Here is a 56,801-nt window from a genome sequence, read left to right as displayed (position 1 = left end):
TTCATCAACTGCGCCACGTCTTCGGACGACAGCCCAAGCTGGCGCGCCTTGTCCTGGGCGATATCGACCCGCAGCACTTTGCCCGGCTCGTTCCAGTCATAGATGATCTCGCCCAGGTGCGTATTTTTATCCAGCAACGTCGCCAGTTCGATGGCGTGTTTGCGCACCTGGTCGATGTCCTTGCCAGACACCCGGTACTGGATCGGCCGCCCGACCGGCGGGCCCATTTCCAGGGGTTGGACAAAACTGCCGACGCCCACGAAGTCATCGCGCAAACGTTTTTGTAGGCGCTCGATCAACGCGCCGCGCTCCTCCAGGCCCTTGCTGACAATCACCAACTGCGCGTAGTACGGGTTCTCCAGTTGCTGGTCCAGGGGCAGGTAGAAACGGATCGCCCCTTGGCCAATGTAGGTACTCCAGCGTGCGATGTCGGGGTCGTCCTTGATGATTGCCTCAAGCCGATCCACGGCCTTGCGGGTTTCGTTGATCGAGGCGTTTTGCGGCAGGTTGAGGTCGACGAGGATTTCCGGGCGATCCGACGACGGGAAAAACTGGTTCTGCACAAACTGCATGGAAAACACCGACGCCACGAACAGCAGCACCGTCAGGCCAATCGCCCACCAGCGGTTGCGCATGGCCCACAGCATACCGGCGTTGAACACCCGCCCGATCCGCCCCGGCTCTTCACTGTGGGGTTTGACCTTGCTGCTGAGGATATGCACGCCAATCACCGGCGCAAACAACACGGCCACCACCCACGACACCAGCATCGCCACCGCAATCACCGCAAACAGGGTGAAGGTGTATTCGCCGGCCGAGCTGGCGTTGAGGCCAATCGGCACGAAGCCGGCCACGGTCACCAGGGTGCCGGTGAGCATGGGGAACGCGGTGGAGGTGTAGGCGTAGGTCGCGGCCTGCTCCAGGGTCTCGCCTTTTTCCAGGCGCGTGATCATCATTTCCACGGTGATCATCGCGTCATCCACCAGCAAACCGAGGGCGATGATCAACGCACCCAGCGACACCCGCTGCATGGTGATGCCGCTGTACTCCATAAAGACAAATACCAGTGCCAGCACCAGCGGGATCGAGCACGCCACCACCAGCCCGGCACGCAGGCCCAGGCTGATAAAGCTCACCACCAGCACGATGATCACCGCTTCGAACAGCGCACTGGTGAAGCCGCCGACGGCCTCTTCCACCACCTCTGCCTGGTCCGACACCTTGTGCACGCCGATGCCCACCGGCAGGTCGGCAGTCAGCTCGTCCATGCGCTGGTGCAGGGCCTTGCCGAATTCCTGGATATTGCCGCCCTTCTGCATGGCGATGGCCAGGCCAATGGCTTGCTGGCCGTTGAAACGAAACATCGGCCGCGCCGGATCCACATAGCCACGGCTGATATCCGCGATATCCGCCAGGCGGTAGAAGCGGTCATTGAGCCGCAGGTTGACGTCAGCCAGATCCTTTTCCGAGGCGAATTGCCCGGAGGTACGCACCGAAATCCGCTCCGGCCCGGCCTCGATCACCCCGGCCGGGGTCACCGCGTTCTGCGCTTGCAGGCTCTGCACCACTTGGCGCTGGTCAATCCCCAGGGCGGCCAGTTTGCGCGTGGAAAAATTCAGGTAAATCACTTCGTCCTGCTGGCCGATCATCTCGACCTTGCCCAGCCCCGGCACCGCCCGGATTTCGGCGCGCACCTGCTCGACGTAGTCGCGCAACTGGCGCATCGACATGCCATCGGCGGTAAAGGCATACACCGAGCCAAACACATCACCGAACTCGTCGTTGAACGACGGTCCCTGCAAGCCCTGGGGGAAAGTGCCGCGAATGTCGTCGATCTTCTTGCGCACCTGGTACCAGATCTCGGGGATCGCCTTGGCGCTGGTGGTGTCCTTGAGGAACACGAAGACCGTGGATTCACCGGGTCGGGTGTAGCTTTTCACATAGTCCAGGGAGTCCAGCTCTTCGAGCTTTTTCTCGATGCGGTCGGTGACCTGTTTGAGGGTTTCTTCCTGGGTCGCGCCCGGCCAGCGGGTCTGGATCACCATGGTCTTGATGGTGAAGGACGGATCTTCCTCGCGCCCCAGGTTCATGTAGGAAAACACGCCCATCAGCAGCGCAACGAACATCAGGTACCAGACGAAGGACTGATGCTTGAGTGCCCAGTCGGATAAGTTGAAGCTCCCTTTCATCGCGGGCTGTCCTCGTCGGTTTTGACTTTTTGTCCGGGTTTGAGGCTATTGACGCCGGCGCTGACGACCCGCTCGCCAGGCTGCACGCCGCCGTTGAGCACGACACTGCTGGCATCACGGCTGACCAGGGTCACGTCGCGGGGTTGCACGGTCTGCTGCTGCATATCGATGACCCAGATGCGGGCCTTGCCCTCGACATCCTGCACCGCGCTGGCGGGCAACTCGATGCGTGGCGCGATGGCCGAACTCAAGGTCACACTGATCGCCGTGCCCAACCGGAACGCCGGGGGCGTCTGGGCCAGGGTCAGGCGCGCGCGACGGGTGCGGGTTGCGCTTTGTGCCTGGGGCTCGATCTCGCGTACGGTGGCGGTGGTGTTGATGCTGGGGTCCAACTGGCTGGCCACCAGGAACACCACATCCGGCGGCAGACGCTCGGCGAGGCCGGCGGGCAGGTCGATCACCGCTTCCTTGATATCCGGGCGGGCCAGGGTCACTACTTGCTGGCCGGCGCTGACCACCTGGCCGGCCTCGGCTTTCCAGGCGGTGACGATGCCACCGTGGTCAGTGCGCAACTCGGCGTAGTTGAGCTGGTCCTTGGCCTGGTCCACCGAGGCCTTGGCCTGGTCGAGGGAGGCCTGGGTGGTTTTCAGGTCGGTCTGGGCAATGTCCAGTTGCGCCTGGGCGCCGACGCCACGGTTGAACAACTCCTGCTGGCGCCGCGCATTGGCCTGGGCGTTGATAAATTGCGCCTGGATCCGCGCCAGGTCGCCCTGGGCGGCGCGCAGCTGGTTCTGCTGGTCGGTGGGGTCGAGCACCGCCAGCAAGGCGCCTTTTTCGACTTCGGCGCCCACATCCACCGCGCGCCGGGCGATGCGCCCTGGCACCCGGAAACCCAGGTTACTTTCATAACGCGCCTGGATGCTGCCGGCAAAGCGCCCGAGGTGGGCCTGGTCTTCGGCCTTCACCTCGACCCAGAGCACCGGCCTTATAGGCTCCGGCGCCGGCTCTTCCTTGGAACAGGCGATCAGCAACAGGCTGCTGGCTAGGATCAGCGTCAGGTACTTCATGGCTGCACGCCCTTGGCCTGGGCCTGGTCCGGCGCCTGGGCGATCTCCACCACCATGCCTGGGTGCAGCAATTGCCCACCGGCCACTACGACTTTTTCGCCGCCCTTGAGGCCATCGCTGATGATCACCTTGCCGGTCAGGTAGCGCGCGACAGTGACCTTGTGCAATTGCGCCTTGCCGTCGCCATCCACCAGCCACACGGCGGGCTCGCTGAGATCCTTGGTCAGTGCAGCCCAAGGCAGTTCGATGCTGGCCTTGGCTTGCCCGTTGGCGGTGGCGCTGACCACCGAACCCAGTTGCATGCCCTTGGGCAAGGCCTCCAGGGCAATCTTCACCTGCACCGTGCCGCTGCTGGCCGCAACGGCCGGGGTCACTTCACGCACCCGGCCCACGGCCTTGATGCTCGGGTTATCCAGCAGGCTGACGGTGATTGGCGCATCCGGCGGTGGCTCCGCCAGCAGCGATTCGTAGACGTTGAATACCGCGTCGCGCTCGCCGTCACGGGCCAGGCTGAAAATCGGCACGGTGGCCTGCACCACCTGGCCGACTTCGGCCTGGCGCGCGGTAATCACCCCCGGCGCTTCGGCGATGAGGGCGGTGTAGCCCAACTGCTCGCGGGCGTTGGCCAACTGCGCCTGCGCCGCCGCCAGGGCACTTTGGCTGCTGCGCAAGGCGGCCTGGGCCGCGTCGTACTCGCTGCGGCTGGTGTAGCCCTTGGGCAGGAGTTTTTCCTGGCGCACAAAGGCCGCCGCCGTCTGTTTGACCCGCGCCTGTTCCGCCACCACCTGGGCCTGGGCGGAATCGACGTTGGTCTGCAAATCCTTGGGGTCGAGCCTGGCCAGCACTTGCCGGGCCGTCACGCGGTCGCCCACATCCACCATGCGCTGGATAATCTTGCCGCCCACGCGAAACGACAAATCGGTCTGCACCCGCGCCTGGATATCCCCGGTAAGGGTCACCGCCGCCGCGAAATCGGACGGCTGCACGGTTTGCACAAACACCCTGGAATGGGCCTTGGACTCAGGCTTTTGCTGGCCACAGCCACTCAGCAATGCCAGCAGAGCAACGCCACAAATAACTGTTGAGGTGGGACCGCCCATGCAGGCTCCTTTTGCGTGATACCGACGTGCCAGTGTGTATGCGACTGTGAGCTTAGTTCAGGGTTCCGCCTTCGACTATGGGAATTACCTGGCCTCGGTTGATCGCCGGCAAGCCGACTCCTACAGGGTAAGATGGCGGTCCATACCGGCCGGGAACGCCCCTGATGCTGAAAACCTTAGCGGTGGCCAATTACCGCTCGATCAATAAATTGGTGGTACCGCTGGATCGGCTGAACCTGATCACCGGCCCCAATGGCAGCGGCAAATCCAACCTGTACCGCGCCTTGCGCCTGCTGGCGGAAACCGCCCAGGGCGGCGTGATCAATGCCCTGGCCCGCGAAGGAGGCCTGGACTCGACGTTCTGGGCCGGCCCCGAAAACATCAGCCGGCGCATGCTCAAGGGCGAAGTCGCGGTGCAGGCCAGCGTGCCCCAGGGCGTCAAGCGTTTGCGCCTGGGCTTTGCCGGCGAAGACTTCAGCTACGCGATTTCCCTGGGCTTGCCAGTACCCAGTTCGTCGTACTTTTCCCTGGATCCCGAGATCAAGAAGGAATGCATCTGGGCCGGCCACGTCTATCGCCCGGCCAGCCTGCTGGTGCAACGCTCGGGGGCGATGATCCGCGCCCGAGACGGGCGGACCTGGGATGTGCTGGCCCAACACACGCCCGACTACCACAGCCTGTTCGACCAGGTCGGCAGCCTGCGCGGCTCGCCCGAAGTGCTGATGCTGCGCGAAAGCATTCGCGGCTGGCGCTTCTACGACCACTTTCGCAGCGACGCCGATGCGCCAGTGCGCCTGCCCCAATTGGGTACGCGCACACCGGTGTTGCACCACGATGGCCGCGACCTCGCGGCCGCGTTGCAGACCATCCGCGAAATCGGCGACCCCGAGGCCTTGCAGCGCGCAGTCGGCGATGCGTTTCCCGGCGCACGCCTGAATATCCAGCCGTTGCAGGGCGGACGTTTTGCCATTGAGTTTTATCAGGAAGGGTTGCTGAGGCCACTGTCGGCGGCGGAGTTGTCGGACGGCACCCTGCGCTACCTGCTGCTGATCGCCGCCCTGCTGACGCCACGCCCGCCAACGATGATGGTGCTCAACGAACCGGAAACCAGCCTGCACCCGGACCTGTTGCCGGCCTTGGCGCGCCTGATCATCCAGGCATCAAGGCAATGCCAGGTGTGGGTGGTGTCCCATGCCAGCCGCTTGATCGCGGCGTTGCAGCAGGACGAGGGATGCAATTCGATTGTGCTGGAGAAGGTGATGGGCCAGACGCAGATTGTGGGGCAGCGGGTGTTGGATGAGCCGGCGTGGCATTGGCCGAGTTAGGCAGTGCGTTGGAAGCCCTTCGCCCGGCGCCGCACACCGGGCATCTGAACACTCACGGTGCAGTACCAAAGTAATCGCTGTCTATGCGCAGAATCACTCCCATCATTTAAATAGATGGAATTTTTCCTTCAGAACTTTATGAGCTTAACTTCGGAGGCATCCGACTTTACTTAAAACCTATATCTCTTCAGGCTGACGACCTGACACTTACACCTAGTTTTAATCACTGCATACACCAAGCTTAGTGCAACACACACGTCATGAACGAGAATATAAAATGAATACAGCCCAGCCTGCACGTCACACCAACGAAGCTTGCGCTGACTTTCTCCGCGACCTAGACAAGTCGAAAATCACGGAGAACATACAAGACACCTGCAACGAAGAGGTGTTGACCCTCGTCAGGCAACAGCAAGAATACAGAAAAGCCCATCCTCCTATCGCTATTTACCGAATCGCAGCGCAAGGCAGCCAAACCCGCAACGGTGGCGTTATTGAACAAGCCACTTCTCCGATGGAATTCAAACTGCCTAATGGGCAGCACGTACACGCCGCGCAGAAAGGTGATTACGCTGTATACAACGACGGCACTAAAGCACAAATTGTAACCGCCGCAGGAGCAGACTACAGCCATATTGCATTAGTGGGCAGCGTGCTCAGTAACGGTGACGAAATCATCAATACACCGCAAAGTTCTTCGTTGATCATATTACGTGCGGGAGTGTCGAAAGCTGAAGATTTTTTGCAATCTATTTGAGTGCTTAACCGCAAACCGTACACCAGTTGACTACCCGCTAATTAGATAACACTTAACCACTTCCAAATAAAAAATTAATGGACGCTCGCAACGCGTCATTACCCGACCGAAAACAATAGGAAATAACAATGAGTGAAGGTCATTTCATTGGTCGCGGTGACAAGACCACCTGCGGCGGGATCGTCCTGGATGGAGATGTGAGGGTAACTATATTCGGTCTGCTTCATGCCCGCGAAGGGGGCGAAGTCACATGCGGCATAGACAGGAAGATCTATCAGATTATCGGTGGCATATCGCACATAGAGAGTCATGGCAAACTTGTAGCGGGCACGCTGGACAGTTTCAGCAGTTGCCCCTGCCGAGCGCGGCTGATTCCCTCGGTGTACACGGCGACCTACAGCAACCAAGGCACTGCACCGCGAGTGGCCAGGCGAGCCGCCGAACCCACCGCGCCACCCGTTACCCACCGACCGGCAGCTGCGACCTCATCCAGCCTGGCGCTTTCAGGCAATCGCGCTCCAGCCGTATTCAACAGCGTTGAGCCCCAGGAACCTGGGTTCTACGTGGTCCCCAAAAGCATGACCCGCGAAGCGTTGGAGGCGGTCCTTTTCCCCGAGCACAACCCCGCCGTCATGAGCAAGTTTCAGGGGCTTAACCCCTATAAGGGCGAGGTTAAAGCCGGCTCGATCATCGTGTTGAGTGATCCGAACAACACCGCCTGCACTTACCAGGACGCCCTGTTGATGCAGGCCGCCCAGCAAGTAGACGCAGCGCTGGAGCCCCTGACACCCGAGGAGGCCGACTTTCTGTACCGGCACGGCGCAGAAATCGCCGGGTTTATCGGCCACACCTCAACCTGGCTGGGCGTCAGCGCGGTGGTGATAGAGCAGCACCTGAGCAACCTGCGCGACACCCTCCAAGCCATCGAGCGTCTCCATCAAGGGAGCTATCGCCGGGAAGGACACCTCAAGTCCCCGCAATTTCTCGCTGATCGCAAGCGCCTGCTGGCTCAGTTGGATGCCCATCTGTTGAAGTCCACTCGCCTGCGTGGCCAGACAACCCTGGGCGATCACCCCAAACTGAAAACCGCCCTCGGCATATCCAGTCGCAGCCTGGTGCATCACTGGGGCAAGGCCGGAGCACCCGGACAAATTCCGGGGTATGCCACCCATGTGGAAGCAACCAGCCGTGCAGCCAACTACATGAAGACCGGCGGGTACATCGCCATTGGTATTGGCGGCGTGTCTTCGTTATTGGCTATTCAGGAGGTGTGTAATGGGGGGACTGTGGAAGCTTGTGAGAGGGTTAAGTTTGTTGAGGGGGGGAAATTTGCAGGGTCTACGATGGTTGGTACTGTGGGTGGTGCGGTAGCTCGTTCGGCGAGCGGTCCGATCTGCATGGCGATTGGCGTATCTACAGGAGGTGTCGGGGGTGTTGTGTGTGTCGCCGCGATAGTGGGAGTTGGCACATGGGCAGGTACGACTCTCGGTGCTATGGGTGGCGAAATAGGCGGAGAAATTATGTATGAGAGAACGTTGCCATGATAACAGAGGGTTTCTGGACGTCCTGGCTGGCTTTTTGGATGCTAAGTGGTGCGCCGGGCCTGATCGGAGTTGCCGCTATCGCCCACAGCCTGTACCTGAGCCGCCGTCATCTGGGCGCTATAAAGGAGGCATTGAAAAACAGCCACTACATTTATATTTGGGGGCCGAGCTTGGGGAGGCGCGGTTTTATTTGGTCGATCCTGGAAATATCGAAAATCACCGGAATGATCGTTTGGCCCAAACCCTCTATCAGGACTGGAGAACTAGACCCACTCGATCTCAAAAATTTCCCTCCTCACTTGAAATGGTATTTGATCGTCAACTTAACGATGATGAGCATTCCACTCGTCTGGTTGATAGCTGTAGCCTTTTTATTGAAATACAGGTAATTCGGATGTTACCTCAATTGAGATCCTATGTATGCACAGCATGCCTTAATAGGGACTTGGATATGGATGAATATAATTCATCAATGATCCGGGAGGAAAATACACGGACAAAACAATCGCCAAGACTACATAACCATGACCATTATCGATAGTTGGCCTCTCTGGTTTGCAATTTTTTTCTAGGGGCGCCAATGCTGATAGGCGTTGCCGGTATCGCCCACAGTCTGTATCTAAGCCACCGTCACCTCGAAGCTATAAAGGAGGCCCTGAAGAACAGTCGATACATTTATATTTGGGGGCCTAGCCTTGGGAGGCGCGGTTTGATTTGGTCTCTTTTGGAAATATCAAAAATCACCGGAATGATTGTGTGGCCTAGGTCGTCCATCATTACTGGTGAACTAGACCCGGTCGATCTCAAAAATTTCCCTGCTCACTTGAAACGGTATTTGGTCATCAACTTAACGACGATAATCTTTTCTTTTACCTGGATGATAATTACATACTTCCTGATTAAGTATTGGTAATTCTGACAGCGCCTCACCCGGCCCTCATTGCAGAAAGTGCCGGGTGAAGCCTTCAACTTGCCTGCAATAGCGACTTCAACCCTGCCACTTACCCCCTTCAACAATCACACTCTCAGGCTTGGTGTCGTCGCTCAGTTCTTTACGCACGTACTGGTCATACAGCTTGAGCAAGAACTTCTCTTCACCCAACTTGGCCAACTCGGCATTCACCCAGTCGCGCAGTTCGATATTGCCCTTCTTCACCGCCGGTGCAATCGGCGCTTCGTCACCCAGTTTCTCTTCCAGCACGCGATAGCCCGGGTTCTGTTTGGCCCAGCTGAACAGCACCAGGTTGTCCTGGGCATAGGCATCACCACGCCCAGCCGACAAGGCTTGCAGTGACTCGGAGTTTTTCTCGAACTTGAGCAGTTTCCAGTCCGGGTGGTTCTTGGTCAGCCAGATATCGGCAGTGGTGCCGGTGGTGACGATGGTGGTACGGGTCGCCAGGTCGTCGAGGCTTTTGACCACGCTGTCGTTAGGCACCAGGGCCTGGACCGCGACTTTCAGGTTGGGGTTGGTGAACTCCACCGCTTCCTTGCGCTCCGGGGTCACGGTCATGTTGGCGAGGATCAGGTCGACCTTGTCGCTCTGCAAAAACGGAATGCGGCTGGCCGGCTCCACGGCCACGAACTCGACCTTGTTTTCGTCACCCAGCAGGTCCTTGGCAAACCGGCGGCCGATGTCGGTATCAAAGCCGACGTAGCGCCCGGCTTCATCGACAAAGCCAAACGGCGGCTTGTCGGTAAACACGCCGACGATCAGCTTGTCGCGGGCCTTGATCTTGTCGATGTAACTCACCGCCGCCGGCGCGGCAGCGGCGGGTTTGGCCGGTTCTTCAGTTTTGTTGCAGCCGGCCAGTAAGGCGAGGCCGAGCAGCGGCAGTAACAACTTGGCAGTTTTCATGACAGCTCCAGTTCCTTGATTTTCTTGGGCAGTGTTGAAACAAACGAGAATTTCTCGAGGAACTGCTGCGCGCGTGCGGTCTGCGGGTTCGTAAAGAAGGCCTCGGGGGTGTTGTGTTCGAGGATGCGGCCAGCCTCCATAAACACCACGCGGTCGGCGACGGCGCGGGCAAAGGCCATTTCGTGGGTAACGATCAGCAGGGTCATGCCATCGCGGGCCAGGTCCTGGATCACTTCCAGCACCTCCTTGACCATTTCCGGGTCGAGGGCGGCGGTGACTTCGTCAAACAGCATGACCTGGGGGTTCATGCACAGCGAACGGACGATGGCGATACGTTGCTGCTGGCCGCCCGAGAGCTGGCGCGGGAACGCATCGCGCTTGTCGGCGAGCCCTACCCGCTCCAGCAGTTTTTGCGCCTGTTCACGGGCTTCGCGGGGCTCGCGCTTTTGCACTTTGAGTGGGCCCAGCAGGATGTTGTCGAGCACGCTCATATGGGGGAACAGGTGGTAACTCTGGAACACCATGCCTACGTCCTGGCGCACCTGGCGCCAGTCGGTGTGTTTATCCAGCAGCTCTTTGCCGGCCAGCCGCAGGCTGCCGCTGTGGGCCACTTCCAGGCCATTGAGGCAGCGCAGCAAGGTGCTTTTACCGCAGCCGCTGGGGCCGAGGATCACCACCACTTCGCCGCTTTGCACCCTCAGGTCGATGCCATTGAGCACCTGCTGTTCGCCGAAGAATTTATTGAAACCCTGGAACTCGATCAGTGCGCTCATGCTTGGGCCCAGCGCCGTTCCAGCACCTTGGAGGCGGCCGACAACGGGTAGCAGATAAAGAAGAAAAACAGGAACAGCGCGCCGTAGATCAATACCGACTCGTAAGTGCGCTCGATGATTTGCTGGCCGACCTTGATCACGTCCACCACGCCGATCAGCACCGCCAGGGAGCTGGTCTTGATGATCCGCGTGTAGACGTTGATGGTCGGCGGCGTCATGCGCTTGAGCGCCTGGGGCAACAGCACGTAGCCGTAGAGCTGCGGCGCCGACAAGCCAATCGACAGCCCCGCCTCCCGCTGCCCGCGCGGCAGCGAATGCAAGGCCCCGCGCACCACTTCGCCCACTTCACTGGCGCCCCACAGCGACAGCACCAGCACCGCGCACCAGAAACTGGGGATGCTCAGGCCGGTGAAAATCGGCAGGCCAAAAAACAGCAGATACAGCCACACCAGCACCGGAATCGCGCGGAACAATTCCAGGTAAATGCGCAGCAGCAGGTTGATCGCCCGCACATTCAAAGTGCGCAGCACCCCATACACCACCCCGCCAATGGTGCTGAAGGCGATGCTCAAAAACGAAATCGACAGGGTTTGTGCAGCGCCCTTGCCCAGTTGCGGCAACGACACCCACAACAATTCAAGACCCGAACTGGCCATGCTGGAGCCTCCTTTCCAGGCGGCTGAGCAGCAGCGACAGCGGCAAGAACAACAGCACGCAAATCAGCGTGAGCACGGCGAGCATCTCGTAAGTCTTGTAGTAGAGGGCGATGTAGCTTTTGGTGGTGTAGAGAATCTCTGGCACCGCCACCGCCGACACCACGGTGGTTTCCTTGAGCAGGAAAATGAAATTGGCGAACAGCGCCGGCAGGCTGAGGATCCCGGCCTGGGGCAGGATCACATGGCGCAGCAACTGCCAGTCGGACAGGCCGATGGACTTGCCCGACTCGATCTGCGCCAGCGGCACCGCTTCCACACCAGCGCGCAGCACTTCGGTGAGGTAGGCGCCGCCCAAAAAGGTCATGGTGATGATCGCCGCCCAGAACCCGGAGATATTCAAGCCCAGGGCCGGCAAGGCGAAGTACACGAAGAACAGCTGGATCAGCAGCGGCGTGTTGCGCGCCAGCTCCACATACAGCGCTACCAGGCGCGACAGGTAGGGCGTGCGGAACACCAGCAGGGCCGAGTTGATCAGCGCCACCAGCAGCGAGGTGCCGATGGCGATCAAGCCTACTTGCAGGGTCACCCCCACGGCCTTGAGAAACGCCGGCAGGGTGCTGAGGATAAACGCGTAGTCGAAGGTCATTTCAAGTCCTGGGCGCCGCAGGGGTAATGCGGCGTAGACGCAGTCCGGTCCAGCGTGGGTAACGCCGGGAAGCGCTGACTTTAAAGGTATAAAAACCAAAATTTAAATACCGAAATAGCATATTGATATCACCCAAAAAGCTAACCGGCGGATTCGCCGGGTTGCCGGGTGACAGCTATTGTTTTGGGGTGTGTAGGAAGGGTCTTTTTTTCAGCGCTGAACCACAGGGAAGGACAGCGCGTGCCCAGACTGAGGGCCATTTAACAGCGAGGGAATGCCAGATGAGCGAGACAAAACCGATTGACCCGCAGGACTTGGTGAAATGGCTGGTGGCGCTGCGGCGGGCGATCAACCGCCGGGATTTGTAGCGCAGTGTGGGAGCCAGCTCCCACATTTTTGATCCTCGTTGCCCAACAAAAAACGCCGACGCTGTATCAGCCGTCGGCGTTCAAACCTTGAAGGGGGTTTGGCAAATCAGAACGCCGGCAACACCGCGCCGCTGTATTTCTTATCGATGAAGGCTTTGACTTCAGGGCTGGTCAGGGCCTTGGAGAGTTTCTGGATGGCGTCGCTGTCCTTGTTGTCTGGACGGGCTACCAGATAGTTCACGTACGGCGAGTCGGCGCCTTCAATGATCAACGCATCCTTGGCCGGGTTCAGGCCGGCTTCCAGGGCGTAGTTGGTGTTGATCATATCCAGGTCAACCTGGTCCAGGACGCGCGGCAGCAGGGCCGATTCCAGTTCCTTGAACTTCAGGTTCTTCGGGTTGCTGGCGATGTCCTTTGGCGTGGACAGGGCGTTTTTCGGGTCCTTGAGGGTAATCAGGCCGGCCTTCTGCAGCAGCAACAGGGCGCGACCACTGTTGGAGCCTTCGTTGGGAATGGCCACGGTGGCGCCGTCTTTCAGGTCTTCAAGCTTGGTGACTTTCTTCGAGTAGCCGCCAAACGGTTCTACGTGCACGCCAATCACGGTGACCAGGTTGGTGCCTTTACCTTTGTTGAAGTTTTCCAGGTACGGCAGGGTCTGGAAGTAGTTGGCGTCCAGACGCTTCTCGGCCACTTGCACGTTCGGTTGCACGTAGTCGGTGAAGACCTTGATTTCCAGGTCCACGCCTTCTTTGGCCAGGGTCGGCTTGATCAGCTCAAGGATCTCGGCGTGCGGCACCGGCGTGGCCGCGACCACCAGTTTTTCGTTGGCTTGAGCGATACCGGCAGTCAGGGCCGCCGCCAGGGCGGTGAACAACAGAACCTTTTTCATGCAGTGTCCTTAATCGAAAATCCGGGACGTCGGTGACGGCCGCTTCTTATGGGGGTGCCAGCGATGTGCTATCGCGGCGTGGAATGGACAATACCGATATTTTTTATTCCCGAACAATACCTTTTATTCACTTTGATATTCCATTTTGCTCATACAGAGCCCAAGCCCTGAAACAGACGCGTCAACGCTGCGCGCTCGACTTCGCTGCCGCTGCTCAGGATCTGTCGCACCTGATGCTCAATCTGCGCCACCGACGCCACCGGCAGGTTCAGATGCTCCGGCAAGATCTCATCGCCGCTGCTGACCAGCAGCGCAAAGTGGATCACGTTCTCCAGCTCCCGCGTATTGCCCGGCCAACTGTGCTGCTCCAGCACCCGTTGCGCGTCCTCGCTGATCAACGGCACCGGCAGGTCCAGGCGCTGGCTGTAGATCCCCAGGAAGTACTCGGCCAGGGACAGGATGTCGCCTACGCGCTCGCGCAGCGCCGGCAGTTCCAGCTGGCCTTCGCTGAGGTAATGGAACAGGCGCTCATGGAATTTACCCACGGCCACCGCCTGGGCCAGGTCGATGCTGGTGGCAGCGACCAGGCGCACGTCCACCGGGCTCGGCTGATGGGCGCCGACGCGAGTGACTTCGTGGTTTTCCAGGGCGGCGAGCAGCTTGATCTGGATCGGCAGCGGCAAGTCACCGATCTCATCGAGGTACAAGGTGCCGCCGTTGGCCGAGCCGAACCAACCGGCGCGGCTGCTGGCCGCGCCGCTGTGGCTGCCGGCGGCATAGCCGAACAGTTCGGCATCGGCGTAAGTGGGGCTGATCGCACCGCAGTTGACCGACACAAACAGGCCGCTGCGGTCACTGCCGCGATGGATATGGCGCGCCAGCAGCTCTTTGCCGCTGCCGGTTTCGCCGCGAATCAGTACGGGCAAGGCACGCGGGGCCAGGCTTTGAAGGTCTTCGCGCAGTTGCCGGGAACGGGGGTCGACAAATACCAGCGCCTTGGCGCGGATGCTCAAGGGGCTTTTTTCGGCATCGGGGAAGGTCAGCAGTGGCTGGCCAAAGGTTTCATGCAGGCTCATGGCAGGCTCCCGCCCCAATTCCACTTAAGGGACGGGGCGTTGAAAAGTATTAGGCGCGGCGCCGGGAGTGATGCTCCAGACGGTTTTGCAGGCGATAGAGGTAGGCGAAACCCTGCTCCCAGCGCTGGTGGCCGGACTTCACGTTGATATGCCCGGCGCCTGCGAGAATTCCGGCTTCAGCCCCCCAGTTCCGCGCCAGCTCCAGGGCCCGAGGGGCGCTGACCGCACTGTCGTTGTCGGAGCTGACGACCTGGCTGGGAAACGGCAACAGGTCGCGCGGAATCGGTGCAAAGTTGCGCAACGCCGGCGCACACGCGGGGCGCTCGACATCCGCCGGGGCCACCAGCAAGGCCCCGCGCACCTGGCGCAGGAACTGCAATGGCGCGCTGGCCGCCCAGTGCGCCACGGTGATGCAACCCAGGCTGTGGGCGATGAGAATCACCGGGGTGCTGTCGGCCGCAATGGCTTCAGCCAGGGCCGCCACCCAGTCTTCGCGGCGCGGGGTCAACCAGTCGGCCTGCTCCACGCGGGCGCTGTTGGGCAGGCTGTTCTGCCAATGGGTTTGCCAATGATCTTCTGGCGATCCTTGCCAGCCCGGCACGATCAGGTAACGGATCAACTCGCTGTGCATGGGTGTGCCCTCCTGCAGCGTTTAACGTTGCTGACCAGTATAGGGACGGGGCATATATTCGTTAAGGAATAAGAAGCTATTTATTAATAACCAAAAACACAAAACCTTTTCGCTCAAAATGTAGGCGCTGGCTTGCCAGCGATTGCGCCGTGTCCGCCGAAACATTCATCGACTGACTCACCGCTATCGCTGGCAAGCCAGCTCCTACAGGGGTTGGGCAGACGGCTTAAATCACAGGCAAAAAAAAGGCCGCACCCTGCCAAGGAGACGGCCAAAAAATTGTCGAGGCTGTTGACACTAACGCGCAGTAATCACCGACAGCTTGGTAATTCCCGCTCGCTCAATCGACGCCATGGCCCGAGCCACTTCGCCATAGTTCACACCATCGTCAGCCTGCAGTTGTACCCGCACCTCTGGGTCCTTCGCCTTGGCGGCCTGCAGGTTGAATTCCAGCAGGTCCGGCTGGATTTCATCCTTGTTGATAAACACTTTGCCGGCGCCGTCGATGCTCACCACCAACGGGTCTTTCTGCTCCACCGGGGCCACGGCCTCGGTCTTGGGCAGGTTGATCGGGATCGCATTGGTCAACAGCGGGGCGGTGACGATAAACACCACCAGCAGTACCAGCATCACGTCCACCAGGGGCGTGACGTTGATCTCACTCAGTACCTCGTCGCTGTCTTGGGTGGAGAAGGCCATATCAGGACGCCTCCTTCACTTTTTGCGCGCTGCCCTGGGCGGCGTTTTTGTGCAGCGCCGGGTGGACCAGCACGCGGAACGAATTTTTCTGCGCCAGGCTGTAGAAGTCATGGGCGAAGTCATCCAGGTCGGCAGCCGTCAGCTTCAGGCGACGCAGGAAATAGTTGTAGACCAGTACCGCCGGTACGGCGACGGCGATCCCCACGCCGGTCGCGACCAGCGCCGCACCGATGGGCCCGGCCACGGTTTCGAGGCTGGCGGAGCCCGCGGCGCTGATCCCTTTCAACGCTTCCATGATCCCCCACACGGTGCCGAACAGCCCGATAAAGGGCGAGGTGCTGCCAATACTCGCGACCACGGCCAGGCCGGTTTCCAGGGAGCGCCGCTCACGCACGATCTGCTGGCGCAGGGCACGTTCGAGGCGGTCCTGGTGGTTGATCGCCTGGCTCAAGTCAGCGGCGTGCGGCGCATCACCGACCTGGATCGCGGCATACCCGGCCTGGGCCACACGGGCGGCGGCGCCGGGGTGGGTTTCGCTCAGTTCGGCGGCCGAATCGAGACTCGACGCTGCCCAGAACTGTTTGTGGAACTTGCGATCCTGGGCCTTGAGGCGGCCGAACTGCACGCCCTTGAGCAGGGCCAGGCCCCAGGTGGCGACGGAAAAAACCACCAGCAGCCAGATCACCGCGCTTTCGATGGATTCAAGTGGAGATGCCAGTAACGTCATGATGCGGTCCTCGGTGTAAGCGATAGAGTGTCGAGCAAAGGCTCAATGAATCTTGAAATCGATAGGTACGCTGACCCAGCCATCCTGGGCCACGTCGCCCTGCTTGGCGGGCACGAAGCTCCAGCGCTTCACGGCGCTGAGTGCGGCGTCGTCGAGTTGCTGGCGACCGCTGCTCTTTTGCACCTGGATTTCACCGGGCTTGCCGCTGGCCAATACATGCACCCGCAACAACACCGTGCCTTCCCAGCCACGGCGCTGGGCCAGTGATGGGTACTCGGGCGCCGGGTTCTTCAGGTACGCAGCGTTGGCCGAAGCAGGCGTCACCGGTGCCGGCGCAGGCGCAGCTGGCGTGGGCGCGGGGGGTGCCGGCTGGGGTGGCGCAGGCGGCTGTTCGACGGCTTTGGGCACCGGCTTGGGTTCGGGCTTGGGCACAGGTTTTGGCTTGGGCTTGGGAACCGGCTTGGGTGGCGCCGGCTTGGCCGCCAACTCATCCACGACCGGTGGCGGTGGTTCTACAACTGGCGGCGGTGGCGGTACAGGCGGCGGCGGTTCCACCACCGGCGGCGCCGGCTGGGAAAACTCGATGGTCATCGGTGGAATTTCCGGCGGCACAATCGGCAGCACCGGCACCGGTTTCTGGCTGACCCAGTAGATCACCGCGCCATGCAGCGCCAGCGCCAACAGGCCCAATAAAATGCCTTCACGGCGGCTCAAGATCCCCTTGGGGGTTTTCTGCAAACGCAACTGCCCCAAGGGCGCGCGATGCGGCCGGCCAAGGTCGACCAACTCACCACTCGGTGCCTGGCGCCACTGCGCCTCATGTGCACTGGCGGCGGTCTGGACATTGCCCATTGATTCACTCCCTGCTGTCTTCAGCGAAAAAACCGACGGGCCTGCGGGGCGACCGTCGAGAGCTGAATCATCGGGGGCAGACGCTTATCTCTTAAAGTAATCTTTAAAGTTATACATAGACCAAACAGGAATATGAAAAATCAGCGCTTGGCCCAAAGCCACGCCCCACGCGGCCTGGCGGCGAGAGGCAAAATCATGATGCTTTGCGGGCATGCAAAATATTCCTCAAAGGCATGGCTCAGCGCGGGCTGGCCTCGCATAAATCCCACAATTGCCCCTGCAGGCTCTGCCCCGCCGCCCCCATCCCATTGCGCCCATACAGCGCCAGCCGCACGCCCTGCACCGCGGGCAAACCACTGTCGGCGCCGAGCACCACATGCCCGGCCTGCACCACCCGCTCAGGCAGCAGGCTGATGCCCAACCCCGCCGCCACCGCCGAACACACACTGGCCAGGCTCGCGCTGGAATAGCCAATGCGCCAGCGCCAGCCACCGACTTCCAGGTGCTGGAGCATTTCATTGCGGTACAGGCCGCCCACCGGGAACGCCACCAAGGGCAATGGGTCGCGGCCCAGGGCCGGCATGTGGCGGCTGTCGACCCAGCACAACGGCTCCGGCCAGGAGGCCAGGCAGTCGTCGCTGTCGCCCATCTGCTTGACCAGCAACACATCGAACTCACCGCCGCGATACTGGCGCAACAGCGCCGGCCCCAGGCCGCTGGTGACCTCCAGGCGCACCCGTGGGTAGGCCACGACAAACGCCGACAGCAACGGCATCAAGCGCTCGGCGGCAAAATCCTCGGGCACGCCCAGGCGCAGCACACCGTCGCTCTGCTGGTTGATCAGCACATCGGCGGCTTCTTCGTTGAGTGCCAGGATGCGCCGCGCATAGGCCAGCAGGCGTTCACCCTCGACCGTTGCCACCACCCGGCGCTGATCACGGTCGAGCAAGCGGCAGCCGACACTGTCTTCCAGGCGGCGCAATTGCTGGCTGACCGTGGATTGGGTGAGGTGCAGGCGTTCGGCGGCGCGGGTGAAATTCGCACAATCGACAACGGCGACAAAACTGCGCAACAGCACGGGATCGAACATGAACACCACCATCGGGTTTGCCACTGGTTGGCATGGTTATATTTAATTTCAGAATACCCCAGGCGGTGGCCATACTTCGCGTTCACCGAGAGGGGAGATTTTCCATGACTGACGATCAGCGTCATCTGCAACACGCCGTTGCCCTGGCGCAGGACAACGTGGCCTGTGGCGGACGGCCGTTTGGCGCCGTCCTGGTCAAGCACGGCGAGGTGTTGGTGGAAGCGGTCAACCAGATCCACCTCGACCAGGACCCCACTGCCCACGCCGAGATGCTCGCCATTCGCCGCGCCAGCGAGCAACTGGGCCCACGCCTTGAAGGCTGTGTGATCTACGCCAGCGGCCAGCCGTGCCCGATGTGCCTGGGCGCGATGTATATGTGCGGCGTATCCCGCGTGGTGTTTGCCGCGAGCAATGAAATGGCCGCGCCTTTTGGCCTGTCGACCGCAGCGATTTACCAGCAGATGGGCCTGGCACTGAGCGCACAGCCCTTGCCCGTCGAGCACTTGCCTGTGCCGGCCATGCAAGCCCTTTACCGTCAATGGAAAACCCTGCATGACCCTGAATAAATCCCTCGCCGGCTGGGGCCTGCTGGTCGTGCTGGGCCTCAACCTGCGGCCGATCCTCAGCTCTATCAGCCCGTTGCTCGGGGAAATCCGCCTGGCCACCGGCCTGAGTTTCCAGAGCAGTGCCTTGCTCACCAGCCTGCCGGTGGTGTGCATGGGTTTGGTGGCGCTAGTGGGCATCCGTGTCGAGGCGCAGCTGGGCGAACGACGCGGGATTGCCCTGGGCTTGATGATGATCCTGCTGGCGTGCCTGGCGCGCTGGCTGCTGGGCCAGGCACCGGCACTGCTGGCCACGGCGTTGCTGGGCGGCGCCGGGGTAGCGCTGATCCAGGCGCTGGTGCCGGCGATGATCAAGCGCCAGTTCCACCACCGGGTGCCACTGGCGATGGGGGTGTACTCAGCCTCGTTGATGGGTGGCGGTGGCTTGGCGGCACTGCTCAGCCCGCTGGTGGCCAGCCATTTCCAGCACTGGCAGGCCGGCCTTGGCATCTGGCTGCTGCCGGCGCTCGGCGCGTTGCTGCTGTGGGCGTGGCTGCCGTTGGGCGCGGCGAAGAACCTGCAGGTGAGCGCGCCGCTCCAGGGCCTGCGCAATCGTCGCGCCTGGTTACTGGCGCTGTATTTCGGCCTGGTGAACTGCGGGTACATGAGCATGGTGGCGTGGCTGCCGGCGTACTACCAGCAACTGGGTTGGGGCGTGCTGCCCAGTGGCTCGCTGCTGGCGTTCATGACGATTTTCCAGGTGATTGCCGCGCTGTTGATGCCGGCGCTGGCGCAACGCGGTATCGACCGCCGGCCCTTGCTGACCATCAGCCTGCTGGCCCAGACCGTGGGCTACCTCGGCCTGCTGCTGGCGCCGCTGCAATACCCGCACCTGTGGGTGGCGCTGATCGGCTTCGGCCTGGGGGCATGTTTTGCCCTGAGCCTGCTGTTGACCCTGGACCATCGCCGCGACCCACGGGAAGCCGGGCAACTGGCGGCATTCGTGCAGGGCGTGGGTTTTCTGATCAATGCCGTGTCGCCGTGGATGACCGGCTGGCTGCGCGAACTCACCGGCAGTTTTGTCAGCGCCTGGATAGTGCTGACCGTGACGGTGATCGCGATGCTGGTGGTGACCCGGGTCTTCAGCCCGGCCACCTACCGCACAGAGCCTGCGCGCGAAGCCGCCCTGCTGTAGGAGCCGGCTTGCCGGCGATGGCGGTGGGTCAGATATCGATCCGGTGACCGATAGACCGCTATCGCCGGCAAGCCGGCTCCTACGGATGGGGGGCTAGAAGTCGTAGCGCCCGGTCACCCCCAGCGTGCGCGGGGTGCCCAGCAGCCCTTCATAGCCACCGTTGCCGCCTGTCCACAGGGTGGTGTAGTAGGTCTTGTCGAAGGCGTTTTTCAGCCATAGCGACACGTCCCACTGACCCTGCTGGAAATCGCCGCGCAGGCCGGTGGACAGGTTGACCACCGCATAACCCGGGATCTGCCCGTAATCCGAATCCTCCACCGTACCCACCGCCTTGGAGCGGTAGGCATAGCTTGCGGTGACGTAGGGCTCCAAACCGTTATCCAGGTTCCACTTGTATTCGCCGTTGGCGTTGGCAATCCACTTCGAGGCGCCCACCACCGGGTGCCCGCTGAGATCGCACGAGGCCGGTGCACCCGGGCGCAGGCTGACTTCCGGTGGGCATGGCGCATCTTTGTACGACAGGTAGCGCACATCGTTGAACGAGCCATTGATGTTCAGCGTCAGGCCACGGATCGGCACCAGGGTGCTTTCCAGCTCCACCCCACGCGAGCGCACGGAGCCGGCGTTGGTCAGGTACTGCACGCGGTTGCCATAGTCGTAGGCGTTGGTCTGGTAGCCGTTGACCTGGGTCCAGAACAGGTTGGCGTTGAGTTGCAGGCGACGGTCCCACAGCGTGCTCTTAAAGCCCAACTCGGCGTTGTTGGCGCGCTCGGTGCCGATCAACAGCGAGTCTGCACCAGCGGTCGGGGCAGAGCCCACTGCCAGGTTGACCCCGCCGGATTTCTCACCGTGGGACAAGGTCGCATAGCCGAGCAAGTCATCGCTGAAACGGTAGCTGAGGTTGAGCAGGCCAGAAGGGCTGGTGCTGTACTGGTTGAGATCGCCCGAATCGTAGGCTCCGGCACGGCCACGGCGTGCGGTCGCCGCCGCGCCCGCCACCGTTGCGCCACCTTGCGGCGCGTTGCGGCTGACCGAGGCGCTTTTTTCTTCATAGGTGCCGCGCAGGCCGGCAGTGAAATCCAGGCGTTCGGTAAGGTGCCAGGTGCCCTGGGCGAACAGGGCAAAACTGTCGGTGCGGATATGCCCGTTGCCGACGCTGCTGACATTGCTCAAGGCCCCTGCTGGCGTGCCGTTCCAGATATCGGCCTGGGGCCCGTAGTAAGCGAAGGATTTGTTGTCCAGGTCGGAGCCAAAGTAGTAAGCGCCCACCACGTAATCGAAGAACCCACCGGTAGGCGAGGCCAGGCGAAACTCCTGGGACCACTGTTTATCTTCCACCGATACGCCAGCGTTATACGAGGCCGGCACGTTAAGGCCGTCGTCGTTGCGCGGGGTGAAATTCCACCAGCGGTAGGCGCTGACCGAGGTCAGGGTGAAGTCGCTGGGCAGGGTCCAGTTGGCCTCAAGGGACGTGCCACCCTGGAACACTGTGACGCGCTGGTCGTTGTCCAGGTTGACCTTGCGGTGGGAGCCGTTGACCAGGGTCGCCCCGGCCGCATCGGCCCGCGATTGGTAGAGGTTGGTGCCGTTGATGGTCGGGCCGGTGCTGTACAGCACGCGGGTGCCGGCGCTGGAGTCCTCTTCGTTGTAGTCGCCGATCCAGCGCAGGTTGAACGCCTCGCTGGGCTTGTACAGCAGTTGCCCGCGAAAGCCCTGGCGTGAACCGCCGTTGAGGTCGTGGCCGTTGTATTGGTTCTGGATATCGCCGTCGCTGCGGGTGCGATAGGCCGAAAAGCGCCCGGCCAGCTCATCGTTGAGCGGCCCGGAAATCGTGCCCTTGGTCTGGAAATAACCGTCTTCGCCCACCGAGGTCTCGATGCTGCGCTCCGGGGTGAAGCTCGGCGCGCGGGTGCTGATATTGATCACCCCGGCCGTGGTGTTCTTGCCAAACAGCGTGCCTTGCGGGCCGCGCAAGACCTCAAGCTGCTCGATGTCCATCAGGTCGAATACCGCCATGCCCGGGCGCCCGAGGTACACGTTATCGATATACAGCCCGACACTGCCTTCCAGGCCATCGCTGGCCGGGTTGTTGCCCAGGCCGCGAATCGACACGCTGGACTGGCGCGCATGCATGTAGGCGACGTTGACGCTGGGCACCAGTTGCTGCAAATCCTGGATCCGATAGACCCGCTGGCTTTCCAGCGCCTGGCCACCGATCACACTCATGGGCGTGGGTACTTCCTGGGCGCTTTCGGTGCGGCGGCGGGCCGTCACGGTGACCGTTTCCAGTTGCCCGCTGGCGCTCTCGCCCTTGCGCGCGGGGGCGGGTGTTTCGGCGGCCTGGCTCGGCAACCAACTGGCACTGCCCGCCAGCAACAGCGCCAGGGGCAGGCGCTTGAGCCGCCAGGGGGAAGACGGTACAGCGGGCTTCGACACACTCATAAGCGGCTCCGGAATCGCGGAATATGCACAGTTACATATTCTATAAAGTTATTTATTTATGTTTTTACAAACATTTACTGCATAAGAGATAGCCTTTATAAGGAGTCGACCTAATGCATAGCCAATGCATTTCCCCGATATTTTTAATGTGAAAAATGCATATCGACTTGCGCCAGCTCCGTCACTTCATCGCCCTCGCCGAACAGCGCAGCTTTGTCGCGGCCGCGACCACCGTGAACCTGTCGCAATCGGCCTTCAGCCGTAGCATCCAGGCCCTGGAGCACAGTGCCGGCTGCCAACTGGTGGATCGCGGGCGCAAGGACCTGGCCCCGACCAAGCAAGGCCAGGTGCTGCTGGAACATGCACGGCGCCTGGTCAGCGGCGCGCAGCAGTTGGCCAACGAGATCAGCCAGTTCAACGGCCTGGAAGCCGGCGAGCTGCGCTTTGGCTGCGGCCCGGCCCCGGCGGCCGGGTTGATCCCGCGCGCGATCGGCAGCTTTATCGGGCGCTACCCCAAGGCTCGCGTGCAGTTCCAGGTGGATGACTGGCAAAGCCTGGGCAAGCGCCTGCTCAGCGAAGAGTTCGAATTCTTCGTCGCCGACACCCGCCACTTCGAAGCCAACCCCGACTACCAGACCCACCGCCTGCGCCCGCGCAAATGGCACTTTTGCTGCCGCAGCGGGCACCCGTTGGCCCAGCGCGAAAGTGTCAGCGCCGCCGAGCTGATGAGTTATCCCCTGGCCGTGACCATCCGCCCGCCGAACCTGCGCAAGGTCATCGTCGACCTCAGCGGCCGGCCGGACTACACGCCCAATGTCGAATGCGAGAACGGCTACAGCCTGCTGGGGGTGGTGCTGCGTTCCGACGCCATCGGTATCGTCAGCGCCAACAGCGACGTGCTGCACATGGCCCGGGGCGACTTGGTGTGCTTGAAGATCGACGGCCTGGCCGAAGACCTGGAGGAGCGTTACACCCGCTATGGCATCGTCAGCCGGGCGGGGTATCGGTTGTCGCCGCTGGCGGAGGCGATGATCGAGCAGATCAAGGAGGTGGATGAGCAGGATGAGCAGGTGTGTGAGCTGGAGAATCTTGCGGTCTGAACGACCGCTATCGCGGGCAAGCCCGCTCCCACAGGTTGATCGCATTCCAATGTGGGCTGACCATGCACCGACTGCATAAACCTCATTCCCCAAATGCACTTGCCTCACCCCCGCTTCACCGGCGAAAAACACCGCCTGTTCCCCGTTCGGTAAACCCTCATGTCCCCTGTGCGCAACGTGCTCTACATCATGTGCGACCAACTGCGTCGCGATTACCTTTCCTGCTACGGCCACGCCCACCTGCACACGCCCAATATCGATCGCCTGGCCGCCGCCGGCGTGCGTTTCAGTCGCGCCTACACCCAGGGCACGATCTGCGGGCCGTCGCGCATGTCGGCCTATACCGGGCGCTACGTCAGCAGCCATCAAGTGGCATGGAACGCCGTGCCGCTGCCCCTGGAAGAGCTGACCATCGGCGACTACCTGCGCCCCCACGGCATCCGCACCGCGCTGGTGGGCAAGACCCACGCCACGCCCAATCTCGACGCCTTGCAACGCCTGGAGATCGACCCCGACAGCGCGCAAGCGCAGCCACTCAACGAGGTCGGATTCGAGGCGTACTTTCGCCATGACGGGATCTTCCCCGACAGCCCGCTGTTCGAAAGCAAGCGCGAGTCCGCGCCCTACACCCACTACCTGCGCGAACAGGGTTATGCCGGCGCCAACCCCTGGCATGAATGGGCCAACGCCGCCGCCGGCGAAGACGGGGAAGTCCTGAGTGGCTGGCAAATGCGCAACGCCCACTTGCCGGCGCGGGTGGACGAGGCGCATTCGGAGACGGTCTACACCACCGACCGCGCCATCGACTTTATCCACGAACAAGGCGAGCAGCCCTGGTGCCTGCACCTGTCGTACATCAAGCCGCACTGGCCCTATATCGCGCCTGCGCCGTATCACGCGTTGTATGGCGCCGATCAGGTGCAGGCGCCCATCCGCGCCGAGCCCGGGCAGGCCAGCGATCACCCGGTGTACCAGGCCTTCCGCCAACACCAGGAGAGCCTGAATTTTTCCCGCGACGAGGTACGGCTACGGGTGATTCCCACCTACATGGGCCTGATCAAGCAGGTGGATGACCAGCTCGGCCGACTGTTCGATGTGCTGCACAGCACTGGCCGCTGGGATGACACGCTGATTGTGTTCACCAGCGACCATGGCGACTTCCTCGGCGACCACCACCTGGGCGAAAAAGAGTTTTTGCTGGAGCCGGCGGTGGGGGTTCCGCTGATTGTCCGCGACCCGCGTGCCGCTGCCGATATCAGTCGAGGTACGGTGGACGCGCGCCTGGTGGAAACCATCGATGCCCTGCCCACGTTCCTTGAGGCCCTGGGCCTGCCCAACGCCGAGCATCGCCTGGAAGGCCGCTCGTTGATCGCGCTGCTGCATGGCCTGGAAACCGACTGGCGCCGCTACGCCATTGCCGAGTACGACTACGCCTTCCAGGCCCCGGCCCGCGAACGCCTGGCGCAGCCGATCGACCGTTGCCGCATGACCATGGTGCGCAGCGAACGCTGGAAATACCTGGCCTATGACGGCTTTCGCGCGCAGCTGTTCGACCTCGAAAACGATCCCCAGGAACTGCACGATTTGGGCGCTGACCCGGCGTATGCCCCGGTGCGCGAAGAGCATCAGGGCTATCTGTTCGAATGGCTGCGGGGTTTGAAGCGGCGCACCACCATCAGCCACGCGGAGATTGACCTGCGGGGCCAGCGGTTTCGTTATGGGGAGCCGGAAGCGGAAAAGGTGGTGCAGATTGGGGTTTGGTAACCCCCAAAATCCCCTGTGGGACGCGGGCTAGTGTGGGAGCGGGCTTGCTCGCGAAAGCGGTATGTCAGTTAACAACTGTGTTGGCTGATCCGCCGCTTTCGCGAGCAAGCCCGCTCCCACATTTGATCTGCGGTGGGTTACGCGCCTTTGGTCGTCACACTCCGCTGCCCCTGCACGCTCACCGGCACATCACCCTTGAGGGTCACGCGGCGCACGATGCGTTCCTGGGTGCCGTAGTCATCCACTGCGTAATGCTGGGTGGCGCGGTTGTCCCAGATCGCTACGTCGCCGGTGTTCCAGCGCCAGCGCACGGTGTTTTCCAGGCGGGTGACGTGGCTTTGCAGCAAGTTGAACAAGTGCGCGGAATCGGCCTGCGAGTAGCCCTTCAGGCGCTTGACGAAATGCCCCAGCAGCAAGGTCTTCTCGCCGCTGACCGGGTGTACGCGCACCACCGGGTGCTCGGTCTCGTACACCGTCGAGGTGAAAATCTTGCGGTATTCCTCGAGCTTTTCAGGCGCCACATCCGGCTTGCGCGCGGCGTAGTCGTATTCGTTGCTGTGTACCGCCCACAGGGTGTCGGCCAGCGCGCGCACTTCGGGCGTCAAGTCGTTGTAGGCGCTGGAAGTGTTGGCCCAGACCGTGTCGCCACCCGATGGCGGCGCCAGCACCGAACGCAGGATCGAGGCCTTGGGGTACGCATCGACGAAGGTCACATCGGTGTGCCAGGAGTTGGCACGATGACCACGGGCGCCATCAAGTTCCAGCAAAAACCGCGTGCCATCGCGCACCGGCACCGTGGGGTGGGCAATCGGCTCGCCGAGCAAGTGGGCAAACGCTTCCTGGCTCTGGTCATCGAGGTGAGTCTGCTGCCGAAAGAAGATCACCTTGTACTGCACCAGCGCTTGCTGGATGGCGTCGACGGTGGCGGCGTCGAGGTCGCCGGACAGTTTGATGCCCCGGATCTCGGCGCCGATACGCCCGGCGACCGGGTGGATATCCAGCGCCAGGGCGACGGGTTGAACAGCGAGTGCGGCATTGCTCATTGGATGACCCTCATGTGTCTGCTTACGGTTGGGTGACGCTGTGCCAACGCTCTATTCATATGCAATTTAGGTCTAGCAAATGAACACATGCTTCGTTGACGGAATAAGAGCTTGCATTTAAAACCTCAGCTCCCCTGGTCGCAAATGCCTTCGACCTATTTTTAAAATGCCGGGAAAGCATATGGATCTTCGCCAACTGCGCTACTTCATCGCCCTCAACGAACACCGTAGTTTTGTGCGCGCGGCCGACGCCATGGGTATCACGCAACCGGCGTTCAGCCGCAGCATCCAGGGCCTGGAACAGGAATTTGGCTGCGTGCTGGTGGACCGTGGCCACAAGGATCTGCGCCCCACCCCGGAAGGCCAGGTGGTGCTGCAACATGCCCTGAGCTTGGTGCACGGCGCCGCGCTGCTGAGCAGTGAAGTGACGCGCATGACCAAGCTCGATGCCGGCGAACTGCGCTTCGGTTGCGGCCCGGCGCCAGCGGTGAAGCTGGTGCCGGACGCGGTGGCGCGCTTCGTCAACGCGCACCCGAAAATCCGCACGCGATTTCAGGTGGATAACTGGGAAACCCTGAGCCGCAGCCTGAGCCGGGAAGAGATCGAATTCTTTATCGCCGACATCCGCCAGTTCGAAGCCGATCCGAATTTTCAGACCCAGGCGCTTTCGCCCAAGCGCGGGGTATTTTTTTGCAGGCCTGGCCACCCACTGCTGGCCAAGGACAGCCTTTCGACCAACGACATGTTCGACTACCCGCTGGCGTCGCCGCTGATCTCCCAGGGCATTCGCAAACTGCTGGCGAACCTCAGCGGGCGCATGGACTTTTCACCGAGCATCCAGACCGAACACTTCCCGGCGCTGGTGAAGATCGTGTTGCAGTCCAACGCCATTGGCGTGGGCACCGAGGAAGCCTTTGCCGAGGACATCGCCCGCGGCGCCCTGGTGCTGCTGCACTGGCGCAACCTGCCACAGAACATGGAGACCATGAGCGCGCGGTGCGGGATCGTCAGCCGCACCGGCTCGCGCTTGTCGCCGGCGGCAAAAGCGATGATCGAGACGTTGGTGGCGGTGGATCGGCAGGAGGTGGATGTGGCGGTCTGAAGGGCGCCATCGCAGGCAAGCCAGCTCCCACATTTGACCGCACTCCCATGTGGGGGCTGGCTTGCCTGCGATGAGGCCCGTTCATGCACTGTAGATTTCACTTCGCGGTCTAGCGGGCCCCTGTAGGAGCCGGCTTGCCGGCGAAAAACCTGAGCACACTGCGGGGCACCAGGCACCCCGCGTTATCGTTGAAGTCTCCTACAGTTGCGCCGCCGCCAACCCCGGCACCACCCAATCACTGACCTGGAACGACTTGCGAATCAGCCGCTCCTTCGAGGCCAGATCCACCGCGTCCTGCAGTTTGCCCAGGAACACCGGATCCAACGTCGACGGGAAAATCTCACTGAGTTTCTGATCCTTCAGATCATTGGTCAGAATCACCGGCGGATAACTCGCCAGCCCCGACACCAAATCGATATACGCCTGCTTGTTGTTGTCATCGGTCAACCACTGCACCGCCTGCTGCTGCGCCTTGAGCAGCTTGGCCACCACCTCGGGATGGGCGTCGACAAACGTGCCGCTGCCCACCAGCACCGCCTGGATGCTGCCTGCGTCGCCAAGGTCCTTGGTGGTCAGGGGGATTTCGGCCAGGCCCTTGGCCTGCAATGAACTGAGGTTCGACCCGCCCCAGGTCGCATCGATCTGCTTGGCGGCCAGGGCGGCCACGGCGGCGTTGAAATCCAGGTTGATGATCTTCAGGTCCTTTTCACTCAAGCCCTGGCTGGCCAGGGCGCCGTTGAGGGACAACTGGGTGGCCGTGCCGCGAAACACCGCCACACGCTTGCCCTTAAGGTCCTGCAAGGTCTTGATCCCCGAGCCCGGCACCACGCCCAGGTATTGCTTCACCCCGCGAGCGGTGGCGCTCAACAGGCGGGTGTCGAGGCCATTGGAACGGCCGATGATCGCTGCCAGGTCGCCCAGGTAAGCCAGGTCCACCTGGCCGTTGGCAAAGGCTTCATTGATCACGGGGCCGGCGCCCTTGAAGTAATTCCACTGGATCTTGATGCCCTGGTCGGCGAAGGCTTTTTCAAAGATCTGCTGGCTCCTCAGCACATCCGTCAAGCCACCACCGCTGTTCTGGGTACCGGCGCTCAGGTCGGGCACGGCGATGCGGATTTCCTTGAGGTCGGCGGCATGCACCAGCCCGGCGAGCGCGGTGCCGGCGACCAGGGTGATCAAGCGTTTAAAGGGCAGTTTCATAGAGGTGCTCCTGTGGGCGGCGGTGGCCTTTGGAGCAGAAAGTACGCACAACACGATCAAAACTTTAAATACTATAAATTCACAATTTAATAGCTTTTTGGACTATGCAGCCGCAGACGCCGGTTCCAGAGGGTTATGCATCAACAGCATGGAAAATATTCTCCAAATGCATTGGATGCGTGTCGGGCAGAGGCTTTAAATGGTTTTTCTTATCCCTAAATAATCTTGATTGTTTGTTTATAAGATCAAAATCACATAACGAACTCGCCGACCACGGAGGTCTTCCATGGCCCGAATCTCACTGTTGAGCCTGCCGCTCGCCGCCCCTGCCAAGGCCGGGCGGGCACATTGGCCGAACCTGAGTGAACGCCTGCTGCCATGGCTGCTGCCACTCACGCTGTTTGCGCTGTGGTGGCTGGCCAGCCGTCAGCACTGGATGAGCGAGCAGATATTGCCCGCCCCCGCGCTGGTCTGGAGCAGCGCCGTGGAACTGGCCGGCGGCGAGTTGTGGAGCCATTTGGCGATCAGCCTGCAACGGCTGTTCTGGGGTTTGCTCGCAGGGGTCGGCGCCGGGGCGTTACTGGGTGCGCTGCTGGGCTTGAGTGCCCGCGCCGAGCGCCTGGTGTTCCCCACCTTCAGCGCCCTGTCGCAAGTCCCGACCCTGGCCTGGATCCCGCTGTTCATGGTGTTTTTCGGGATCGGCGAAACCCTCAAGCTGGTGGTGCTGGTCAAGGCGATTGTGGTGCCCGTGACCCTGCACACCCTGGTCGGCGTGCGCGACGCCCAGCCCGGTTTACGCGAGGCCGCGCGGGTGCTGCGCTTGCCCACGCACCTGCTGATCCGCCGGCTGATCCTGCCCGCCGCACTGCCCGCCTTCATGGCAGGTGTACGCCTGGCCCTGGCCGCCGGCTGGACCTCGTTGCTGGCCGTGGAATTGCTGGCCTCCAGCGAAGGCATCGGCTACCTGATGGTGTGGGCACGGCAGCTGTTCATGCTCGATATCGTATTTGTATGCATCGTGGTCATTGGCGTGCTGGGCGTGGCGATGGATCGCGGCATTGGCTGGCTGGATCGCAAGTGGGTGCACTGGCCCCATCCGGCGACCGCGCAGATCCGCCGTGGCCCGCACTACCAGGGCTGGCAACGCCTGCAACCGTGGTTGCTGCCCTTGAGCCTGTTGGCGCTGTGGCAGTCGGCGACAGCCCTGGACTGGGTCGATCCCAATATCCTGGTCAGCCCGTGGACCGTGTTGTACACCACCGCCAGCGGCATATTCGATGGCAGCCTGCTCAGCGCCCTGGGCAAAAGCCTGGGACGCACCTTGAGTGGCTTGCTCCTTGGCGGCGGGCTGGGTTTTGCCCTTGGCCTGCTGTTGGGCCTGTCGCGCCGCAGTGAGCGGGTACTGGGCCCGACCCTGGCGGCGCTGCGCCAGATCGCGATTTTTGCCTGGGTACCGCTGCTTACCGCCTGGTCCGGCCTGGGGGAGTTGGCCAAGTCGGTGTTTATCGCCCTTGCCGCGTTTTTCCCGCTGTTTATCGCCACCCAACGCAGCGTGCTCAACCTCTCGCCGCAGCTCAATGAAGCCGCCCAGGTGCTGCGCCTGAGCCTGGCCCTGCGCCTGCGCCGCCTGGTGCTGCCGGGGGCGGCGGCGGGCATTTTTGCCGGGCTGCGCCTGAGCCTGATCTACGCCTGGCTGGGCACCATCGGCGCGGAATATTTCATGCCGTCCAATGGCGGCATCGGCAGCCTGATGATCGGCGCCCAACAGCTGCTGCGCATGGACCTGATCATGAGCGGCATGCTCCTGGTCGGCCTCACGGGCGCGGCACTCAACCTTATCGGCCAACGCATCGAAACCCGCGCCACGCGCTGGAGACACGCATGACTGCACCTATCGTCAGCTTCAACCATGTGGGCAAGACCTTCGACGTCGATGGCTTCGAGCTGGAGGCCATCCGCGAATTCAACCTGGACATTGCCGAGGGCGAGTTCGTCGCGATCGTCGGTTCCAGCGGCTGCGGCAAATCCACCTTGCTGCGCCTGCTGATCGGCCTGGATACGCAGTTTCGCGGCGAAATCCGCGTCGATGGCAAGGCAGTGCAAGGCATCGGCGGCGAGCGCGGCATCGTGTTCCAGGAACACCGTTTGTTCCCGTGGCTGACGGTGGCAGAAAACATCGGCCTGGGCCTGGTCAACGAGCCTTTGAGCGAGGCCCAGCGCCAACAGCGCATCAGCGATTTTATCGAACTGGTGGGCCTCACCGATTTCACCCGCGCCTACCCACACCAATTGTCCGGCGGCATGGCACAACGGGTGGCAATCGCCCGTGGCCTGGTGGCCAGCCCGCGCATCCTGTTGCTGGACGAGCCCTTCGGCGCCCTCGACGCCCTGACCCGCCAGCAGATGCAGGATGAACTGCTGGCGATCCGCGCCCGCGCCAGAATCACCACGGTGCTGGTGACCCACGATGTGGAAGAAGCGATTTTTCTTGCCGACCGCGTGGTGGTGATGGAGCCCCGGCCCGGGCGGATCAAGCAGGTGGTGGATATCGCCCTGCCCCATCCGCGCCAGCGCAGCAGTTTCGACTTCCACCAATTGCGCGAAGAACTGCTGCACGAGCTGATCAGCGACGACCATTACCAGCCGCCGCTGCGTGAACAGATCCGTGACCTGCCCCTGGCGTTTATTGCCTGCTGAATGAGGAGTGTCTTGATGTCGCAACGTCCCAACTTTCTAGTGATCCTGGCCGATGACATGGGCTTCTCCGACCTCGGGGCCTTTGGCGGGGAGATCTTTACGCCGCACCTGGACGCCCTGGCGCTCAACGGCCTGCGCCTGACCGATTTTCACACCGCGCCCACCTGCTCGCCGACCCGTTCGATGCTGCTCACCGGCACCGACCACCATATCGCCGGCATCGGCACCATGGCCGAGGCGCTGACCCCGGAGCTGATCGGCAAGCCGGGCTATGAGGGCTACCTCAACGACAAGGTGGTGGCCCTGCCCGAACTGCTGCGCGACGCCGGCTACCAGACCCTGATGAGCGGCAAATGGCACCTGGGACTGACCGCCGAACTGGCGCCCCACGCCCGGGGTTTCGAGCGCTCGTTTTCGCTGCTGCCGGGGGCGGCCAACCACTATGGTTTCGAGCCGCCCTACGACGACACCACCCCTGGCCTGCTCAAATCCACCCCGGCGCTGTATATCGAGGACGACCGCTTCGTCGAGCAATTGCCCGAAGGTTTCTATTCCTCCGATGCCTTTGGCGACAAGCTTTTGCAGTACCTCAAGGAACGCGACCAGGCCCGGCCGTTCTTCGCCTACCTGCCGTTTTCCGCCCCGCACTGGCCGTTGCAGGCGCCGGTAGAGATCGTCGACAAATACCGTGGCCGCTACGACGCCGGCCCCGAGGTGCTGCGCCTGGAGCGCCTGGAAAAACTCAAGGCCCTGGGACTGATCGATGCCGAGGTCGAGCCCCATCCGCTGATCGAGCTGAACACCCAGTGGGCGGCCCTGAGCGATGAACAACGCCAGGTTTCGGCGCGGGCCATGGAAGTGTATGCGGCGATGGTCGAGCGCATGGACTGGAACATCGGCCGGGTGGTGGAGTACCTGCGCCAGCAGGGGCAACTGGACAATACCTTCATCCTGTTTATGTCCGACAACGGCGCCGAGGGCGCGCTGCTGGAAGCCTTCCCCAAATTCGGGCCTGAGCTGCTGACTTACCTCAACCAGCATTACGACAACAGCCTGGGCAACATCGGCCGCGCCAACTCCTATGTCTGGTACGGACCGTCCTGGGCCCAGGTGGCCACCGCGCCGTCGCGCCTGTTCAAGGCCTTCACCACCGAAGGCGGGATCCGCGTGCCGGCGCTGGTGCATTACCCGCAGTTGGCACTCAAGAGTCGGATCAGCCATGGCTTTGGCACGGTGATGGATATCACCCCGACCATTCTCGACCTGGCCGGCGTGCGCCACCCCGGCAAACAGTGGCGCGGCAAGCCGATTGCGCCGCTGCGGGGCAAGTCGTGGCTGGGCTTTTTATCTGGGGAAACCGCGCAGGTGCACGACGAACATACCGTCACCGGCTGGGAACTGTTCGGCCGCCGGGCGATTCGCCAGGGGCAGTGGAAGGCGGTGTACATCCCAGGGCCCGTGGGGCCGGCGACCTGGCAGCTGTATGACTTGGGCAGGGATCCTGGAGAGATCCATGACCTGGCGTTGAGCCAGCCGGAAAAGCTGGCGACCTTGATTGGCCATTGGCAGCAGTATGTGGAGGAGACCGGGGTGGTGCTGAGTGCTTCGCCGTTTCAGCCGGACTGAGGTTATTTAGTGCCTGGGAGGGCCCTTTCGCGAGCAAGCCCGCTCCCACATTTGACCGAGTACATTCTTTGGAATGTGGTCGGATGTGGGAGCGGGCTTGCTCGCGAAAGGGCCGCTACAGGCACCGCCTACCCCTGCGCCATCTCCCGCAACCGCAGGGCATCAAGTATCTCAATCTCCCCATACCCCAACCGCACAACGCCCTGCTCTTGCAACGTCTTGAGCAGCGCATTGATCGTCTGGCGCGACACACCCAGCATCGCCGCCAAATCTTCCTGCGCCAGTTGCACCACGCGCCGCGAGCCGTCGATCTCGCCATAACCCTCGGCAATCATCCACAGCCGATGGGCCACCCGCACCGACGCCGGCGCAAGGCTCAACTGCTCGATATTGATAAAGGTCAGCCGCAACTTCTGGCTCATCAACAACGCCATGTCCCGCCAATAGGCCGGGCTTTGCGCAAGCAAGTGCAGGATCGCCGACTGCGGCACCTGCAACAGCGTGCAAGGCCCGACCGCACAAGCGTCATGGGTGCGTGGCAGGCCGTCGAACACGGCGATTTCGCCAAACCAGAAGGGCGCTTGCGCCAGGCTCAACAACGCCTCCTTGCCCTGGGCGCTCACTGCGCTGATCCGCAGGCTGCCATCGAGCACCGCATACAAGCCACATGGCGGATCACCGCGCTTGAACAGCACCTGCCCCGCCGCCAGCTGCCGCACGCGGGCGTGGGCCAGCAAGCTATGCTGCAAGGGAGCAGGCAGATGGCGGTACCAGTGGCCGCTGGACAGGCGCCCATGCCAAGACTCTGCGTCCATGAGAACTCCAAAGATTGTCGCCCAGTTGACAGTTTGTCGCAGTCCTACAGGGCATGATCAAGCATCCTACAGGAGGAATAACAATGAAAAGCCTCGTCGACCACCTCAGCCAATACGCTGCCTACCACCGCGACCCGCGCAACATCGCCAGCCACTTTATCGGCATCCCCATGATAGTGGTGGCCGTCGCCGTGCTGCTGTCACGCCCCGAATGGCAGGTGGCCGGCCTGTGGCTATCACCGGCGGTGCTGCTGGCGCTGTTTTCTGCAGGGTTCTACCTGCGCCTGGAACTGGCGCTGGGGGTGTTGATGAGTGTGCTGATGGGCCTGTCGGTCTGGGCTGGACATGTGCTGGCGGCGCAAAGCACGCTGGTGTGGCTCAGCAGCGGCATCGGCCTGTTTGTGCTGGGCTGGGTGATCCAGTTTGTCGGCCATTACTACGAGGGGCGCAAGCCGGCCTTTGTCGATGACGTGTCCGGGCTGATCGTGGGGCCGCTGTTTGTGGTGGCGGAGTTGGCGTTTTTGCTGGGGTTACGCCATGAGCTCAAGCGGCAGATTGAAGAGCGGTCGGGGCCGGTGCGCGCGCTCGCTCGACACACACCTGTGTAGGCGCTGGCTTGCCTGCGATAGCATCACTGCGGTGTGACTGATACACCGAGGTGTCTGCATCGCAGGCAAGCCAGCTCCTACAGGTGATTGGTGCAGGCCAGAGACTCAGGCTTTTTGCCAGACCTTGGGCTTGAAGAACAACGTCTCGCCCCGCTCCAGCCCGGTCAGGCTGTCGTGATCCTTCACCACTTCCGCTTCGATCAGTTCGCTCTGGCCTTCGACCTTCAGCGTGACCCGCGTGGTAGCGCCCAGCGGGCGGATGTCGCGCACTTGCGCAGCGTGGTGGTCTTCCAGTTCATGGCGTGACAACGACACTTCGTGCGGGCGGAACAGCAGGTGCTGGTCTTCGCCCAGGTGCAGGCGGTTGGAGTCGCCGAGGAAGTGATAGACGAAATCGCTGGCCGGGTTTTCGTAGACGTCGCCCGGCGAGCCGATCTGCTCGATCACGCCTTTGTTCATCACCACGATCCGGTCGGCAACTTCCATGGCTTCTTCCTGATCGTGGGTCACGAACACCGAGGTCAGGTTGATGTCCTCGTGCAGGCGGGCCAGCCAGCGGCGCAGCTCTTTACGGACCTTGGCGTCCAGGGCGCCGAAGGGTTCGTCGAGCAGCAGCACCTTGGGCTCCACCGCCAGGGCGCGGGCCAGGGCGATCCGCTGGCGCTGGCCGCCGGAGAGTTGTTCCGGGTAGCGATCCGACAACCAGTCCAGTTGCACCATGTTCAGCAGTTCGTGGACCTTGGCGGCGATCTGGGTTTCGTTCGGGCGCTGGCTCTTAGGTTTCATGCGCAGGCCGAACGCGACGTTGTCGAACACGGTCATGTGGCGGAACAGCGCGTAGTGCTGGAACACAAAACCGACGTTGCGATCACGCACATCGTGGCCGGACACGTCTTCGCCGTGGAACACGATGCTCCCGGCATCCGGGGTTTCCAGGCCGGCAATGATGCGCAGCAAGGTGGTCTTGCCGCAGCCGGAGGGGCCAAGCAATGCCACCAGCTCGCCACTCTGGATATCCAGATTGATGCTGTCCAGGGCCTTGAAGGCGTTGAAGTTCTTGCTGACGTTACGGACTTCGATCGACATGACTTATTCCTCAGCCGCACCGGCGCGCAGGCGGTTAATACGGTTCTCGCTCCACTGCTTGAGCAGCAGGATGAAGAGCGCCAGGATCAGCAACAGACTCGCCACCGCAAACGCGGCGACGTGGTTGTATTCGTTGTAGAGAATCTCGACGTGCAGCGGCAAGGTGTTGGTCACGCCGCGAATGTGGCCGGACACCACCGACACCGCGCCGAACTCACCCATTGCCCGCGCAGTACACAGCACCACGCCGTAGATCAGGCCCCACTTGATGTTGGGCACGGTGACATGCCAGAACATCTGCCAGCCATTGGCGCCCAGCAGGCGCGCGGCTTCTTCTTCCTGGGTGCCCTGCTCCTGCATCAGCGGGATCAGCTCACGGGCCACGAACGGCACGGTGACGAAGATCGTCGCCAGCACGATGCCCGGCAAGGCGAAGACGATCTGGATATCGTGATCCTGCAACCACGGCCCAAAGAAGCCTTGGGCACCGAACATCAGCACGTAGACCAGGCCGGCGATCACTGGCGAGACCGAGAACGGCAGGTCGATCAGGGTCACCAGCATGCTCTTGCCACGGAACGAGTACTTGCTCACGCACCAGGCCGCACTGACGCCGAACACCAGGTTGAGCGGCACCGAGATCAGCACGGCAATCACCGTCAGCTTCAAGGCCGACAGCGCGTCGGGCTCAAAGATCGCGGCAAAGAACGCACCCAGGCCGAGCTTGAGGCCCTGGGACACCACGATAAACAGCGGCAACAGCAAAAACAGGGCGAAGATCAGCCAGCCAAGGCCGATCAGGATACGGCGCGAAACCGCACTGCCACGGCGGGCAGCGTTGGCCGAAGACGCGGCGGAAATAGACGATTGGGACATGTTCCGCGCCTCCTTATGGGTGTTCGATGCGCCGCTGCAACAAGTTGATCAGCAGCAGCAGGACAAAGGAAACCACCAGCATCAGCACGCCGATGGAGGTAGCGCCGGTGTAGTCGTATTGGTCGAGCTTGACCATGATCAGCAGCGGCAGGATCTCGGTTTTCATCGGCATGTTGCCGGCAATGAAAATCACCGAGCCGTACTCACCCACGCCACGGGCAAACGCCAGGGCAAACCCGGTCAACCAGGCTGGCAGCAGCGCCGGCACGAGGATGTAGCGGAACACCTGCAAGGGCTTGGCGCCCAGGCAGGCGGCGGCTTCTTCGATTTCCCGGGGGATATCGGCCAATACCGGCTGCACGGTGCGCACCACAAAGGGCAGGGTGACGAAGGTCAGGGCCAGGGTGATGCCCAAAGGGGTGTAGGCGATCTTGAAGCCCATGTCGGTGGCGAACTGGCCGACCAGGCCGGACGGCGCATACAGCGCGGTCAACGCAATACCGGCCACGGCGGTGGGCAGGGCGAACGGCAGGTCGATCATCGCGTCGATAATCTTGCGCCCGGGGAAGGTGTAGCGCACCAGCACCCACGCCAGCAACGTACCGATCACGCCGTTGATCAGCGCGGCGTACAGGGCGGTACTGAAGCTCAACTTCAAGGCTGCCCAGACCCGCGGCGCCGAGATGATGGCCCAGAACTGATCCCAGGTGAGTTGGGCGGCATGGACGAACATGGCCGCCAGCGGTATGAGCACAATCAGGCTGAGGTACACCAAGGTGTAGCCCAGCGTCAGCCCGAAGCCGGGTATGACGGGGGAGATACGACGCGACATAAAAGTCCTTGGTTAACAGTTCAATACCACTGCAGGAACGAACTCACGTGGGAGCGGGCTTGCTCGCGAAAGCGGTGTGTCAGTCACTAAATGCGTTGACTGGCACACCGCTTTCGCGAGCAAGCCCGCTCCCACATAAGTCGCATTCCACAGGGAGGCCGTGTTGGTTATTGGGCAGTGTAGATCTGGTCGAACACGCCACCGTCGTTGAAGAATTTCGGTTGGGCAGTTTTCCAGCCGCCGAAGTCTTTGTCGATAGTCACCAGGTCCAGTTTCGGGAACTGCTGGGCGTATTTGGCGGCCACATCCTTGTCACGCGGGCGGTAGAAGTTCTTCGCCGCGATCTCCTGGCCAGCCGGGCTGTACAGGTGGTTGAGGTACGCCGTGGCAATTTCGGTGTTGCCCTTTTTCTCGGCATTCTTGTCGACCACGGCCACGGGTGGCTCGGCGAGGATCGACAGGGACGGCACGATGATGTCGAACTTGTCAGCGCCGCCATCTTCCTTGAGGGCCAGGAACGCTTCGTTTTCCCAGGCCAGCAACACGTCACCCTGACCGTTGTTGACGAAGGTGATGGTCGAACCGCGAGCACCGGTGTCGAGGATCGGCACGTGCTTGAACAGCTCTTTCACGTATTCCTGGGCCTTGGCTTCGCTGCCACCGGCCTTGAGGCCATAAGCCCAGGCCGCGAGGAAGTTCCAGCGGGCGCCGCCGGAGGTTTTCGGGTTTGGCGTGATCACCGATACGTCATTTTTGATCAGGTCGCCCCAGTCCTTGATGCCCTTGGGGTTGCCCTTGCGCACCAGGAACACGATGGTCGAGGTGTATGGCGTGCTGGCTTCAGGCAGGCGGGTCTGCCAGTTCTCTGGCAGGGTCTTGCCCAGCTTGGCGATTTCGTCGATGTCGCCGGCCAGGGCCAGGGTCACCACGTCGGCGCGCAGGCCGTCGATCACCGCCCGGCCTTGCTTGCCCGAACCACCGTGGGACTGCTGGATCTTCACGTTGTCGCCAGGGTGTGCCTTCTTCCAGAAAGCCGTGAATTCAGCGTTGTAGTCCTGGTACAGCTCACGGGTCGGATCGTAGGAAACGTTGAGCAGCTCGTAATCCTTGGCCACTGCGGAACCGGCAAACACGGCGCTGGCCAGGGCGGCCAGGGCATAACGGCGAATCGACGACATAGACAAGCTCCTGAAATTCTTGGGTGTTGGCTTTTCTTATTAGTACGGGTCCCGCAATCGAAGCGCCGTGTTGCCTCAGCTCGGTTTGTTGCCCGGGCTCTGCAAGCGGAATTTCTCTTTGCGTTCGATCTGCACCACTTGTGCGTTGTGTACGGTGATTTCCACTGCGCCAAAACGCAGGTCACGCAATGCGCTTTGGATCTCGCGCAAAATGGCTGCTTCGTCCTGGCCGTCAACGCTGCGTAGAGATGCGCTCATGGTCGTGCTCCTGAAATGAGAAGTGCCTGGCAGTGGCGGCACTGCTTGCGGCGTGAGAGCGATAGTAGATAAGCGCGGATATTCTTAAAAATACTATTTAAGAATGTTTATATAACCAGAAAGAATTTTCAGGCAGGACACGACGTTAAGGCGTACGCAGATGCAAATGTGGGAGCGGGCTTGCTCGCGATAGCGGTGTATCAGTGCCAGATTTACTGGCTGACACTCCGTCATCGCGGGCAAGCCCGCTCCCACATTTGTTGCATTCCAACCCCCGGTGGGGGTTAGTGGATGGCGGGTGCCCTGGCCCAATCGATGTCAGCCGCCAGCATCGGCCGGCCAAACCAGTAGCCCTGGCCAAGATCGCACTGGTGATTCAACAGGAACCGCGCCTGTTCCATCTGCTCGATGCCTTCGGCGTGTACTTGCATGCCCATGCTCTGCGCCAGGGCGATGACCACCCGTACAATCGCCGCATCGTCTTCATCCCACGGCAGGCCGGCGACGAAACCCTGGTCGATTTTCAGCTTCTGCACCGGCAACCGCTTGAGGCGCAGCAGTGACGAATAGCCCGTGCCGAAGTCATCGATCGCCAGGCTCAGGCCCAGCTCGCGCAGGCGGTGCAGTTGCTCCAGGGCCACTTCCGGGTCGTCCATCACCGCGCTTTCGGTGACTTCCAGCTCCAGTTTCGCCGGGTCCAGGCCGGTTTCATGTAGCACCTTGGCCACTTGCTCGTACAGTTCGTGGCGGGCAAACAGGCGGCTGGAGATATTCACCGCCAGGAAGGACAGGCCCCGGCCCTCTGCCAGCCACCGGCACATCTGCCGGCAGGCCTGGTCCATGACCCAGGCATCGATCTCGGCGATCAGCCCGGTGCGCTCGGCAATCGGGATAAATTCTGCTGGCGGCACCAGGCCGCGCAATGGGTGCTGCCAGCGCACCAGGGCTTCCACGCCAATCATCTGGCTGGTTTGCAGGTCGTGGACCGGCTGGTAGTAGACCCGCAGCTCTTGCTGATCGAGGGCGCGGCGCAGCTCATTGCCGATCTCGATCCTGTGCTGGGCGTGGGCGGTCAGCTCCTCGGTGTACAAGGCGTAGCCTTCGCGCCCGGAGCTCTTGGCCTTGAACAACGCGGAGTCTGCGTTGCGCAGCAATTGTTCGGCACTCAAGGCGTCGCTGGGGAACAGGCTGATGCCGATACTGACGCTGACAAACAACTGGTGACCATCGAACACAAACGGCTGCTTCATGCCGTCGATGATGCGCTGGGCCAAGGCGGCCGCCTGGACCACCTGTGGACAACTTTCCGCCAGCACCGCGAATTCATCACCGCCCAGGCGCGCCAGGGTCACGCCCGGGCCGAACAGGCCCTGCAGGCGCTCGCCCACGGCCTTGAGCAACTGGTCGCCGACATTGTGGCCAAGGCTGTCGTTGATGATCTTGAAGTGGTCCAGGTCCAGCATCAGCAGCGCGCAGCCACGCTTGTGGATCTGCGCCGAGGCCAGCGCCTGTTCGGCGCGGTCGGTGAACAGCAGGCGGTTGGGCAGGTCGGTCAACGGGTCGTGGTGGGCCAGGTGGGCCAGTTCGTGCTCGGAATGCTTGATGGCACTGATGTCGGAAAACACCGCCACGTAATGGCTGACCTGGCCCTGGTCGTCATGGATGACGCGGATGGTTTGCCACTGTGGATAAATTTCCCCGCTTTTACGTCGGTTCCAGATCTCGCCGCTCCATTCCCCGTCTTGATTGAGGGTACGAAACATCTGCTCATAAAAAGCCGGCGAATGGCGGCCGGACTTGAACAGGCTCGGCTGACGGCCCATTACGTCATCCACCTGGTAACCGGTGATTTCGATAAAGGCGCGGTTGACGTGGACAATCCGCCCGCGGGCGTCGGTGACCAACACCCCTTCGCGGGTGCAATCGAACACCGCCGCCGCCTGGCGCAGGCGTTCGCGGTTTTCCTTCAAGGGTTGCTGGATGCGATGAACGCGGGCGCTGCGGGCGCACAACAGGAAAATAAACAGGGCGCTGAGGGTCACCCACAGATAGCCGCGCAGCATCTGCCAGTGGACCATTTCCGTCGGTTCATCGATGAAATTGATAAATACCTGCTGGCTGAGCTGGATCCACAGGACGGAAAGCAGCAAGTACACCAGCCCTGCACGTAGGGCACCTCGGTATGAAAGCAGCATATAACTAGTAATCCTTACTAAAAAACAGAATCGCCCTACAAAGGCTGCGGATTATAGAATAAGTAACATCTCGTCACTCCTATTCAAAAGGGCGACTGGTTTTATCTGTAGGCTTAGTGATAATGCGTCAGCTGTTCTTTTCTTTATCTGAGGGCCATACAGCCTATGTGGTACAACGGTTTTCTTGACTTGTCAGCCTGGCAACTGGTGGCAGTCACTCTGTTGATGACCCACGTGACCATTATCGGCGTCACGGTCTATCTACACCGCTATTCGGCCCACCGCTCCCTGGAGCTCAATGCCGGCCTGAAACACTTCTTCCGCTTCTGGCTGTGGCTGACCACGGCGCAGAACACCCGCGAGTGGACCGCTATCCACCGCAAGCACCACGCCAAGTGCGAAACCGTCGACGACCCCCATAGCCCGGTGATCAAGGGCCTGTCCACGGTCCTGCGCAAAGGTGCCGAACTGTACCGCGCCGAGGCGGAAAACCCCGAGACCCTGCGCATCTACGGCAAGAACTGCCCGGACGACTGGATCGAACGCAAGCTCTACACCCGTTATCCGCTGCTGGGCGTGGCCCTCATGGGCGTCATCGACGTGCTGCTGTTCGGCACCATCGGCATCACCATCTGGGCGATCCAGATGATGTGGATCCCGTTCTGGGCCGCCGGCGTGATCAACGGCCTGGGCCATGCCATCGGCTATCGCAACTTCGAATGCCGCGACGCGGCGACCAACCTGGTGCCGTGGGGCATCATCGTCGGTGGCGAAGAGCTGCATAACAACCATCACACCTACCCCAACTCCGCCAAGCTGTCGGTGAAGAAGTGGGAATTCGACCTGGGCTGGGCCTGGATCAAGGTGTTCAGCTTCCTGCGCCTGGCCAAGGTGCAACGCGTCGCACCGATTGCCCACCGGGTCGAGGGCAAGGGCCATCTGGACATGGACACCGCCATGGCGATCCTCAATAACCGCTTCCAGATCATGGCCCAGTACCGCAAGTTGGTGATCGCGCCCCTGGTCAAGCAGGAGCTGGAGAAGGTCGATCATTCGGTACGCCACCAGTTCCACCGGGCCAAGCGCCTGCTGTCACGGGAAACCAGCCTGCTGGATGAGCGCCACCATCTGCGCATCCAGGGCATGCTGGAACACAGCCAGGCCTTGAAAGTGATCTACGAAAAGCGCCTGGCGCTGCAACAGATCTGGCTCAAGACCAGCAGCAACGGGCATGACATGCTCGCCGCCATCAAGGAATGGGTGCATGAGGCCGAGGCCAGCGGGATCCAGTCCCTGCGCGACTTTGCCCACCAGTTGAAAACCTACTCCCTACGCCCCAGCGCCTGACACGGTAGGAGCCGGCTTGCCGGCGATGAGGCCTAGTTTCAAGGCCGCCATCGCTGGCAAGCCAGTTCCTACAAGGCCCAGGTACATTTCAAGCCAGCCCCACAGTTTTTTGGCGCCATTTCACAGTCACCGAACATTCCGCCTCAATCGCGACTGATAACGGAACTTAGCTGCAATTCCCCTCTCTCAAACAACACTTCGCCATCCTGGCGGGCCTTGTTTTGACTGCTGTTCAATGCTGCGGCATGTCCAGAGAGAATTGTGCCGATGGTCCACGAAACGGACTCCCCTACCTCCACCACACCTGATTCGACGGATACGTCGCGACCGGCAGCTGCCGCGACCCTACTGGCGTTGATGCACGCCCAGGGCGAAGTGGAGCGCCTGAGCGAGCGCGAACAGTTGTTGAGCTCACTGCTGGTGAGTGTCAACGCCGTGCTCTGGGCCATCGAGTGGGAAACCCGGCGCGTGCTGTACGTCAGCCCCGCCTATGAGCGCATCTTCGGGCGCTCGGCCAGCCTGCTGTTGGCCGAGCACCGCGGCTGGCGCGACAGCATCCACCCCGAAGACCAGCAGTACGCCGAGCACAGCCTGGCCCAGGTGCTGGAGCTGGGTGCAGTGGAGGATCGCCAGTACCGCATCATCACTGCAGACGGGCAGATCCGCTGGCTCAGCGACAAGTGTTTTACCAACCAGCAGGCCACGCCGGGAAAGCCGCTGATTGTGGTGGGCATCGCTGAAGACATCACCGAAAAAAAGCACCTGGAGCTCGAACTGCAACGCCTGGCCACCACCGACGTGCTGACCCGCAGCAGCAACCGTCGCCACTTCTTCGAGTGCGCCCATCACGAATTCGAACGCGCTTGTGCCCAAGGCCTGCCGCTGGCCTTCCTGCTGCTCGACATCGATGATTTCAAGGCCATCAACGACACCTACGGCCACTTGGAGGGCGATCAGGTGTTGCTGCGTATCGCCGAGAGCGGTCGCGGGGTGTTGCGCCGTGGGGACCTGTTCGGGCGCATTGGCGGCGAAGAATTTGCCGCGGTACTGCCCGGATGCGCCCCGGAAAGGGCCATGCAAGTCGCCGAACGCCTGGGCCAGGAAGTGCGGCAACTGGGCTTCAGCCATGAAGGCCAACCCTATAGCGTGACCGTCAGCCAGGGCCTGGCCAGCCTCAGCGCCGAAGATGCAACCCTGGACAGCCTGTTCGCCCGGGCCGATGCAGCCATGTATGAAGCCAAGCGCCAGGGCAAGAACCGGGTGATTGCCGGCTGAATGCCTGCCCTTTCACGGCGCTAAAAAAAGCGCCTGGACCACCGCCATCGCGGGCAAGCCCGCTCCCACAGGGGATCTCGACCAGGCGAGAATTCTGGATACCCCACAAAACCAATGTGGGATCTCGACCAGGCCGGGAATTTTGGACGCACCACAAAACCAATGTGGGAGTTGTCGAGCTTCAGCGAGGCTACGATGGCGGCGGCACATTCAGCATTGTGGCTGCCTGACACAACGCCTACCCAGGCTTGCGGATGCGCGTGAGTTCTGAAAACCCCACCTTGAGCAACCGCGCCGTCTTGCCCTTGGCCAGCGCCTCGACCCCTTCATGCTCGGTCAGCCCCGCCAGTTGCGCCGCCATATTCATCACCAGCGCTTCGCGGGAATACACCCCGCCTTCCAGGGAGTAGATCGCCGCGACCAGTTGGCGCAGCTCCAGGGGCAAGCGCCAGCGCGTACGCAGCGCCGAGCCATAACTGGCGCCAAAGGTGGACAACGACTCGCCAACCAACTCATCGTCCAGTTCGCCACCACCCTGGCGCCACTCCTGCAAACTGCGCAGCAGGGCCAGGTCGCCCAGGCGATGGAGAATACCGGCGCTGTAGCAGCGCTCGTGATCCAGGTCGAGCATGCGCGCCAAGGCGCGGGCGTATTGCGCAGTGTGCTGGGACAGTTGCCAATGGCGTTCGGCGTACTCCATCAAGACTGCATCGCTGAGGATCACGTTGTGCTTGAGGGCCAGGCCGAGGATCAGGTTCATGCTCTGCCCGGCCGCCAGCTTATGCAGCGCCATAGACAGCGTCTGCACCGGCGTGCCGTGCTGGCCGGCGCTGTTGGCGGCGGCGATCAGCACGGCGGTGATCTGAGGATCAACCTTGACCTGTTCTTCCAGCTGCTTGAGGTCCAGCCCCTGCGGCGCGAGGCTGCGTTGCACGGCGGCTTTTACGTCAACCCGCAGCGGCGCGCCGTCCGACAGCTCGCGACGCTGCTCCAGGAACACCGGCAAGGACATGCCCGCCGCCAGGGCCGGGATTTCGCAATACACCGTCTGGCCTTCGTTGAGCAGCAAGTCCTGCAGGCGTTGCGTAAGGCCTTCCATGTTCAAAGGTTTGGTCAGGTAGGCGGTGGGCGCCAGCGGCAACGCTTCGCGCACGCTGGCGCCGTCATTGCGCGCACTCAGCAGGATAAACGGCAACGCCGGCACCCGCCGACGCTGACGCACACTGCGCAACAGGCTCAGGCCATCAACGCCCGGCAGCTCCCAATCGGCAATGATCAAATCGTAAGGTTTATCTCGCAACAACTCGGCGGCTTGCTGCCCGTCGGCGCACACATCCAGCCGCGCGTCGCAGCGCACATTCAACAACACCTGCTTGAGCAGATCCCGCGACCAGGGGTCGGTCTCGGCAATCAGCACTCGGGGTACAGCAGGTAAATCAACAGCAGTCATGCAGCACGCTCCATCGGCAATCCTTGCACATTAGACAAAGGAAGCGCCTGCGTACAATGAACAAGGCCTGAATAGCTGCACAGCCCACAAAAAAACCCGCCGAAGCGGGTTTTTTCTGTCGATCAGGTCAGCCTACAGCTCAGAGAAGCATTCTTCGATGATCGCCAAGCCTTTGTCCAACTGCTCATCCGGCGAGGTCAGCGGGACCAGCACGCGCAACACGTTGCCGTAGGTGCCGCACGACAGCAGGATCAGGCCCTTGTCACGCGCCTTGGCCACTACCGAGGCAACCGCCGCAGCGTTTGGCTTGTGGCTGTCGCCATCCTCGAACAGCTCGACCGCGATCATCGCGCCCAGGGCACGTACTTCACCGATCACCGGGTACTTGGCCTGGATAGCCTTGAGGCCGGTGACCAGACGCTCGCCAACCGCCTTGCAGCGGTCCAGCAGGTGCTCTTCTTCGAACACTTCCATCACGGCCAGGGCCGCGGCGCAAGCGATCGGGCTACCCGCATAGGTGCCGCCCAGGCCACCCGGGGCGATGGCGTCCATGTATTCGGCCTTACCGCACACACCGGCCAGCGGGAAGCCGCCCGCGATGGATTTGGCGAAGGTGGTCAGGTCGGCGGCGACGCCCATCTGCTCCATGGCAAAGAAGGTCCCGGTACGGCCGGCACCGGTTTGCACTTCGTCGGCGATCAGCAGGATGCCGTGCTTGTCGCACAGTTCGCGCAGGCGCTTCATGAAGGCTTTAGGCGCGACGTAGAAACCGCCTTCGCCCTGCACCGGCTCGATGATGATGGCAGCGATGTCACGCGGCTCGGCATCGTTTTTGAAGATGCGTTCGATGCTGGCGATGGAGTCGTCGATGCTCACGCCGTGCAACTCGTTCGGGTACAGCGCACGGAAGATGCCACCGGGCATCAGGCCCATGCCAGCGGAGTACGGCACGACCTTGCCGGTCAGGCCCAGGGTCATCATGGTGCGGCCGTGGTAGGCACCGGTGAAGGCGATCACACCGGCACGGCCAGTCGCGGCACGCGCAATTTTCACGGCGTTTTCAACGGCTTCGGAACCGGTGGTGACCAGCAGGGTTTTCTTGGCGAAATCACCTGGGACCTTGGCGTTAACTTTTTCGCACAGCTCCACGTACGGCTCGTAGGCCAGGACCTGGAAGCAGGTGTGGGTCAGCTTGTTCAGCTGTTCGGTCACGGCCGCGATGATTTTCGGGTGCAGGTGACCGGTGTTCAGCACGGCGATACCGCCGGCGAAGTCGATGAACTCGCGACCTTCAACGTCAGTCACGGTGGCGTTCTTCGCAGATTCGGCGAAGATCGGGTGAATCTGGCCAACACCGCGCGGTACAGCGGCTTCGCGGCGTTTCATCAAGGAAGCGTTGGTCTTGTTGCTCATAAAGTCCTCATTCGCCACTCATCGGGTGGCGTGGTCCAAGGATTACGTGGCGGGGAGGCAACTACGGCAGCATGCGATGATCGACTGCCACAGCTTTCCCGGCCACTTCGAATAACGGTGTGAAACACGCAAAGGGACAGCGCTCTCGTGCCCTTTGCGTTTGCAGCGATACCTTGCCGGTTAGATGCCCAGGCAGAGGTATTTGATTTCCAGGTAGTCCTCGATGCCGTACTTGGAGCCTTCACGGCCCAGGCCCGACGCCTTGATACCGCCAAACGGCGCCACTTCGTTGGAGATCAGCCCGGTGTTGACGCCGACCATACCGTATTCCAGGGCCTCGGCCACACGGAACACACGACCCAGGTCGCGGGCATAGAAGTAGGAGGCCAGGCCGAACTCGGTGTCGTTGGACATCGCGATCACTTCGGCTTCGTCTTTGAAGCGGAACAGCGGCGCCAGCGGGCCGAAGGTTTCTTCCTTGGCCACGGCAGCGTTTTTCGGCACGTTGGTGAGGATGGTCGGCTCGAAGAAGTTGCCTTGCATGACCTTGCCGCCTGCCAACAGCGTCGCGCCTTTACTCAGGGCATCGGCGATGTGTTCCTGGACCTTGGCCACGGCTTTTTCATCAATCAGGGGACCGGTGGTGGTGCCTTCTTCCAGACCATTGCCGATCTTCAACTTGGCCACGGCCACCTTGAGTTTTTCAGCGAACGCGTCATACACCGAATCCTGGATGTACAGGCGGTTGGCGCAGACGCAGGTCTGGCCGTTGTTGCGGTACTTGGAGATGATCGCGCCTTCGACGGCCTTATCCAGGTCGGCGTCGTCAAACACGATGAACGGCGCGTTGCCGCCCAGCTCCAGGGAAACTTTCTTGATGTCCTTGGCGCATTCGGCCATCAACTGGCGGCCGATTTCGGTCGAGCCGGTGAAGGACAATTTACGCACGGTCGGGTTGCTGGTCAGCTCGCTGCCGATATCGCCAGCGCTGCCGGAGACCACACTGAACACGCCGTTTGGAATCCCGGCACGCTGGGCCAGTTCAGCCAGGGCGAACGCCGAGAACGGGGTTTGCGACGCAGGCTTGAGGACCATGGTGCAACCGGCGGCCAGGGCCGGGCCGGCTTTACGGGTGATCATCGCGGCCGGGAAGTTCCACGGCGTGATGGCGGCGGTGACGCCGATCGGCTGCTTGATCACGATCAGGCGCTTGTCCGGCTGGTGGCCAGGGATCACGTCACCGTAGATACGCTTGGCCTCTTCGGCGAACCACTCGATGAACGAAGCGGCGTAGACAATTTCGCCCTTGGCTTCGGCCAGCGGCTTGCCCTGCTCCAGGGTCATCAGGCGCGCCAGGTCATCCTGGTTCTCGATAATCAGCTCGAACCAGCGACGCAGCTTGTTCGCACGGTCCTTGGCGGTCAGTGCGCGCCAGGCCGGCAAGGCCTTGTCGGCAGCTTCGATGGCACGACGGGTTTCGGCGGCGCCCATCTTCGGCACGGTGCCCAGGATCTCGCCAGTCGCGGGGTTGTTGACCTTGATCGTTTGACCGTTGTCCGCATCGACCCAAGCGCCATCAATAAAGGCTTGCTGGCGGAACAACTGGGTGTCTTTAAGCTGCATGTCGGCTTTCCTTAACAGCACCGCGCGCGCGCGGGGCAAATTAGAGTTGTTGAAAGGCGCCTCGAAGGCTGCCGTCAGGGAAATCAGTCACTGGGCGCAAGCTGAAACATCGCGCACGGGAGACAGAGCGTTTGAAATCTCAAACGAATCCTAGGATCAATGGGGGGGCAGGGCAATAGTCTGTTCGAAAAAAAGAACGAAAACGGCGCATTAGCCAGACTATTCTGACAGGCGTAACGGAGCCGAATTGCGCATCACCGGCACACACCGCCCGGTACAGAGCCTCGCTGCACCAGAATCCTACCGGCAGACGGTCAAAAACCAGCATGGACGCCCAAGGTCGACATGGGTATGATGGCGCCCGCACAAGCATCCGTAGCTCAGCTGGATAGAGTACTGCCCTCCGAAGGCAGGGGTCGTGGGTTCGAATCCCGCCGGGTGCACCAGATACAAAAAAAGCCCCAGGTCGCAAGACCTGGGGCTTTTTTGTGGGTGCTGTACTCTAGCTGGGCAGTATAAGAAGTCGACTCCGATTGGCGACGGCGCAACAGGTAAACGAAAAAACTCAGGCAGAAAATCCAATGCTGACGTTCAACTGCACCCAAGCCACCTGTAAATTCTTCTCCCACAAGGACAATGGCAAGCAAGTCTCCCGAGTCCAAGCTGCACCCAGCCCGAACTGGCGTACCGACTCAGACCACCAGCGTCATTCATCGGCGCAATGGCAACTGCACACCGTCAAAATCAAGCGCAAATCAGTGCTGCTGGCGATGCACATGGAAACCCGCTTTGCCATGGTGTTTGTGGGCATCAAGCAAAATGACCTGCATGACTTTACCCGCAGTTTTGTCGAGCGCTGGCTTAACGAGATGCTACGCGTGGGTATGCAACTCGGTTTTTTCAGCGAGGCAGATTTCCCGTCAGTCTTCGAGCGTTTTGTGCAACAGCATCTGGAGTTTGAACTTGTGCAACGCAGTGATCGTAGCGTGCAAGGTCATATGAACCAGAACCTCGCCCACTTAGAGGATCTGGCTGCCGAGATGGGCGCCCTGCCTGCGAATATCCATGAAACCATCGGCTTTGATGAGTGGGTTAACAGCCACTTGCGCTGCATTGGCGGCAGCTCCGAGTACTTCCATCCAGACGAGGAAATGTTCCAGTATTGGCGGGCAAACTTTGGCTTCGCTCAACGAACCACTGCTGAACAGATAGCCAAAGCGTTTCAACAAAGGCGCCGGATACCATGAAACATCCCCCTCGTGGAGAGCTAGGTGCTCGATAGCTTGGCTCGAACTATCCGGAAATTTCGGAGGGTTACTTCAACACCGTCATGAACCGCCGATATACCCAGGCGCTGCGGGCTTGAGAGCGCGAGAAGAAAAGCACCGCAAAACGGCCAGCGTGGCCGAACAGCAAGCGATGCTGGTTGGAGCTACCTGGCGGAAGCTTTTCCGGGAAAGCGATGGCTTACTGACCAAAGATTTTCGCAACTTTAGACACCAGGAACTGGACAGCTGCGAACTGGCGCTGGAACACGCTTGTCTGGCCGGCGAACTGCAACCGGGAATGGAACTGTGTCAGATAGATACATATGAAGCTCGTGAGCGCTACCTGAGCAGCAGTGAGACGGCGTTTGCGCTTTATGGCGAACATTGCCTCACCACCTCTGCGACCTCTCTTTTCGCACTGCCAGAAGCAGTGGCGTTTCTTAAAGCATTGCAGCGCAAGAATCTCATCATCCAACGAGATATAGAGAGGGACACGTTCTATCAGGAGGCGACGTTTAACGACGAAAAAAGGCCGTCAGCAGCGAGCAAGCAGGACGCCTAGGAGAAACCCTATTCGGTTTTATTGATCGAGCCAGTGCTGCGTTACCCGTCGATGACAATGCCGTGTGGCAGGCGCTTTCTATCGTTCCGCGTGACGATTTCACCACCGGCGAGAAAGAGTTGAAGAGCCCGATCTATCGAGCGCGCCGTCGTTCGGAGTTGAATGCCATGATTGAGCAACATACTCAAACGCAAACGTCCTGAATTCGATCCCACACACAGCATGCAAGCCGCCTTAGGGCGGCTTTTTCGTTTTCGATGAGATACCCCACTAGCTCAATGGAAGTGCTGGCCATGGCGCCAGCTGAGCTCCTGAGAACCAATTTCTGGCTGGTCCCACTGGTCGCTCCCGGCGCTGGATGGCGAGCCTCCACCTCGGCGCGCGCTGTTGTCCCCCCACCACACCTGCGAGCTTAATAGGTCGCTTTTTCTGCGCCCCTGCACTCGATCAAAAGTAGCCCAGCCAGGGCTCATCGGGATATTTGCACCTGCAGGGCCCCTTGCAAAACCCTGCACGCCCTTTGGTACTGCACGAGTAGCAGTACCAACTAGCGCGAGCCACGCCAGTGAGGACGGGAAAAGAGCTGTCTTGGCCAGGCTTGCCGAAGCCACGTATGGCTTGACCTCGGCAACAATTCTGCTATTCATGCATAATGCTGCCTAAAGAATAGGCTGCTCGCGTGAGGGATAACGACGTTTGCTTTGACCTCTTCACTCGAAGCCCACGGGGTAGCCAAGGATTTGTTGTAATGAGCATGACCCTTAAGACTTTCGATAATAGCCAACAGTCTGCGATTGCAAGACTGTTCTCCGCTGCTGTTTTACGGGAGCTTGCGACTAAAGGTCGCTCTCCTCTTTTTTCCCGTCTATTGCTCGAAAGTCAGTTACTAGAAGATCTTAAGCTTTCGGACTCCGTGAGTACTGCGTTTGAAGCAGCCTTTAATGTACTCAGAAAAAAAATCTATAGAACTGAATACTCGTATAAATCAGCAATAACTAATAAATTATTGCTAGGGCGGCATTCTTTAAAGACAGCATCATTGCTAACAGAGTTCAGAGTTGAAACATGTAAAGTCGATGTGGCAATTTTTAACGGCACTGCTACAGCATATGAAATCAAGTCCGAAAGAGACCGACTTGATCGACTAGAAAACCAAGTAACCTCGTATCGAAAAGTATTCTCAAAAGTTTATGTTGCCACCGGGGAAAATCATATCGATGAAGTACTTAAGAGAACCGAAGACGAAATAGGCGTTCTATTATTAAGTGACAGATTTACCATCTCCACTGTACGAGAGGCCGTAGACAGGCCAGATCTAGTTCGACCTGAAGTAATATTTGACTCTTTAAAAATTGGAGAAGCAATTAGTCTGCTCTCGGAGTTAGGAGTGGTAGCTCCTAACGTCCCCAATACTGAAATACATAGCACCCTACGAAATATATTCAGCGAGCTAGATCCATACGAAGTTCATGCAAAGATGGTCAATGTCATGAGGCACTCTAGAAGCTCACATACGTTGGCAAATTTCTTGTCACAGCTTCCGCAATCATTAGTAGCTGCCATTTTTTCTGCACCTATAAAAGAAAAGGACCAGCCCAAGCTATTAGGGGCTATCAACACTCAAATTGGGGAGGCCCTAGCCTGGGCATAACTGAATGTACTATCCATATTTCAGGGGCAAGCAATTTGATCTACTAGCTATTCGCGAGTGCGCGGATATTTTTTCAGAAAGTAATTTTACACCTATAATTGAGCCAGTTAGAGAGTCCCTCAACGGGCTAAAGCGAGCAGTCGACCAACTCAGTCAAGCAAAGGCCAACGCGATATTGATCGCCAATCCAACCTATGGCGACCATACGGAAAAGGCGGATGCCATTGACTCCTTCATTAAGGGAGAACTGAAATCCAGCCAAAATATATCTGTCGGCGTGCTTTTAAATTCCTCCTGCACTACCTGGATGGCTATTGAGCTGGCAGAAAGATTTAAGGGACGCCAACTCAGTTTTATTCATGCGGGCTTTTCCGACCCTAAAGATCTTTCGATCGCTATAAACAACGAAAATATTCAAGCAGATCATATTTTCCTTGAAGCACATTGCGGAAAACTCTATCGCAGACATTTTGAATCGCCCAACCGGATTCTGCTAAGAGATGGATTTAGAAAACAAGCAAATAGCAAGTACCCTGACACAGAGCCTTTCTCAGATTTGCATGTAACCTTTGCAGAGGAAGGAATGAACGGCTTTGGCGACTTCTTAATCGTCGGAGATGAATATTCAGAAACTGGGGGACCAGCTTATGCTGTGGCTATCCACCTAACATTTATCGATCCAGAAATGGATGATGCTATGTTTATTCATCACTTCAAATCCGATAGACAGGACACTCCAACGGACCCTGCGGGAAAGTTTTACGAAGCCCTCACAAAACTTGTCAATGAAGTAGAAAAGCCTGACACGAAAATCTTTCGAAGCTCCGCTGTTAAAGAATTTCTCCAACTTCATCGAGAGAAACACTTTCCTGGCTTAGGGTCTATTAAAAAAATTTCCATGAAGCACCACATAGAAACTCTCGCGCAATATTTCAGGGGCTGACTCATGCCGAAATGTTGCTCGTTGTGTTTTGAAGACCGGCAAATTTCTCGAGAAATTGTTGCTAAGGCCTCAGAGACAGGAGCCTGCTCCTTTTGCAAGGCCGAAAATGTACCTTTAATCGCCCCAATACTTTTAAGGGAATTTTTTGAGCAACTGCAGGGAAGTTACGTAGTAACGGAGGACGGCGGAAAAAACCTAGCTGAGTGGTTTAAATTAGATTGGAGGCTATGTGACTCTCTTTCTATTTTACAAACCAAAGAGTTACTAGGCGAAATCTTTGATGATGCAAATCTTCTCAGAACAAACTATGCCCCAATCTCTCAACCCACATCGACCAACCTTAACTTATGGGCTCGACTCAGAACGGAATTAATGGAAGAAAACCGATTCTTTCCTAAAGGCACAATTAATGACGAGCGGATGCATTTCTTAGCAACTCAATTAATTTTGCAGAATGCTGATATACCAGCTGTGTGGTATCGCGCACGAATACAGGAAACATCCGTTCCATATACCGTCGATCAGATGGGCCCTCCTCCCAAGGAAAAAGCCACTCACGGTAGGGCGAACCCGGCAGGCATTTCCTATCTTTATATTGCCTCGGATCTAAATACAGCCATTTCGGAAATCAGGCCCCACACAGGGGAGCTAGTTACGGTTGCTGAATTTGAACTAACTGAGCAAGTTAATCTAGTTGATCTTCGATTCCCGAGAAAACTAGTTACTCCATTCATTTGCGAAAATGAAAGTGACATTATCCAACTGCGGGGTGATGTGGAGTTTTTAGAGCGTCTTGGAGAGGAGCTAACACGACCTGTTCTACCAAGGGCAGCAGCAATTGACTACATCCCCAGTCAATATTTATGCGAAATGATTAAAAAATTTGGTTTTGATGGAGTTATTTACAGAAGCTCTGTAGGAAGCGAGATGAATATGGCACTTTTTTATCCGCAAAAAGCGCGAGCGAGAGGCGCATCGATGCACTATGTATCTAAAGTCGAGGTTCAAACAGTGCTGGCGGATGTGGCCGTCCTTCGTTGACCTCCATGTATCCCGATGTGTATCCCAGCAAAAAGTTGATATTTTTTCATTTAAAATCAATGATCTAGAGATCAAGCTCTAGACTCGCCGGCACCAGATACAGATAAAAAAGCCCCAGGTCGCAAGACCTGGGGCTTTTTTGTGGGCGCGGTTCAACGCTTTTGCAACGCCTCCAACCGCGCCGGCAGGTTTTCCTCGGGAAAACGCTTGTGCAAGGCCAGCAGTTTCTCATCCGCCGCCCTGCTCTCACCCGCCTGGCGCAGACGCACGATTTCCTCAAGCCCTTGCTCCAGGGACTGGGGCTTGGCGGCCATCTGTTTGCTCATTTTTGCCACGGGCTCATCGGCCATGGCGCTTGCCATCTCGGCCTGGACCGGCGTGCTGTCGGCCTGGGGCGCCATTGCCATACGCGCCATGGGCGCTGGGGCGGCGGGCGCAGAGAGTGCCTGCGGCGGTGGCGCGGCGGCGTATTGGCTGGCTTCGGGCAGGTTGAGGTCGGGCACTGGCGAGCGCGTCACCACGCCAATCAATAGCGCGACCCCGGCTACGGTAGCAAAGGCCATCTGCCAGCGTGGCCGTTGGCAGGCTTGCAGCCAGCGTTGCCACAGGCTCGGCGGTGGCGTGGGGGCTTCGCGGCGGGCGGCGGCGAGGATGAAGGCGTCGAGGGACGCGGGCGGCTCGCTGGCGCTGTGTTGGCGAAAGTGCTGGATCAGCCCTTCGTCAGTCGGGTCCTGGGGGTGTCGGGAGTCAGTCATACGGGTACCTCCTCGGCCAGCAGTCGACGCAGTTTCTGCTGGGCGTAACGCAAGCGGCTTTTTACCGTTTCCAGTGGGCTGCCGGTCAGGGCGGCGATTTGCGGCAGTTCCAGGTCGCCGTGCAGGCGCAGCATGAACACTTCGCGCTGGTCCTCGGGCAAGTCCTGCAACGCGGCATCGAGACGGCCCTGGTCGCGACTCAGGCTCAGTTGCTGCTCCGGGCCCGCGCTGTCGTCGGGTTGGGCGTGCTGCTGTTCGTCGTAGCTGTCGTGCAGGGGGTTGTGGATACCGTGCTTGCGCCAATGGTCGATCAGGCGGTTGCGGGCAATCTGGAACAACCAGGTACGAAAACTCGCCCGGCCTTGTGGCTGGGTGTTGCTGCGGATCAGGCTGAGCCAGGTGTCCTGGTAGATTTCCTCGGCCAGTTCGGCCTTGTTGCAAAGGCCTACCAGAAACCGGTAGAGGCCCTGGCGGTGCCGGGCATACAGGGTCTCGAACGCAGCGGCGTCACCGGTGCGGTAGCGGGCCAGCAGCGATTCGTCGCTGGGTGGGTCATCTGATACGGCCATGTTGGGTGGCGAACTCCTTTCGATGGATCACTGCAGATTACCTGTGGGAGCCGGGCTTGCCCGCGATGGCGGCGGGTCAGGCACTATGGGCGGCACTGACCCACCGCTATCGCAGGCAAGCCAGCTCCCACATTAGAGCTATATCGTGGGCAAGATCAGTGTTTGAGGCTCTGGGCCAGTTCCAGCAACTGTACGAATTCATTACGCAGGCCGTAGGGATCATCGCCGCGCGCCGAACGGGCCAGGGTGGCGGTGTCCTTCAGGCTCATGTTGCCAGTGTAGCGGCCATCACCCTTGAGCTGTTGGGCGAAGGCGGCCACGGCGGCGGCAAAGCGCAGGTCGTCGCTGGCGGCGTGTTGAGTGCTATTGATAGGGCGCTCGATCAGGCGGCTGCTGCCACCCGCCGCCGGCTTGTAGCGTACGCGCAGCATGGCCAGTTCTGCGGCGTTGCCCTCGACAGGCGTAGCCTGGGCATAGCGCAGCGGTTCCAGCCAGCCTTTGGCACCCTTGGGTACGATTTCATACAGCGCCGTCACGGTATGCCCGGCACCGATCTCGCCGGCGTCCACCTTGTCGTTACTGAAATCCTCACGCTTCAAGGCCCGGTTTTCATAGCCCAGCAGGCGATATTCGCTGACTTGGGCCGGGTTGAATTCCACCTGCAGTTTCACATCCCGCGCCACCACGGCCAGGGTCGAGCTGAGTTGCTCCACCAGCACCTTGCGGGCTTCACGCAGGTTGTCGATATAGGCGTAGTTGCCATCGCCCGCGTCGGCCAGTTGTTCCATCAGGTGTTCGTTGTAGTTGCCCACGCCAAACCCCAGGGTGGTCAGGGACACGCCGCTTTTGCGCTGGTCCACGGCCATCTGCTTGAGGCTGTCGAAGTCGCTGATGCCGACGTTGAAGTCGCCGTCAGTGGCCAACAGGATGCGGTTGATACCCTTATCGATAAACCCTTCGCGAGCCATCTGATAGGCCAGCTCGATGCCCGATGCACCCGCTGTGGAGCCGCCGGCGGTCAGTTGCTCGATGGCGTTGCGGATTTTTGCCTTGTCACGCCCGGACGTGGGTTTGAGCACCACCCGCGACTCGCCGGCATACACCACCAGGGACACCCGGTCCTGATCGCGCAGCTGGTCCACCAGCAGCTTGAGGGTGCTTTTGACCAGCGGCAGGCCTTCGCGACGGTCCATGGAGCCGGAAACATCCACCAGGAACACCAGGTTGGCCGGCGCCAGTTCGGCCACGGCACGCTCGGACGCCTTGATGCCGATGCGCAGCAGACGCGTGCTGGGGTTCCAGGGGGTGGCGGCGACTTCGGTGGTCACGCCAAAAGGCGAGCCATCGGTGGGCAGCGCATAGTCGTAGGGGAAGTAATTGACCATTTCCTCAAGTCGCACGGCGCCTTCGGGCGGCAGCTGGCCTTGGTTGAGGAAACGCCTGACATTGGCGTAACTGCCCGTGTCGACATCGACGCTGAAGGTCGAGACCGGGGTTTGGGCCACGCTGTGCACCGGGTTGTCCGGCAGGTTTTGATACTGCTCACGCGGCTCGGCGCGGTACTCCATCACCACGCCGTCATGCATGGCCATCGGTGCCGGCATCGCCATTCTTTTGAGCATGGCGGCCTGAGCCTGGACCGGCGCGCTTTGCAGTTCGGGGATAGCAACCGCTTCGGGCGCCTTGGCCTCGTCACGGGATGACAGCCCACACCCGGCGAGCGCCACCAGCAAGGTCACGGCAAAGCCCTGGGCAGCGGGGCGCAGGAAGAGAAGAGGATGGGACATGGGCTGAACCTCGTGTGTGAATGATGCGTTCACAAGGTCAGACGTAGGGGCGTCGGGATTCGGGTTAGCGTCTGGTCACTCAATCCATGTGGGAGCGGGCTTGCCTGCGATAGCGGTGGGCGAGTCAATACATACGGTGACTGACCTACCGCTATCGCGGCCAAGCCCGCTCCCACATTGGATCGGCAGTGACTGGTCCAGATCAGTCCGAGCCGTACTTGGGCGAACGCGGGCCGTAGAGGATCCCGGTGCGTTGCCCGGCCGACAGCAGGCGCGCGCTGGTGATACCGGCGATCGGGTGCGCCGCGTCGGTA

General features: G+C 60.6%; 51 protein-coding genes and 1 tRNA gene (2 of these 52 cut by a window edge). 21 read left to right on the top strand and 31 right to left on the bottom strand.

The window, feature by feature from the left end; all coding sequences use genetic code 11:
- The 3 genes in view from HBO12_RS12950 to HBO12_RS12940 are tightly spaced (each overlapping or abutting the next) and all read right to left on the bottom strand, a layout consistent with a single transcriptional unit that may run on beyond the window.
- Window positions 1-2,189: the 5' portion of an efflux RND transporter permease subunit gene (locus tag HBO12_RS12950; protein ID WP_169953916.1), read on the bottom strand. 853 nt of this gene lie to the left of the window's left edge; 2,189 of the gene's 3,042 nt are visible here — the first part of the coding sequence; the start codon lies at window positions 2,187-2,189; its stop codon lies off the left edge, out of view.
- Entirely contained in the window at window positions 2,186-3,256 is a 1,071-nt protein-coding gene (locus HBO12_RS12945; protein WP_170042325.1) for an efflux RND transporter periplasmic adaptor subunit, read from the bottom strand. Before HBO12_RS12945 ends, HBO12_RS12950 begins: the two co-directional genes overlap by 4 nt.
- Window positions 3,253-4,356, bottom strand: coding sequence for an efflux RND transporter periplasmic adaptor subunit (locus HBO12_RS12940; protein WP_170042324.1), 1,104 nt, complete (start codon window positions 4,354-4,356; stop codon window positions 3,253-3,255). Before HBO12_RS12940 ends, HBO12_RS12945 begins: the two co-directional genes overlap by 4 nt.
- A gap of 164 nt (window positions 4,357-4,520) precedes the next feature.
- Between HBO12_RS12940 and HBO12_RS12935 the strand changes: the two genes are divergently transcribed.
- The 4 genes from HBO12_RS12935 (at window position 4,521) to HBO12_RS12920 (ending at window position 8,371) form a co-directional block, all read left to right on the top strand.
- The gene (locus tag HBO12_RS12935; protein WP_170042323.1) at window positions 4,521-5,681 is read left to right on the top strand and encodes an AAA family ATPase; all 1,161 of its coding nucleotides are present in this window, start codon (window positions 4,521-4,523) and stop codon (window positions 5,679-5,681) included.
- A gap of 277 nt (window positions 5,682-5,958) precedes the next feature.
- A complete protein-coding gene (locus HBO12_RS12930; RefSeq protein WP_169953920.1) occupies window positions 5,959-6,438 on the top strand; it encodes a hypothetical protein in 480 nt (159 codons plus the stop codon).
- Between the two features lie 128 nt (window positions 6,439-6,566).
- Entirely contained in the window at window positions 6,567-7,982 is a 1,416-nt protein-coding gene (locus HBO12_RS12925) for a PAAR domain-containing protein (RefSeq protein ID WP_170042322.1), read from the top strand.
- A complete protein-coding gene (locus HBO12_RS12920; protein ID WP_169953924.1) occupies window positions 7,979-8,371 on the top strand; it encodes a hypothetical protein in 393 nt (130 codons plus the stop codon). Before HBO12_RS12925 ends, HBO12_RS12920 begins: the two co-directional genes overlap by 4 nt.
- A 599-nt stretch (window positions 8,372-8,970) precedes the next feature.
- On the opposite strand, the gene HBO12_RS12915 is transcribed toward HBO12_RS12920, so the two are convergent.
- The 11 genes from HBO12_RS12915 to HBO12_RS12865 all read right to left on the bottom strand — a co-directional run bounded on the left by HBO12_RS12915 (window position 8,971) and on the right by HBO12_RS12865 (window position 18,244).
- Window positions 8,971-9,837: a transporter substrate-binding domain-containing protein gene (locus tag HBO12_RS12915; protein WP_170042321.1), complete on the bottom strand. Its 867-nt coding sequence runs from the start codon at window positions 9,835-9,837 to the stop codon at window positions 8,971-8,973.
- A complete protein-coding gene (locus tag HBO12_RS12910) occupies window positions 9,834-10,610 on the bottom strand; it encodes an amino acid ABC transporter ATP-binding protein (protein WP_169953926.1) in 777 nt (258 codons plus the stop codon). Before HBO12_RS12910 ends, HBO12_RS12915 begins: the two co-directional genes overlap by 4 nt.
- Window positions 10,607-11,266, bottom strand: coding sequence for an amino acid ABC transporter permease (locus HBO12_RS12905; protein WP_076962043.1), 660 nt, complete (start codon window positions 11,264-11,266; stop codon window positions 10,607-10,609). The genes HBO12_RS12910 and HBO12_RS12905 overlap by 4 nt, the downstream gene beginning before the upstream one ends.
- Window positions 11,247-11,912 carry an amino acid ABC transporter permease gene (locus HBO12_RS12900; RefSeq protein ID WP_169953927.1) on the bottom strand — a complete coding sequence of 222 codons (666 nt, stop codon included), beginning with the start codon at window positions 11,910-11,912 and terminating at the stop codon, window positions 11,247-11,249. Before HBO12_RS12900 ends, HBO12_RS12905 begins: the two co-directional genes overlap by 20 nt.
- 474 nt (window positions 11,913-12,386) lie before the next feature.
- Window positions 12,387-13,169 carry a MetQ/NlpA family ABC transporter substrate-binding protein gene (locus tag HBO12_RS12895; RefSeq protein WP_169953928.1) on the bottom strand — a complete coding sequence of 261 codons (783 nt, stop codon included), beginning with the start codon at window positions 13,167-13,169 and terminating at the stop codon, window positions 12,387-12,389.
- 149 nt (window positions 13,170-13,318) lie between these two features.
- Window positions 13,319-14,245, bottom strand: a complete 927-nt coding sequence (locus HBO12_RS12890; protein ID WP_169953929.1) for a sigma 54-interacting transcriptional regulator — start codon at window positions 14,243-14,245, stop codon at window positions 13,319-13,321.
- A gap of 49 nt (window positions 14,246-14,294) precedes the next feature.
- On the bottom strand, window positions 14,295-14,876 hold the full coding sequence (locus HBO12_RS12885; RefSeq protein ID WP_032856553.1) for an alpha/beta hydrolase: 582 nt from the start codon (window positions 14,874-14,876) through the stop codon (window positions 14,295-14,297).
- A 297-nt stretch (window positions 14,877-15,173) separates the two neighbouring features.
- The gene (locus tag HBO12_RS12880) at window positions 15,174-15,575 is read right to left on the bottom strand and encodes an ExbD/TolR family protein (protein ID WP_029299521.1); all 402 of its coding nucleotides are present in this window, start codon (window positions 15,573-15,575) and stop codon (window positions 15,174-15,176) included.
- A gap of 1 nt (window position 15,576) precedes the next feature.
- Complete coding sequence (locus HBO12_RS12875) at window positions 15,577-16,302, bottom strand: MotA/TolQ/ExbB proton channel family protein (protein WP_169953930.1); 726 nt, start codon at window positions 16,300-16,302, stop codon at window positions 15,577-15,579.
- Between the two features lie 42 nt (window positions 16,303-16,344).
- Window positions 16,345-17,154 (bottom strand): energy transducer TonB, encoded by an 810-nt coding sequence (locus HBO12_RS12870; RefSeq protein WP_169953931.1) that lies wholly within the window; start codon window positions 17,152-17,154, stop codon window positions 16,345-16,347.
- A gap of 238 nt (window positions 17,155-17,392) precedes the next feature.
- The gene (locus tag HBO12_RS12865) at window positions 17,393-18,244 is read right to left on the bottom strand and encodes a LysR family transcriptional regulator (protein WP_170042320.1); all 852 of its coding nucleotides are present in this window, start codon (window positions 18,242-18,244) and stop codon (window positions 17,393-17,395) included.
- A gap of 104 nt (window positions 18,245-18,348) precedes the next feature.
- Between HBO12_RS12865 and HBO12_RS12860 the strand changes: the two genes are divergently transcribed.
- Window positions 18,349-18,810, top strand: a complete 462-nt coding sequence (locus HBO12_RS12860; RefSeq protein ID WP_170042319.1) for a nucleoside deaminase — start codon at window positions 18,349-18,351, stop codon at window positions 18,808-18,810.
- Entirely contained in the window at window positions 18,797-19,981 is a 1,185-nt protein-coding gene (locus HBO12_RS12855) for a CynX/NimT family MFS transporter (RefSeq protein ID WP_170042318.1), read from the top strand. The genes HBO12_RS12860 and HBO12_RS12855 overlap by 14 nt, the downstream gene beginning before the upstream one ends.
- 93 nt (window positions 19,982-20,074) lie before the next feature.
- Here HBO12_RS12855 and HBO12_RS12850 read toward each other — a convergent pair whose 3' ends face one another.
- A complete protein-coding gene (locus HBO12_RS12850; RefSeq protein ID WP_170042317.1) occupies window positions 20,075-22,423 on the bottom strand; it encodes a TonB-dependent receptor in 2,349 nt (782 codons plus the stop codon).
- A 155-nt stretch (window positions 22,424-22,578) separates the two neighbouring features.
- On the opposite strand from HBO12_RS12850, the gene HBO12_RS12840 reads away from it, so the two are divergent.
- The gene (locus HBO12_RS12840; RefSeq protein ID WP_169953935.1) at window positions 22,579-23,523 is read left to right on the top strand and encodes a LysR family transcriptional regulator; all 945 of its coding nucleotides are present in this window, start codon (window positions 22,579-22,581) and stop codon (window positions 23,521-23,523) included.
- A 159-nt stretch (window positions 23,524-23,682) separates the two neighbouring features.
- Entirely contained in the window at window positions 23,683-25,287 is a 1,605-nt protein-coding gene (locus HBO12_RS12835; RefSeq protein WP_170042316.1) for an alkaline phosphatase family protein, read from the top strand.
- Between the two features lie 137 nt (window positions 25,288-25,424).
- On the opposite strand, the gene HBO12_RS12830 is transcribed toward HBO12_RS12835, so the two are convergent.
- Window positions 25,425-26,330 carry a TauD/TfdA dioxygenase family protein gene (locus HBO12_RS12830; protein ID WP_170042315.1) on the bottom strand — a complete coding sequence of 302 codons (906 nt, stop codon included), beginning with the start codon at window positions 26,328-26,330 and terminating at the stop codon, window positions 25,425-25,427.
- Window positions 26,331-26,511: 181 nt separating this feature from the next.
- Between HBO12_RS12830 and HBO12_RS12825 the strand changes: the two genes are divergently transcribed.
- Complete coding sequence (locus HBO12_RS12825) at window positions 26,512-27,432, top strand: LysR family transcriptional regulator (RefSeq protein WP_169953938.1); 921 nt, start codon at window positions 26,512-26,514, stop codon at window positions 27,430-27,432.
- Window positions 27,433-27,630: 198 nt separating this feature from the next.
- Here HBO12_RS12825 and HBO12_RS12820 read toward each other — a convergent pair whose 3' ends face one another.
- A complete protein-coding gene (locus HBO12_RS12820; RefSeq protein ID WP_170042314.1) occupies window positions 27,631-28,632 on the bottom strand; it encodes an ABC transporter substrate-binding protein in 1,002 nt (333 codons plus the stop codon).
- 286 nt (window positions 28,633-28,918) lie between these two features.
- Between HBO12_RS12820 and HBO12_RS12815 the strand changes: the two genes are divergently transcribed.
- From HBO12_RS12815 to HBO12_RS12805, 3 genes are read left to right on the top strand one after another with little or no spacing between them, the layout of a single operon-like run.
- The gene (locus HBO12_RS12815; RefSeq protein WP_170042313.1) at window positions 28,919-30,517 is read left to right on the top strand and encodes an ABC transporter permease; all 1,599 of its coding nucleotides are present in this window, start codon (window positions 28,919-28,921) and stop codon (window positions 30,515-30,517) included.
- On the top strand, window positions 30,514-31,329 hold the full coding sequence (locus HBO12_RS12810) for an ABC transporter ATP-binding protein (protein WP_169953941.1): 816 nt from the start codon (window positions 30,514-30,516) through the stop codon (window positions 31,327-31,329). Before HBO12_RS12815 ends, HBO12_RS12810 begins: the two co-directional genes overlap by 4 nt.
- A 15-nt stretch (window positions 31,330-31,344) precedes the next feature.
- Window positions 31,345-32,955 carry an arylsulfatase gene (locus HBO12_RS12805; RefSeq protein ID WP_170042312.1) on the top strand — a complete coding sequence of 537 codons (1,611 nt, stop codon included), beginning with the start codon at window positions 31,345-31,347 and terminating at the stop codon, window positions 32,953-32,955.
- A gap of 128 nt (window positions 32,956-33,083) precedes the next feature.
- Here HBO12_RS12805 and HBO12_RS12800 read toward each other — a convergent pair whose 3' ends face one another.
- Window positions 33,084-33,770, bottom strand: a complete 687-nt coding sequence (locus tag HBO12_RS12800) for a Crp/Fnr family transcriptional regulator (RefSeq protein ID WP_170042311.1) — start codon at window positions 33,768-33,770, stop codon at window positions 33,084-33,086.
- Between the two features lie 83 nt (window positions 33,771-33,853).
- Between HBO12_RS12800 and HBO12_RS12795 the strand changes: the two genes are divergently transcribed.
- On the top strand, window positions 33,854-34,378 hold the full coding sequence (locus HBO12_RS12795) for an Mpo1 family 2-hydroxy fatty acid dioxygenase (RefSeq protein WP_169953944.1): 525 nt from the start codon (window positions 33,854-33,856) through the stop codon (window positions 34,376-34,378).
- A 105-nt stretch (window positions 34,379-34,483) separates the two neighbouring features.
- On the opposite strand, the gene HBO12_RS12790 is transcribed toward HBO12_RS12795, so the two are convergent.
- The 6 genes from HBO12_RS12790 to dibA form a co-directional block, all read right to left on the bottom strand.
- Window positions 34,484-35,464, bottom strand: coding sequence for a sulfate/molybdate ABC transporter ATP-binding protein (locus tag HBO12_RS12790; RefSeq protein ID WP_169953945.1), 981 nt, complete (start codon window positions 35,462-35,464; stop codon window positions 34,484-34,486).
- Window positions 35,465-35,467: 3 nt separating this feature from the next.
- Complete coding sequence (gene cysW / locus HBO12_RS12785; RefSeq protein WP_029299486.1) at window positions 35,468-36,340, bottom strand: sulfate ABC transporter permease subunit CysW; 873 nt, start codon at window positions 36,338-36,340, stop codon at window positions 35,468-35,470.
- A 13-nt stretch (window positions 36,341-36,353) separates the two neighbouring features.
- Complete coding sequence (gene cysT, locus HBO12_RS12780; protein WP_029299485.1) at window positions 36,354-37,172, bottom strand: sulfate ABC transporter permease subunit CysT; 819 nt, start codon at window positions 37,170-37,172, stop codon at window positions 36,354-36,356.
- 167 nt (window positions 37,173-37,339) lie between these two features.
- Complete coding sequence (locus HBO12_RS12775) at window positions 37,340-38,350, bottom strand: sulfate ABC transporter substrate-binding protein (RefSeq protein WP_169953946.1); 1,011 nt, start codon at window positions 38,348-38,350, stop codon at window positions 37,340-37,342.
- A gap of 75 nt (window positions 38,351-38,425) precedes the next feature.
- Window positions 38,426-38,608, bottom strand: a complete 183-nt coding sequence (oscA, locus tag HBO12_RS12770) for a sulfur starvation response protein OscA (RefSeq protein WP_029299482.1) — start codon at window positions 38,606-38,608, stop codon at window positions 38,426-38,428.
- Window positions 38,609-38,892: 284 nt separating this feature from the next.
- Entirely contained in the window at window positions 38,893-40,803 is a 1,911-nt protein-coding gene (gene dibA / locus HBO12_RS12765) for a phosphodiesterase DibA (protein WP_170042310.1), read from the bottom strand.
- A 165-nt stretch (window positions 40,804-40,968) separates the two neighbouring features.
- Here dibA and desA point away from each other — a divergent pair, with 165 nt between their 5' ends.
- Both desA and HBO12_RS12755 read left to right on the top strand, forming a co-directional pair.
- Window positions 40,969-42,150: a delta-9 fatty acid desaturase DesA gene (gene desA, locus HBO12_RS12760; RefSeq protein ID WP_169953948.1), complete on the top strand. Its 1,182-nt coding sequence runs from the start codon at window positions 40,969-40,971 to the stop codon at window positions 42,148-42,150.
- Between the two features lie 267 nt (window positions 42,151-42,417).
- Window positions 42,418-43,425, top strand: a complete 1,008-nt coding sequence (locus HBO12_RS12755) for a sensor domain-containing diguanylate cyclase (protein WP_169953949.1) — start codon at window positions 42,418-42,420, stop codon at window positions 43,423-43,425.
- 238 nt (window positions 43,426-43,663) lie between these two features.
- Here HBO12_RS12755 and HBO12_RS12750 read toward each other — a convergent pair whose 3' ends face one another.
- From HBO12_RS12750 to gabD, 3 genes are all read right to left on the bottom strand, one after another.
- The gene (locus HBO12_RS12750; protein WP_170042309.1) at window positions 43,664-44,875 is read right to left on the bottom strand and encodes an HDOD domain-containing protein; all 1,212 of its coding nucleotides are present in this window, start codon (window positions 44,873-44,875) and stop codon (window positions 43,664-43,666) included.
- Between the two features lie 132 nt (window positions 44,876-45,007).
- Window positions 45,008-46,288 carry a 4-aminobutyrate--2-oxoglutarate transaminase gene (gabT, locus tag HBO12_RS12745; protein ID WP_169953951.1) on the bottom strand — a complete coding sequence of 427 codons (1,281 nt, stop codon included), beginning with the start codon at window positions 46,286-46,288 and terminating at the stop codon, window positions 45,008-45,010.
- Between the two features lie 180 nt (window positions 46,289-46,468).
- Window positions 46,469-47,911 carry an NADP-dependent succinate-semialdehyde dehydrogenase gene (gene gabD, locus HBO12_RS12740; protein ID WP_099170293.1) on the bottom strand — a complete coding sequence of 481 codons (1,443 nt, stop codon included), beginning with the start codon at window positions 47,909-47,911 and terminating at the stop codon, window positions 46,469-46,471.
- Between the two features lie 369 nt (window positions 47,912-48,280).
- On the opposite strand from gabD, the gene HBO12_RS12735 reads away from it, so the two are divergent.
- The 6 genes from HBO12_RS12735 (at window position 48,281) to HBO12_RS12710 (ending at window position 53,376) form a co-directional block, all read left to right on the top strand.
- Window positions 48,281-48,357: transfer RNA gene (locus HBO12_RS12735), tRNA-Arg, on the top strand.
- Between the two features lie 135 nt (window positions 48,358-48,492).
- The gene (locus HBO12_RS12730) at window positions 48,493-49,158 is read left to right on the top strand and encodes a DUF6933 domain-containing protein (protein ID WP_170042308.1); all 666 of its coding nucleotides are present in this window, start codon (window positions 48,493-48,495) and stop codon (window positions 49,156-49,158) included.
- Between the two features lie 115 nt (window positions 49,159-49,273).
- Window positions 49,274-49,741, top strand: a complete 468-nt coding sequence (locus HBO12_RS12725; RefSeq protein ID WP_170042307.1) for a hypothetical protein — start codon at window positions 49,274-49,276, stop codon at window positions 49,739-49,741.
- A gap of 748 nt (window positions 49,742-50,489) precedes the next feature.
- Window positions 50,490-51,392, top strand: a complete 903-nt coding sequence (locus HBO12_RS12720; protein ID WP_170042306.1) for a sce7726 family protein — start codon at window positions 50,490-50,492, stop codon at window positions 51,390-51,392.
- Between the two features lie 4 nt (window positions 51,393-51,396).
- Window positions 51,397-52,335 (top strand): sce7725 family protein, encoded by a 939-nt coding sequence (locus tag HBO12_RS12715; protein WP_170042305.1) that lies wholly within the window; start codon window positions 51,397-51,399, stop codon window positions 52,333-52,335.
- A gap of 3 nt (window positions 52,336-52,338) precedes the next feature.
- Window positions 52,339-53,376 carry an RES family NAD+ phosphorylase gene (locus HBO12_RS12710; RefSeq protein ID WP_170042304.1) on the top strand — a complete coding sequence of 346 codons (1,038 nt, stop codon included), beginning with the start codon at window positions 52,339-52,341 and terminating at the stop codon, window positions 53,374-53,376.
- A 152-nt stretch (window positions 53,377-53,528) separates the two neighbouring features.
- On the opposite strand, the gene HBO12_RS12705 is transcribed toward HBO12_RS12710, so the two are convergent.
- The 4 genes from HBO12_RS12705 to HBO12_RS12690 all read right to left on the bottom strand — a co-directional run.
- Window positions 53,529-54,131 (bottom strand): hypothetical protein, encoded by a 603-nt coding sequence (locus HBO12_RS12705; protein ID WP_170042303.1) that lies wholly within the window; start codon window positions 54,129-54,131, stop codon window positions 53,529-53,531.
- Complete coding sequence (locus HBO12_RS12700; protein WP_170042302.1) at window positions 54,128-54,700, bottom strand: RNA polymerase sigma factor; 573 nt, start codon at window positions 54,698-54,700, stop codon at window positions 54,128-54,130. Before HBO12_RS12700 ends, HBO12_RS12705 begins: the two co-directional genes overlap by 4 nt.
- A 155-nt stretch (window positions 54,701-54,855) precedes the next feature.
- Window positions 54,856-56,487, bottom strand: a complete 1,632-nt coding sequence (locus tag HBO12_RS12695; RefSeq protein WP_170042301.1) for a VWA domain-containing protein — start codon at window positions 56,485-56,487, stop codon at window positions 54,856-54,858.
- A gap of 202 nt (window positions 56,488-56,689) precedes the next feature.
- Window positions 56,690-56,801 carry the end of a DUF799 domain-containing protein gene (locus tag HBO12_RS12690; protein WP_169953968.1) on the bottom strand. The gene runs 539 nt beyond the window's last position, so only the last 112 of its 651 coding nucleotides appear in the window; its start codon lies off the right edge, out of view; it ends in the stop codon at window positions 56,690-56,692.

Source organism: Pseudomonas sp. WS 5059 (genome assembly GCF_012985525.1).
Classification (GTDB): domain Bacteria; phylum Pseudomonadota; class Gammaproteobacteria; order Pseudomonadales; family Pseudomonadaceae; genus Aquipseudomonas.
The sequence above is the reverse complement of the archived record's forward strand: the minus strand, read 5'-3'. Positions and strand labels throughout refer to the sequence as shown.

Bases quoted from the DNA above. Each gene is read 5' to 3' on its own strand.
- HBO12_RS12945 (WP_170042325.1), bottom strand. From the start codon at position 3,256: ATGAAGTACCTGACGCTGATCCTAGCCAGCAGCCTGTTGCTGATCGCC.
- HBO12_RS12940 (WP_170042324.1), bottom strand. From the start codon at position 4,356: ATGGGCGGTCCCACCTCAACAGTTATTTGTGGCGTTGCTCTGCTGGCA.
- HBO12_RS12935 (WP_170042323.1), top strand. From the start codon at position 4,521: ATGCTGAAAACCTTAGCGGTGGCCAATTACCGCTCGATCAATAAATTG.
- HBO12_RS12930 (WP_169953920.1), top strand. From the start codon at position 5,959: ATGAATACAGCCCAGCCTGCACGTCACACCAACGAAGCTTGCGCTGAC.
- HBO12_RS12925 (WP_170042322.1), top strand. From the start codon at position 6,567: ATGAGTGAAGGTCATTTCATTGGTCGCGGTGACAAGACCACCTGCGGC.
- HBO12_RS12920 (WP_169953924.1), top strand. From the start codon at position 7,979: ATGATAACAGAGGGTTTCTGGACGTCCTGGCTGGCTTTTTGGATGCTA.
- HBO12_RS12915 (WP_170042321.1), bottom strand. From the start codon at position 9,837: ATGAAAACTGCCAAGTTGTTACTGCCGCTGCTCGGCCTCGCCTTACTG.
- HBO12_RS12910 (WP_169953926.1), bottom strand. From the start codon at position 10,610: ATGAGCGCACTGATCGAGTTCCAGGGTTTCAATAAATTCTTCGGCGAA.
- HBO12_RS12905 (WP_076962043.1), bottom strand. From the start codon at position 11,266: ATGGCCAGTTCGGGTCTTGAATTGTTGTGGGTGTCGTTGCCGCAACTG.
- HBO12_RS12900 (WP_169953927.1), bottom strand. From the start codon at position 11,912: ATGACCTTCGACTACGCGTTTATCCTCAGCACCCTGCCGGCGTTTCTC.
- HBO12_RS12895 (WP_169953928.1), bottom strand. From the start codon at position 13,169: ATGAAAAAGGTTCTGTTGTTCACCGCCCTGGCGGCGGCCCTGACTGCC.
- HBO12_RS12890 (WP_169953929.1), bottom strand. From the start codon at position 14,245: ATGAGCCTGCATGAAACCTTTGGCCAGCCACTGCTGACCTTCCCCGAT.
- HBO12_RS12885 (WP_032856553.1), bottom strand. From the start codon at position 14,876: ATGCACAGCGAGTTGATCCGTTACCTGATCGTGCCGGGCTGGCAAGGA.
- HBO12_RS12880 (WP_029299521.1), bottom strand. From the start codon at position 15,575: ATGGCCTTCTCCACCCAAGACAGCGACGAGGTACTGAGTGAGATCAAC.
- HBO12_RS12875 (WP_169953930.1), bottom strand. From the start codon at position 16,302: ATGACGTTACTGGCATCTCCACTTGAATCCATCGAAAGCGCGGTGATC.
- HBO12_RS12870 (WP_169953931.1), bottom strand. From the start codon at position 17,154: ATGGGCAATGTCCAGACCGCCGCCAGTGCACATGAGGCGCAGTGGCGC.
- HBO12_RS12865 (WP_170042320.1), bottom strand. From the start codon at position 18,244: ATGTTCGATCCCGTGCTGTTGCGCAGTTTTGTCGCCGTTGTCGATTGT.
- HBO12_RS12860 (WP_170042319.1), top strand. From the start codon at position 18,349: ATGACTGACGATCAGCGTCATCTGCAACACGCCGTTGCCCTGGCGCAG.
- HBO12_RS12855 (WP_170042318.1), top strand. From the start codon at position 18,797: ATGACCCTGAATAAATCCCTCGCCGGCTGGGGCCTGCTGGTCGTGCTG.
- HBO12_RS12850 (WP_170042317.1), bottom strand. From the start codon at position 22,423: ATGAGTGTGTCGAAGCCCGCTGTACCGTCTTCCCCCTGGCGGCTCAAG.
- HBO12_RS12840 (WP_169953935.1), top strand. From the start codon at position 22,579: ATGCATATCGACTTGCGCCAGCTCCGTCACTTCATCGCCCTCGCCGAA.
- HBO12_RS12835 (WP_170042316.1), top strand. From the start codon at position 23,683: ATGTCCCCTGTGCGCAACGTGCTCTACATCATGTGCGACCAACTGCGT.
- HBO12_RS12830 (WP_170042315.1), bottom strand. From the start codon at position 26,330: ATGAGCAATGCCGCACTCGCTGTTCAACCCGTCGCCCTGGCGCTGGAT.
- HBO12_RS12825 (WP_169953938.1), top strand. From the start codon at position 26,512: ATGGATCTTCGCCAACTGCGCTACTTCATCGCCCTCAACGAACACCGT.
- HBO12_RS12820 (WP_170042314.1), bottom strand. From the start codon at position 28,632: ATGAAACTGCCCTTTAAACGCTTGATCACCCTGGTCGCCGGCACCGCG.
- HBO12_RS12815 (WP_170042313.1), top strand. From the start codon at position 28,919: ATGGCCCGAATCTCACTGTTGAGCCTGCCGCTCGCCGCCCCTGCCAAG.
- HBO12_RS12810 (WP_169953941.1), top strand. From the start codon at position 30,514: ATGACTGCACCTATCGTCAGCTTCAACCATGTGGGCAAGACCTTCGAC.
- HBO12_RS12805 (WP_170042312.1), top strand. From the start codon at position 31,345: ATGTCGCAACGTCCCAACTTTCTAGTGATCCTGGCCGATGACATGGGC.
- HBO12_RS12800 (WP_170042311.1), bottom strand. From the start codon at position 33,770: ATGGACGCAGAGTCTTGGCATGGGCGCCTGTCCAGCGGCCACTGGTAC.
- HBO12_RS12795 (WP_169953944.1), top strand. From the start codon at position 33,854: ATGAAAAGCCTCGTCGACCACCTCAGCCAATACGCTGCCTACCACCGC.
- HBO12_RS12790 (WP_169953945.1), bottom strand. From the start codon at position 35,464: ATGTCGATCGAAGTCCGTAACGTCAGCAAGAACTTCAACGCCTTCAAG.
- cysW (WP_029299486.1), bottom strand. From the start codon at position 36,340: ATGTCCCAATCGTCTATTTCCGCCGCGTCTTCGGCCAACGCTGCCCGC.
- cysT (WP_029299485.1), bottom strand. From the start codon at position 37,172: ATGTCGCGTCGTATCTCCCCCGTCATACCCGGCTTCGGGCTGACGCTG.
- HBO12_RS12775 (WP_169953946.1), bottom strand. From the start codon at position 38,350: ATGTCGTCGATTCGCCGTTATGCCCTGGCCGCCCTGGCCAGCGCCGTG.
- oscA (WP_029299482.1), bottom strand. From the start codon at position 38,608: ATGAGCGCATCTCTACGCAGCGTTGACGGCCAGGACGAAGCAGCCATT.
- dibA (WP_170042310.1), bottom strand. From the start codon at position 40,803: ATGCTGCTTTCATACCGAGGTGCCCTACGTGCAGGGCTGGTGTACTTG.
- desA (WP_169953948.1), top strand. From the start codon at position 40,969: ATGTGGTACAACGGTTTTCTTGACTTGTCAGCCTGGCAACTGGTGGCA.
- HBO12_RS12755 (WP_169953949.1), top strand. From the start codon at position 42,418: ATGGTCCACGAAACGGACTCCCCTACCTCCACCACACCTGATTCGACG.
- HBO12_RS12750 (WP_170042309.1), bottom strand. From the start codon at position 44,875: ATGACTGCTGTTGATTTACCTGCTGTACCCCGAGTGCTGATTGCCGAG.
- gabT (WP_169953951.1), bottom strand. From the start codon at position 46,288: ATGAGCAACAAGACCAACGCTTCCTTGATGAAACGCCGCGAAGCCGCT.
- gabD (WP_099170293.1), bottom strand. From the start codon at position 47,911: ATGCAGCTTAAAGACACCCAGTTGTTCCGCCAGCAAGCCTTTATTGAT.
- HBO12_RS12730 (WP_170042308.1), top strand. From the start codon at position 48,493: ATGCTGACGTTCAACTGCACCCAAGCCACCTGTAAATTCTTCTCCCAC.
- HBO12_RS12720 (WP_170042306.1), top strand. From the start codon at position 50,490: ATGAGCATGACCCTTAAGACTTTCGATAATAGCCAACAGTCTGCGATT.
- HBO12_RS12715 (WP_170042305.1), top strand. From the start codon at position 51,397: ATGTACTATCCATATTTCAGGGGCAAGCAATTTGATCTACTAGCTATT.
- HBO12_RS12710 (WP_170042304.1), top strand. From the start codon at position 52,339: ATGCCGAAATGTTGCTCGTTGTGTTTTGAAGACCGGCAAATTTCTCGA.
- HBO12_RS12705 (WP_170042303.1), bottom strand. From the start codon at position 54,131: ATGACTGACTCCCGACACCCCCAGGACCCGACTGACGAAGGGCTGATC.
- HBO12_RS12700 (WP_170042302.1), bottom strand. From the start codon at position 54,700: ATGGCCGTATCAGATGACCCACCCAGCGACGAATCGCTGCTGGCCCGC.
- HBO12_RS12695 (WP_170042301.1), bottom strand. From the start codon at position 56,487: ATGTCCCATCCTCTTCTCTTCCTGCGCCCCGCTGCCCAGGGCTTTGCC.